Here is a 40,696-nt window from a genome sequence, read left to right on the forward strand (position 1 = left end):
GCGCCGTCCGCCGGGCATCGCCCGCGCCGGCCCGCAAGCTGCGCGTCGCGCAGGAGCCGGCTCTCCCGATCCGGGCGGCTCCGGCCGCCACGGGCAGCCTGCCGGCGGCACCGGCGGCCACCAAGCCCGCGCCGGCCTCAGTGCCTGTCGTACCCAAGCCGGCCGCCCCGGGCACGACCTGGCAGAACCCGCGCTAGGATAGGCGTCAGGCGCCGCCCCACTGCATGGTCAGGCCGCCATCCACCACCAGGGTGTGGCCGGTGACGTAATCGGCCTCGTCCGAGGAAAGGTAGAGGATCGCTTTCGCGATCTCGTCCGGCTGGCCGGCCCGGTGCCAGGGGATGCGCTCCAGGGACTGGGCGAGCTTGTCCGGGTTCTCGAAGCGGTCGCTCGTCATCGGCGTCTCGATCAGGCCGGGCGCCACGTTGTTGACGTTGATCTTATCCTCGGCGAGCTCCCGCGCGAGGCTGCGGCAGAGGGAGCCGACGCCGGCCTTCGACATGCCGTAGGGCGCGCTCTCGGGCGTCGGCAGGTGCTGGGCCACCGAGGAGACGATCACGATCTTGCCGCGCCCGCCCTGCGCGCGCCGGACCTTGATGAAGGCGCGGGCGCAGAACACCGGCGCCATCAGGTTGACGCGCAGGATCTGCTCCAGCTTGCCGTCGTCCATCTCGGCCACCGGCATGCCGCTCATGGCCTGGCCGGCATTGTTGACCAGGATGTCGAGGACGCCGAGCTCCGCCGCGACCCGCGCGAAGGTCGCCTCCACCGAGGCCGGGTCGCCGACGTCGTTCTGGATCACGAGGCAGCGCCGGCCCGCCGCCTCGACCCGGCGCGCGGTCTCGCGCGCGCCCTCCGCGTCGGTGTTGTAGGTGACGGCCACGTCCGCGCCCTCGCGGGCGAAGAGTTCGGCCGTCGCTTGCCCGATGCCGGAATCCGCGCCGGTGACGAGTGCGCACTTACCCTGCAGCTTCATGGTGAGCCGGTCTCCTGAATCTCGATGCGAGGACAAGAGACCGGGGCCGGCGGCTGTTCCGGCGGGTCGGGATCACGATCGGTTCGGGGCCTCGCCCGCGACCTCGATGCGGGCGCCCAGGATGGCGATGAGGGCCGCGTCGCGCCGGGCCGCGAGCGCCTCGACCGAGCGCCCGCCGGCCTCGTCCGCGATCCCGGCGACGATCCGGTCCTTGACGTCCTCCGTCAGGTCCGGATTGCCGAGGCTCGCCCAGCGCCGCACTTGGCTCGGGCCGAGATGGTCGAGATAGTGCCGGATGCCGCCCGCCCCGCCGCCGAGATGGTAGGTCATGTGCGGGCCCATCGCCGCCCAGCGCAGGCCGGGACCGTTGCAGAGCGCCGCGTCGATGTCGGCGACGCTCGCCACCCCTTCCGCCACGAGGTTCACGGCCTCCCGATAGAGGGCGGAGGCGAGGCGGTTGGCGATGTGACCGGGCATCTCCCGGTTGAGCACCACGGGCCGGCGCCCCAGGCGCGCGTAGAAGGCGCCGGCCCGCGCCGCGACCTCGGGGGTGGCGGCCACGATCTCGACCAGGGGCACGAGGTGGGGCGGGTGGAACGGGTGGGCGACCAGCACCCGCTCGGGCCGGGCGCAATCCGCCACGATGGCGCTGCGCAGCATGGCCGACGTGCTCGACGCGATGAGGATCGCGGGCGGCAGCAGGCGGTCGGCCTCGGCCAGCAGCGCGCGCTTGACCGCCTCGTTTTCCGGCGCGTTCTCCTGGACGAAATCCGCACCGGCGAGCGCGTCCGCCAGCTTTGCGTGGAACCGGAGCGTGCCTGCCCCTCTCAGGCCGAGTTCGGCGAGTTGCGCGCGTGCCGCCTCCACCGCCGCGGCGGTGCGCGCCTCGAAGCCGGGTGCCGGATCGTAGGCTGCCACGTCGAGCCCGTGGGCGAGGAACAGGGCGGCCCAGCTCGCGCCCAGGGTTCCACAGCCCAGCACGGCGACCCGTTGGATTTCATCCGTTTCAATGGCTGTCAAAACTCTCTCCCCGGCGGGTTTACTTTCGAACTCAGAATACGCTTATTCAACCCCGTACCGACCGTTTTCGCGGCGGACGAAGTGGGCGACACGACCCGCGACCGGAGGACAACGATGTTCACGCGCCACGCCACCACGCGCGCTGCCCTGTTCGTTCTGGCGACCCTGGGGGCCCTCGGCACCGCCCGGGCCGACGACGTGGTGCGCCTCGGCAACCTGAAATTCGCCCATTACGGCGCCATCTCCTACATGAAGGAGATCGCCCCGAAGTTCGGCCTCAAGATCGACGAGAAGCAGTTCGCCAAGGGCGCCGACATCTACCCCGCCATGGCGGTGGACCAGATCGACATCTCGGCCTCGGGCGCCGACGGCGCGGTGGCGGCGCGGGGCAACGGCGTCAAGCTCTACGTGGTGGCGGGCTTCGCCAATGGCGGCGTACGCATCCTGCGTCGGCCCGACCTCGACACGATCAAGACCCTGAAGGACGTGAAGGGCCTGAAAGTGGCCACCGTGCGCGGCGGCACCCAGGACCTGATGCTGCTGGCCGAACTCGACAAGTACGGGATGACCTGGTCGGAGCGGCCCGGCAAGGACGTGCAGCTGATCTACTTCAACAACTACGCCGACCTGAACCAGGCGCTGGCGCAGAAATACGTCGACGTGATCTGCCAGAGCGAGCCGCAATCGACGCAGGCGATCAGCGCCGGCTACGCGACCGAGGTGGTCAAGCCCTACGACACCCCCATCGGCGTGCCGGTGCGCCCGCTGGTGATGACCGAGAAGATGTACAATGAACGGCCCGAGGTCGCCGCCCGGGTGCTCAAGCTGTTCGTGGCCGCCACCAAGGCCTTCATCGACGACCCGGCGTTGGCCGAGAAGTACGTCCGCGAGAGCGTGTTCAAGGGCCAGCTCTCGAGCCAGGACTTTCGCGACGGCATGGCCAACGCGAAATACACCTACGACGTGCCCGCCGGGCACATGCAGACCACGACCGACTACATGATGAAGTACGGCCTCGGTAAAATGGTGAACCCGCCGAAATCCGACGCCGAGTGGGTGAAGACCGACCTCCTCGAAAAGGCCAAGGCCGAACTGAAGACGAACTGAGTGGCACGATGAACCGGTTCCGCGGCGCCATCGTCCCCATCGCGCTCCTGATCCTGTGGGAGATTCTCAGCCGGGTGGGGGTGTTCTCCCCCATCGTGCTGCCGCCGCCGAGCGCGGTGGCGGTGAAGTGGTATTCGGGCCTCCTGCCCGGCCTGCCCTACGACCCGGCCACCGAGAGCTACTGGCACTGGATGTTCTCCGGCGAGATGCCGCACGACGCCATCGCGAGCCTCGGCCGCGTGCTCATGGGCTTCTGCGTCGGCGCCGGTCTTGCCGTGCCGGTCGGGCTCCTGCTCGGCACCAGCGACCGGCTCTACGCGCTGTTCAACCCCCTGCTGCAGATCCTGCGGCCGATCCCGCCCATCGCCTACATCCCGCTGGCCATCGTCTGGTTCGGGCTGGGCAACCCGCCCGCGCTGTTCCTGATCGCGCTCGGCACCTTCTTCCCCGTCCTGGTCAACACCATCGCGGGGGTGCGGCAGGTGGATTCGATCTACATCCGCGCGGCCCGCAACCTCGGGGCCGGGTCCTGGACGATGTTCCGGCGCGTGATCCTGCCGGCGGCGAGCCCCTTCGTGCTCGCGGGCATGCGGATCGGCATCGGCACCGCCTTCATCGTGGTCATCGTCGCCGAGATGATCGCGGTCTCGGACGGGCTCGGCTACCGCATCCTGGAGGCCCGCGAATACATGTGGTCCGACAAGATCATCGGCGGCATGCTCACCATCGGCATCCTCGGCCTCATCATCGACGGGGCGATGTCGCGCCTCAACGACCACCTCCTGCGCTGGCATCGCGGCCTTGAACGCTGAACCGGGACGCCTGATCATGTCGGCGCAAATCGAGATCGCCCAGGCCAGCAAGGTGTTCGGGACGGGCGCCGGCGCCGTGCCGGCCCTCGACGGCATCACCGCGACGGTGCCGGAGGGGCAGTTCCTCTGCCTGCTCGGACCGTCCGGCTGCGGCAAGTCCACCCTGCTCAACGCCATCGCGGGCTTCACCCCCCTCAGTGCCGGACGGATCACCATGGGCGGGCGCCCGGTGACCGAGCCGGGGCCGGACCGGGGCATGGTCTTCCAGGAATACGCGCTGTTCCCCTGGATGAACGTGGAGGACAACGTCCGCTTCGGCCTCGACATCCGGGGGGTGCCGCGGGCCGACGCCACCGTGACGGTGGACCGCATCGTGGCGACGCTGGGCCTGTCGGATTTCCGCAAGCGCTATCCGAAGGACCTCTCCGGCGGCATGCGCCAGCGCGTGGCCATCGCGCGCATCCTGGCCCTCGACCCGCCGGTGATGCTGATGGACGAGCCCTTCGGGGCGCTGGACGCCCTGACCCGACGCACCCTGCAGGACGAGCTGCTGCGGATCTGGGCCGAGTATCGCAAGACGGTGATCTTCGTCACCCACTCCATCGAGGAGGCGATCTATCTGGCCGACCGCATCCTGGTGATGACCTACCGTCCCGGCCGCATCAAGCGCGACCTCACCGTGGAGATCCCGCGCCCGCGCGACACGGCGTCGGGCGAGTTCAACGCCCTCAAGCGCGAACTCGCCGGCCTCGTCATGGCCGAGCAGCAGCGCTTCACCAGCGCCGAGCTGCACGGCGCGGCGGTGGACTGATCGTTTTCGAGTTGCCGCGTCCCCTCCCCCCACGGGGAGGGGACGCGGCGGGGGTCGTGTCTGCGCCCTCTCCAACCACCTCGACCTCGGGCGCTCCCGGTCAGACCGGCAGCAGCGTGAACGCGAGCGTGCGACCCAGAAACGACGCCGTGACGGTGCCCGGCCCGGTGAGGTCGAACGGCACCGAGAGCGTTCCGGTGGAAACCAGGCTACCGGCTGGGATCGTCATGCCGCGCTCGCGGGCGACCGCCATGAGGTCGGCCAGCGCCGCCAGCGGGTCGGTCAGGTCCTCCCCCGTCACCGCGCGGGCCCGCTCCGTGCCGTCGACCGTCACCACGAGGCTGCGGGCGAGGCCCGGCAGGTCGGCCGGGTCGAGGGCGGGCCCGATCACCAGGGCCTGGAAGGCGGAATTGTCGGCGGCGAAGCTCGGCCAGCCCACCGCGCGGCGGTCGAAGAAGCGCGACAGCACGAGCTCGAACGCCACGCGGGTCTCGGCCACGACGTGCGCGGCCTCGACGGCGGGGGCGCCCGGATCGATGTCCCGGGCGATGACGTAGGCGACCTCGAACTCGATCGTCACCGGCCCCGCATGGGGCATCCGGAGCGCCACGCCGGGCTCGTGGAGCTGGCCCCGCAGCACGCGGCCCGCGATGGACCGGCCGACCCCGGATGTGCGCTTGCCCTTGGCGCTGCCGATGGCGAGCTTCCAGCCAGCGCACGTCTCGCCGAGGGCCGCGAAGAGCCGATCCTGGATGTCGTAGCCCTCCGTCATCGTGCGCGGGCGGATCGCCTCGGGCAGCTCGGCGTGTTGCCGCCCCGCGCGATAGGCCGCCAGCAGAAAGTCGGCGGCCGGCTGGGGATCGAAGGCATCGGACATGAAGGGACCTTTTCGCGGGCGTACCGGAGCCTCTCGGGCGTGGCGGGACTTCTCGGGCGAGGCGTGGCTTTTGGGCCGAGGCGGGGCCTGGGATCGATCGGATCCCGCCGCCCTCAGGGCGCGACCCGGGCGCGGGGATCGACCCGGGCGATGCGCGACAGGAGGTAGTCGACCTCCGCCTTGCCTTGCGCCGACAGGTTCGCGGCCGGCTTGCGCTGGGCGTCCGAGGCGAAGATCCCGCGCTTCTGGAAGACGTACTTGCGCACCGCCAGCCCCAGGGGCCCCTGCTGCTGCTCGTAGCGGAGGTAAGGCAGGTGCGCGTCGAAGAGGTCGTGGGCCGCGTCGCGCTCGCCCGCCTTCGACAGGCGCACCACGTCCACCAGCATCTCCGGAAAGGCGTAGCCGGTGTTGGCGCCGTCCGCGCCGCGCTCCATCTCGAAGTCGAGGAACAGCCCGCCATTGCCCGTGAGGATCGCGATGTGGCGCATCGAGCCGTCGGCTTCGAAGCCGCGCAGCGCCGTGATCTTGTCGAGCCCCGGCCAGTCCTCGTGCTTGAGCATGACGCAGGACGGGTTCTCGGTGACGATCCGGCGGATCACGGCGGGCGTCATCACCACCGAGAAGGTCAGGGGATAGTCCTGAATCACGAAGGGCACGTCGGGGCCGATCGCCTCGGCGGCGTTCCGGTAATAGGCCACCACCTGGTCGTCCGTGCGCAAGGTGTTGGGCGGGCCGATCATGACGCCGGCCGCCCCCAGGTCCATGACCTCGCGGGCGAGGGCGCGCATGGCGGCGAAGCCCGGGGCCGAGACGCCGACGAGGACCGGCACGTCCATGCGCCCGACGACCCGCCTGGCGATGGCGACCGCCTCGGCGTGATCGAGCTTGGGCGCCTCGCCGAGCTGGCCCAGGATGGTGAGGCCGTCGATCCCGGCACCGGAGAAGAAGTCCGACATCCGGTCGAGGGAGGTCTCGTCGACCCGGCCGTCGGGATGGAAGGGCGTCGGGGCGATGGGGATCACGCCCTTGATCGCGCTGGTGAGAGCCATGGTGTCCTCCTCGGGATCTTCGTTGAGCCGGCGCTCAGCGATGCGCCAGGGCGGCCGGGTTGACGAGGTTGCGCGGTCGTTCGCCGGCCAGGATGCGGATCATTTCCTCGGCGGCGCCCAGGCCCATCACCCGCAGGCTGTCGGCGCTGGTGCCGGCCACGTGCGGGGTCAGCAGCAGGTTCGGGCAGGCGCGGTAGGGGTGGTCGTCGGGCAGCGGCTGGACCTCGAAGACGTCCAGCGCCGCGCCCCCGATCGCCCCCGCCCGCAGGGCGGCGGCCAGCGCTTCGGCCTGCACGATGGGCCCGCGCGCCACGTTGATCAGCACCGCGTCGGGCCGCATCCGGCCGATGAGGCCGGCATCGACGAGGCCCCGCGTCTCCGGCGTCAACGGGCAGGCCACCACCACCGCGTCGCTGGCCGCGAACAGCGTCTCGCGATCCACGGCTTCGAACAGGCCGTCGTCGGACGCCTGTCCCCGGTGGTGGGCGCTGCGGGAATGGCCGAGCACCCGCATGCCGAAGCCGTCCCGCGCGATCCGGGCGACGCGGCGCCCGATCTCCCCGGTGCCGAGGATACCGATCGTGGTGCCGCCGATCTCGCCGAGATCGCTGGCGAAGGTCTTGGCCGCGAGCCAGCCGGCCCCCCGCAGGGTCCCGTCGAGGTGCCCGAGGCGGCGGCGCAGGTGGAACAGGGCCGCGAAGACGTATTCGGCCACGGCGCCGGTGTTGCTGCCGGGCAGGTTGGCCACCGGGATGCCGCGCGCGGTGGCTGCCTCCAGGGGCACGAAATCGAGCCCGACCCCGTGGCGGACGATGCCGCGCAGGTATGGGGCATGGTCGAGGATGTCGTCGGGCAGCTGCGCCCGCACGATGAGCCCCGCCGCCTCGCCCGCAAGCGCCCGCAGGGTGTCGGGGGCCGTGTCCCCCGCGGTGACGACCCGCGCGTGCGGCGCCAGCAGGGCCATCGCCTCGGCGTGGATCGGATTGGTCAGGACGACGAGGGGCAGGGTCGGGTCTGCTGCGCTCACGGGGAGAGGCCTCGCTCGGGGACGGGACGTGGCGCCGGGGCGGGCTCCGCCGGAGCGGCCCGCCCCGGGGGCAGCGGTCTCAGGTGATCACGCTCGGCTCGGACCGGCCCGTGAGCGCGGCGATGTCGGCCAGATCGTTGGCGACCGCCACCACCGGGGCCAGCACCTCCGCCACCGGCCGTTCGAGCCGGTCGGGGGCGGATTCGTAGCGCTCGACATAGACCCGCAGGGTCGCGCCCGCCGTGCCGGTGCCGGAGAGGCGGTAGACCACACGCGCATCCTCCGCGAAGGTGACGCGCACGCCCTGCTGCTCGGTGACGGAGCCGTCGACGGGATCGACGTAGCGGAAGTCGTCCGCCGCCGCGACCGTGAGGTCGCCGAGCCTGGTGCCCGGCAGGCCGGCGAGCTTGGCCCGCAGGCCATCCATCAGGCGCTTGGCGGCCTCCGCGTCGATCTCCTCGTAATCGTGCCGGGTGTAGTAGTCGCGCCCGAAGCGGGCCCAGTGGTCCCGCACCACGTCTTGAGCGGGCTTGCCCGTGACCGCCAGGATGTTGAGCCAGATCAGCACGGCCCAGAGCCCGTCCTTCTCGCGGACGTGGTTCGAGCCGGTGCCGGCACTCTCCTCGCCGCAGAGGGTGATCAGGCCGGCATCGAGCAGGTTGCCGAAGAACTTCCAGCCGGTGGGGGTCTCGTAGGCGGGGATGCCCAGCGACGCCGCCACCCGGTCCAGCGCCCGGCTCGTCGGCATGGAGCGGGCGACGCCGGAGAGCCCCTTGGCGTAGCCGGGGGCGAGGTGGGCATGCGCCGCGAGGATCGCCAGGCTGTCGCTCGGGGTCACGAACAGGCCGGGCGCCACGATCATGTTGCGGTCGCCGTCGCCGTCCGAGGCGGCACCCAGGTTCGGCGCCGCCTCGCTCAGCATCAGTTCGTAGAGATCGTGGGCGTGGACGGGGTTCGGGTCCGGATGGTGCCCGCCGAAATCCTCCCGGGGCGTGCCGTTGAGGACGGTGCCGGCTTGCGCCCCGAACACGCCCTCCAGGATGGCGTGGGCGTAGGGGCCGGTGACCGCGCTCATGGCGTCGAAGCGCATGCGGAAGCCGCTTCCGAACAGGCGCGTGATCGCGTCGAAATCGATGAGGTCGCGCATCAGCGCGAGGTAGTCCGCCACGGGATCGATCACCGCGACGGTCATGTCGCCGATCCGGGTCTCGCCGATCGTGTCGAGGTCGAGGTCGGGCCCCTCGACGATGCGGTATTCGGTCAGCGCCTTCGTGCGCGCGTAGATCGCCGCCGTGACGGTCTCGGGCGCCGGGCCGCCGTTGGCGGTGTTGAACTTGATGCCGAAATCGCCGTCCGGCCCGCCCGGGTTGTGGCTCGCCGACAGGATGATGCCGCCGATGGCGCCGTGCTTGCGGATGACGCAGGAGGCCGCCGGGGTCGAGAGCAGGCCGCCCTGCCCCACCAGCACCCGGGCGAAGCCGTTGGCGGCGGCGATCTTGAGCGTGGTCTGCACGACCTCGCGGTTCAGGAAGCGGCCGTCGCCGCCGAGCACCAGGGTCGTGCCGGCCCGGTCGGGGATGCAGTCGATGATCGCCTGGACGAAGTTCTCGACGTAGCGCGCCTGCTGGAACACCGGCACCTTCTTGCGCAGGCCGGACGTGCCCGGCTTCTGGTCGTCGTAGGGCGTCGTCGGCACGGACGTTGCGGGCATCGTTCAGGCACTCCGGAATGGCTTGGCTCGAGCTTCGCGCCCAAGAACGCCGTTTGCCGACGCGGGTCAATCACCGTTGGTCCGGCGTACGCGCCTGGCCAAGGTGCCACCCGTGCCCAACAAGGACATCCGAGCATCTTCGTTTTGTATGTGTAGAAAAATACAAGATGTTAACAAATTCTTGCTCATTATCACCGGCGAGACACAAATCGATCCATGTCTAGTCGCCCCTCTGACACCACTTGCGGACAGTCGCACTTCGTGCTTCATAGACCTCGGCCAGGTGGGCGAGGGTTGAGCCAAGATCCCCGCAAGGATCTGCACGTCCGGTTCAAATCCGGACCCCGGCCTCCATGCATGGATTCGTCGCCCTGCTTCGCCATCCGACAGGTGATGCACGCGGCGATGTTCGACGGCGCGGCCCGCGAAATTCCGGAACGCCGACGCCCCTTTCACATCCTGGTCATCGATCCACACCGCTTGGATGAAACGTCGCGCTGGGACGTAACGCCCCGGGAACGAACGGAAATGGCCAAGGTTTGTCCATCACTGATCCGCGAGCGAGGAACCGGCCATGGAATGTCCGCAGGGTGTCAGCCCGCGCACGAGCGAGGGTAGAGACGCTTCGGCGGAGGCCGAGGACATCCTGCTCGCCCCCCTGGCCGACATTCCCCGCATCAACCTGCGCGAGGCGGGCGAGCCCTGGGACAAGCGCCGCCATGCCGGCAAGGCCCTGCGCGAGGTCGTGCCGCACGCCTCCCACGCGGCCTGGACACCGCCCGGCAACCGGCCGGACCCGGTCTCCCTGATCGAGGCGGCCCATGCCGGGCGCCAGGAACACCTCATTCCCCTGCGGGTCGCCCGCATGGCGAGTTCGCCCTTCGCCTTCCTGCGGGGCGCGGCCCACGTCATGGCCTGGGACCTCGCCCACACCCCGCGCAGCGGCATCGCGGTCGTGATGAACGGCGACGCGCATCTCGCCAATTTCGGCCTGTTCGGCACGCCCCAGCGCGACATCGTCCTCGACCTCAACGATTTCGACGAAGTCACGATCGGCCCTTGGGAATGGGACCTGAAGCGGCTCGTCGCCAGCATCGAGGTGGCGGCCCGCACGGACGGGGTCGGCAAGGCCGAGCGCCGGGAGGCGGCCCTCGCGGCGGTGGCGGGCTACCAGCACACCATGACGGAGCTGGCGCCGCAGGGGCCCCTCGACGTCTGGCATCAGGCAGCCCGGGCCGACCGGCTCGATTTCGCCGGCCTCACCATCGACGCCCATTCCGAGGCGGTCATCGCCAAGGCGGTGGAGAAGGCCCGCAAGAAGCACAACAAGAGCCTGCTCGCCCGGGTCGGCGAGCGCCGGACCGATGGCGGCTGGCGCTTCAAGGAGCAGCCCCCGATCCTCACCGGCGTCGATGCCGAGACCCGCGAGGCAGTGATCGGCGGCCTCGAGCACTATGCCGAGACCCTGCCGCGCGAGCGCCGGTTCATGCTGAGCCGCTACCACGTGGTCGACGTGGCCCATCGGGTCGTCGGCGTCGGCAGCGTCGGCACCCGGGCCTACGTCGCGCTCCTGTGCGGAAATTCCGACCAGGACGTCCTCTTCCTGCAGGTCAAGGAGGCGGTGACGCCGGCCCACGCCCCCTACCTCGCCGGCATGCCCGACGCCTATGGCGACCACGAGGGCGAGCGGGTGATCTACGGCCAGCGCCTGCTCCAGGCGGTGGGCGATCCGCTGCTCGGCTGGACCACCATCGACGGCCGCCCGTTCTACGTGCGCCAGATGAAGAACATGAAGGGCGACATTCCCGTGGCCGGCCTCACGGGGCAGCCGCTGATCTACTTCTCCTGGGCCTACGGCGCCCTGCTGGCCCGGGCGCATGCCCGCACCGGGGATGCCGCGGCCATCGCGGGCTATTGCGGCCGCGACCGACAATGCGACCTGCGCGAGGCCCTGGCCACCTGGGCCTTCGCCTACGGCGACCAGAACGAGGCCGACTTCGCGGCCTTCCAGGCGGCCATCGCGCAGGGCCGCCTGGAGGCGGCGCCCGACCCGGAGATGTGATCCACAGGGCCTGCGACAAACTGGGGACGGAGGGCGAAAGCGCGGAGCCCGCGACGCACCGGCCGCGTTTCCCAGTTCCTCTCCTCCAAGCCGGGCAGCGCACACCCCAGATGGCAAAACGCAGGACCGCGTCGTCTCCCGCTCCGACCCCAACGGCCCAGGGGCCGGCGAAGGGGCCGGCAAAGGCGAAAGCCCAGACGTCCGCCAAGGCATCGCGCGCCAAGGCACCACGCTCCAAGGCACCGCGCGCCAAGGCGCCAGGCGCAGAGGGACCAGGCTCGGAGGCACCCCGCGTCAAGACAGTCCGCGCCGAGGCGGCGTCGAAGCCGACCTCCCGCAAGACCTCGGCGCAGGCGCCCGAGCCGGCGCCGGCATCCGCCCCGGAGGCCGTCGCGCCGCTCGTGCCCACCGGCGCCCTCGCGGTCGCCCTCCTCGACCTGACCCGGACCGGCAAGCCCCTGGTCCACATGGCCCGCGAGAGCCACCGGCTGGAGGCCATCGCGAAGATCCTGCGGGCGCTGTCGCCGGAGCGCAGCGTCGCGATCTACCCGGAATGGGACTGCCTGCCCTACGACCGTGCCTCGCCCTCGCGGGGCGTGATGGGCGCGCGCACGGGCGTGCTGCGCTGGCTCACCGACACGGCGTCCCTGCCCGACATCATCCTCACCACCGCCCCGGCCCTGATCCAGCGGGTGCCCCCGGCCGCGACCTGGGCCGCGGCGCGCCTGGAGGTCCGGGTCGGCGACCCCCTCGATCCGGCGGCGGTCTCCGCCTTCCTGCAGCGCCTCGGCTACATCCTCGACGACCGGGTCGACGAGCCCGGCGAGGTCGCGGTCTGGGGCCGGACCGTGGACGTCTTCCCGGCCGCCGCCGACCGCCCCTGCCGCATCGAGTACGAGGAGGGCCGCGTCACCGCGATCCGCTCCTACGATCCGGTCTCGCAGCGCTCGCTGGCCGATGCCGACGTGCTCGTCGTCGACCCCGCCACCGAGATCCTCCTGCCCGAGGGCTCGGAGAGCCGGCTCGCGCCCTTCACGGGCCAGGAGCACGGTCTGGCCCGCTACTACCCGTCCCTCGACACCGTTCTCGATCAGGTGCCCGACGCGGCCCTCGTGGTCGAGGACGGGGCGGAGGAGCGGGCGCAGGCCTTCTTCGAGCAGATCGCGGAAGGACGCGAGGCCGCGGCCCGCTCCCGGCGCGGGGGGGCCGACGACGACAGCCTCTATCTGAGCCCCGAGGACTGGGCGGCCCAACTCGGAGCGCGCCGGGTCGCCGGGGCCCACGCGGACGGCGCCGACGACCTCACCATGCCGGCCTTCGTGCGGAAAGCCCGGCCGAACACGGCACTGGCCGAGACCCTGCGCGAGCGCCTGAAGGCCGGCGACCGCATCCTCCTCACGGGGCCCGCCGAGCCGCTGGCCCGGCTCGCGCGCATCGCCGAGCGCGCCCTGGGGCGCAAGGTCCGGACGGTCCGGGCCTGGGCCGACGCCGTTTCGGCGAAGCCCGGGGCGCTCCTCTGCCTGGAGGCCCCGATCGAGGCGGGCTTCCGGGTGCCGGACAGGGGCGTGGCGGTGATCGCCGCCGCCGACCTCTTCGGCGCCCGTGCCGCCACCGTGGCCGCCGGGGGCCCGAGCGCCATCCTGCCCATCGGCGAGGTCGAGCTGCGCATCGGCGACGTCGCGGTCGACCGCGACAACGGACTCTGCGTGTTCGAGGGGCTGGAGCCCGTCGGGACCGGCGACGGCGGCAGCGAGGACGCCCTGCGCCTGCGCTTTGCCGGCGACGGCATCCTGATGGTGCCGGTCTCGCAGGCCGACCGGATCTGGCGCTACGGCTCGGAGGTCGAGGCCGTGACCCTCGACAAGCTCGAAAGCGGAAGCTGGGCGAAAGGATCTTGGGGACGACGCCGCCTGGAGGCGGAGGCCTGCATGGCCCGGGCCGCCCGTGTGATGCTGGCGGATGCCGAGAAGCGCCGGGCGATCCGGGCGCCGGTTCTGGTGCCGCGGGAGCGCGAGATGGAGCGCTTCGCCGCCGGCTTCGGCTTCGCGCTCACCGCCGACCAGGCGAGCGCCGTGGCCGGCGTGATCGGCGACCTCGCCTCGGGCCGGCCGATGGACCGCCTCGTCTGCGGCGATGTCGGCTTCGGCAAGACCGAGGTGGCCCTGCGCGCCGCCGCGGCCGCCGTGTTCGCCGGCAAGCAGGTGGCGATCGTCGCCCCCACCACCGTGCTGGCGCGCCAGCACGTACAGACCTTCACCCGGCGCTTCGCCCGCTTCGGCGTCGAGGTCGCCCACGTGTCCCGCCTCGTGTCTCCGGCCGAGGCCAAGCGGGTGAAGGCGGGTCTCGCGGACGGCTCGATCCGGCTCGTGGTCGGCACGCATTGCCTGGCCGCCAAGGGCGTGGTTTTCGACGATCTCGGCCTGATGGTCATCGACGAGGAGCAGCGCTTCGGCGCCCGGATCAAGCAGGGCCTGCGGGAGGCGGCGGGCGACGGCCACGTGCTCACGCTCACCGCGACCCCGATCCCCCGCACCCTGCAGAGCGCGCTGGTGGGACTCCAGAGCCTCAGCGTCATCGCCACGCCGCCCTCGGTGCGCCAGCCCATCCGCACCGTGATCACGCCCTTCGAGGACGAGGCGATGCGCGACGCCCTCACGCGCGAGCACCGGCGCGGGGGCCAGAGCTTCGTCGTCTGCCCGCGCATCGAGGACATCGCCCCGATGGCGGCGCGCCTCGCCAAGCTGGTCCCGGATCTGCGCACCATGGTGGCCCACGGCGAATTGAAGGCCGCCGAGATGGACGACGTGATGGTGCGCTTCGCCGACGGCGAGGGCGACGTGCTGCTGGCCACCAGCATCATCGAGAGCGGGCTCGACGTGCCGCGCGCCAACACCATGCTGGTGTGGGATGCCGAGCGCTTCGGCCTGTCGCAGCTGCACCAGCTGCGGGGCCGGGTCGGGCGCGGCCAGCGCCGCGGCGTGGTCTACCTCCTCAGCCGACCCGACCGGCCGCTGACGCCCGCCACCGAGAAGCGCCTGCGGACGCTGGAGGCCCTCGACCGCCTCGGCGCGGGCTTCGCCATCAGCGCCCGGGACCTGGACCTGCGCGGGGCGGGCGACCTCGTCGGCGAGAACCAGGCCGGCCACGTCAAGCTCATCGGCCTCGGACTCTACCAGCACCTGCTGCACCTGGCGCTGCGCGCCGCCAAGGGCGAGGCCGCCGAGGACTGGAACCCGGAGATCCGCCTCGGCCTCTCGGGCGCCGTGCCAGCCGACTACGTGCCCGAGCCGGAGGTGCGGCTCAGCCTCTACACCCGGACGCTGCGCCTCGCGAACCCGGAGGAGGTGGAGGCCCTGCGCAGCGAGGTGGTCGACCGCTTCGGCCCGCCGCCCGAGGCCTTCGAGGAGCTGATCGCCCTCGCCCGGCTCCGGGTCGGCTGCCTGGCGCTGGGCATCCACCGCCTCAGCGGCGGGCCGCAGGGGCTGGCCGCCGACCTGCGGCCCAACGCACCGCCGCTCCAGGTCCCCGCCCACGCCCATATCGTGCGCAAGGACAACCGCGTGCTCCTGCGCCAGGGCAGCGCGGACCCGGCGACGCGCGGACGCCTCGCCGCCGCCTTTCTGGAGCGCCTGGGGGCACAGGGCGAGCGCCCGGTGCCGCCCGTCGCGGCGGCGGCCTGACGGGCGCTCGCACGAGGCCGTGAGGCACGGAACGGCGGTCCGTGGGGGTCGATTGACGGAAGGAAACGGGGCGCCCCACGGCGCCCCAGGACCCCACACGAGACCCGACGCCCATGACGGACCTGTCCCGCCGAAGCCTGCTGGCCGCCACCGCCGCCGGGGGATCGCTGTTCACCGTGGCCGGCGCGCAGGGCCAGCCTACGGCGCAGAGCCCGATCCGGGGGAAGGACGGCGCCTCGATCCTCGGCCCCCGCAACCCGGCGCGGGAGGCCGAGGACCCCTTCACCCTGCGCCCGCCCCGGACCGACCACGGCACCATGCCGAACTTGAAATGGTCCTTCGCCGACAGCCATATGCGCCTCGAGGAGGGCGGCTGGGCCCGGCAGACGACGATCCGCGAACTGCCCGTCTCCAAGGCGATGGCGGGGGTGAACATGCGCCTCGGCGCCGGCGTGGTCCGGGAGATGCACTGGCACAAGGAGGCCGAGTGGGCCTACATGCTGAAGGGCCGGGCCCGGATCACCGCGGTGGACGCGCAGGGCCGGACCTTCGCGGACGACGTCGGAGAGGGCGACCTCTGGTACTTCCCCTCCGGCATCCCGCATTCGATCCAGGGACTGTCCGCCGACGGCATCGACGGCTGCGAGTTCCTGCTGGTCTTCGACGACGGCGGCTTCTCGGAGGATTCCACCTTCCTCCTGACGGACTGGATGGCGCATACGCCGAGGGACATCCTGGCCAAGAACTTCGGCCTGCCGGAGAGCGCCTTCGCGGGTGTGCCGGAGAAGGAGCTCTACATCTTCCCCGGGCCGACGCCCGGCCCCCTGGACGCCGACCGGATGGGCGGCGCCGGCCCGGTGCCAGAGCCCTTCAGCCACCGGATGCTGGCCCAGGCGCCCCTGAGCCTGCCGGGCGGCAGCGTGCGCATCACCGATTCCTCGGTGTTCAAGGCCTCGAAGACCATCGCGGCCGCCCTGGTGGAACTGGAGCCCGGGGGCCTGCGCGAGCTGCACTGGCACCCGAACGGCGACGAGTGGCAGTTCTACATCGCGGGCCAGGGCCGCATGACGGTGTTCGGCTCGGAATCGAAGGCCCGCACCTTCGACTACCAGGCCGGCGACGTCGGCTACGTGCCCTTCGCCATGGGCCACTACATCGAGAACACCGGCACGACGCCGCTGACCTTCCTGGAGATGTTCCGCAGCCCGAGTTACGCCGACATCTCCCTACGCCAGTGGCTCGCCCTCACCCCGCACGCCCTGGTGGCGGCGCACACCCACCTCAGCCCGGCCGACCTCGACCGCCTGCCGGGGGTGAAGGCGCCGGTTCTGCCGGGCTGATCCCGTCCCTCAGCTCCCGGGCTTGCGCACCGCCGAGGCGACGTCGAGGGGCTTGGGCAGCAGGCCGAGGCGGTGGAAAGTGTCGGCGACCTTCTGCTGGTCGGCGGTGGTCTCGGCGTTCAGCGGCGTGACCCCGTAGGTGAGGCGGCGCAGGGCCACGGTGAGGATCGGCGCCGGGATACCGACGGAGGGGCTAAGTTCGGCCGCCACCGCGTCGGTGTTCTCCTTGGCCCAGGCGTCGATCTCGCCGATGGCGGCCAGCGTCGCGTCGAGGGCCGGGCCGTGGGTAGCGGCGAAGGCGCGGGTGGAGAGGTAGAACTGGCGGTTGGGCACGAGGTCGGTGCCGTCGACGAGGATGCGCCCGCCGGTGCTGCGCTCGCCCGAGGCGAGGTAGGGGTCCCAGATCGCCCAGGCGTCGACGGCGCCCCGCGCGAAGGCGGCGGCCCCGTCGGCCGGCGCCAGGAAGGTCGGGGTCACCGCCTCGTAGGGCACGCCCGCCTGTTCGAGGGCGCGAACCAGGAAGTAGTGGACGTTCGAGCCCTTGTTCAGGGCGATCTTCTTGCCGCGCAGGTCCGCGACCGTCCGGATCGGGCTGTCCTTGGCCACCAGGATCGCCTCGCCCTTGGGGGCCGCCGGCTCGTGGCCGACATAGAGCAGGTCCGGGTTGGCCGCCTGGGCGAAGATCGGCGGCGCCTCGCCGGCCGAGCCGAGATCGACGGCCCCGGCATTCAGCGCCTCCATCAGCGGCGGCCCCGAGGGGAACTCGGCCCAGGTGACGCGGTAGCCCAGCGGCTTCAGGCGCTGCTCCAGCAGGCCCTTGCCCTTGAGGAGCACCAGCGTGCCGTATTTCTGGTAGCCGATCCGGATCACCCGCTCGTCCGCGCGGGCGTGCAGGACGCCGAGGGTCAGCAGCGCCAGGGCGGTGAGGAGGATCCAGGCGCGGCGGGTGCCGGCGGGGCGAAGCGCCAGGGCGCGGGCGGCGGCGGGCATGGGGGCTCCTTCGGGGCAACGAACGGTCGGCGGAAGGGGATTCTCCTCTCCCCGCTTGCGGGGAGAGGGGATGCTTGACGACAGCGGGAGGTGTATCCCTCAATGCGCCGCGATGCGGCGGCCGGGCACGATGTCGTTGGCGATGACCTCGCCGAACGGGCCGTTGTTGCGGGCGTTGCTCGGCGCGACGCCGGTGGTGGCGCGCAGGGGGAGCTTGGGGAAGACCAGCTCGGCGAAGCGATAGGCCTCCTCGAGGTGCGGGTAGCCCGAGAGGATGAAGCGGTCGATGCCGAGGTCGATGTATTCCTTCATCCGGTCGGCGACCTGATCGGCGGAGCCGACCAGGGCGGTGCCGGCGCCGCCGCGCACCAGGCCGACGCCGGCCCAGAGGTTCGGCGAGACCTCGAGCTTGGTGCGGTCGCCCCCGTGCAGGGCCATCATGCGGCTCTGGCCCACGGAATCCTGGCGCTTCAGGGTGGCCTGGGCCTTGGCGATGGTCTCGTCGTCGAGGCGCGAGATCAGGTTCTCGGCCGCCGCCCAAGCCTCCCCTTCCGTCTCGCGCACGATGACGTGGAGCCGGATGCCGTAGGAGAAGGTCTTGCCCTTGCGGTCGGCGGCCTCCCGGGCCTTGGCGATCTTCTCCGCGACGCCGGCCGGGGGCTCGCCCCAGGTCAGGTAGACCTCGCAATGCTCGGCCGCGACCTCGATGCCGGCGGGCGACGAGCCGCCGAAATACAGCGGCGGATAGGGCTTCTGCACGGGCTGGAAGATCACCCGGCCCTCTTCCACCTTGAGGTGCTTGCCCTCGTAGCTGACCGTCTCGCCCGACATCAGCCCGCGCCAGATGTGCAGGAACTCGTCGGTGACACGATAGCGCTCGTCGTGGTCGAGGAAGACGCCGTCGCCGCGCAGCTCGACGGGGTCGCCGCCCGTGACGACGTTGATGAGCAGGCGCCCGTCCGAGACCCGGTCGAGGGTCGCGGCCATGCGGGCAGCCATCGCGGGCTCCTGCAGGCCGGGGCGGACGGCCACGAGGAAGCGCAGGCGCTTCGTGAGCGGCGCCAGCGCCGAGGCCACCACCCAGGAATCCTCGCAGGAGCGGCCGGTGGGCAGGAGCACGCCGTAATACCCGAGCTCGTCGGCGGCTTGGGCGATCTGGCGCAGATACGCGATCGAGACGTCGCGGGCGCCTTCCTGGGCGCCGAGGTAGCGGCCGTCGCCGTGGGTAGGGAGGAACCAGAGAACGTCGGTCTGTCCGGTCATGGGAAATCTCTCACGGGGTTGGAGGCGGGGCCGCGCTCAGGCCTGCGCGCGCTCGGACAACAGGTGGTCGAGGATGCGGCCTTCCAGGGCCGCGAGGTCGGCGTCGCCCCGGCGGCGCGGGCGCGGCACGTCCACGGCGACGTCGAGGGCGATGCAGCCGGCCTCCACCACGAGGATGCGGTCGGCCATCGCCACGGCCTCGGCGACGTCGTGGGTGACGAGTATCGCGGTGAACCCCTGCGCCCGCCAGATCCGCTCGATCATGGCCTGCATGTCGATGCGGGTGAGCGCGTCGAGGGCGCCCAGCGGCTCGTCGAGGGCGAGCAGCCCCGGACGGCTGACGAGGGCGCGGGCGAGCGCCACCCGCTGGCGCTGACCGCCCGACAAGGTCGCGGGCCAGTTGCCGGATTTCTCCGAGAGACCGACCTCGGCCAGCGCCGCCTGCGCCTTGGCGCGGCGCTCCGCCTTGCGGCCGCCCTCGCCGAGGCCGACCGCCACGTTGTCGACGACCCGGGCCCAGGGCAGCAGGCGCGGCTCCTGGAACATGATGCGCTTCGGGGGCGTGCGCGGACCTTGCGATTCGAGGGCGATCCGGCCGGCGCTCGGCTGCTCCAGGCCGAGGATCAGGCGCAGCAGGGTGCTCTTGCCGCAGCCCGAGCGCCCGACCACGGCCACGAACTGCCCGGCCGGGATGTGGAGGTCGAGGCCCTCGATCACGGTGTGGCCGTCGAAGTCCTTCCGCAGGTCGCGGATCGTGACGCCGATACCGGCGGCGGAGGGCGCGGGCGCGGCGCGGGCCGGCGCCTTCGGGGCGGCGACCCCGCGGGGTTTCGGGTCTCGGATCTGGCTGTCCTCGGGGACGCGGAGGGCGGTGGCGAGCATGGGGCGGACCGTCGAAGGGGAGATGGGTTTGGGAGAGAAGCCGCGGGGCGTCGAGGTTCGGGCGCTCCCTTCCCGCAAGGGTGAGGGGAACACGCGTTACCTCACGCGTTCCGGTAGGCCGGGTTCCAGGCCAGGAACCGGCGCTCTAGCAGCCGGGTCACCGCATCGGCGGCCTTGCCGAGGCCGGCATAGATGACGATCGCCAGCACCACGACGTCGACGAGCATGAACTCGCGGGCCTGCATCGCCATGTAGCCGAGCCCCGAGGAGGCCGAGATCGTCTCGGCGACGATGAGCGTCAGCCACATGATGCCGAGCGCGTAGCGCAGGCCCACGAAGATCGAGGGCAGCGCCCCGGGCAGCACCACGCGCAGGAACAGGGTGGTGGGCGACATGCCGTAGACCCGACCCATCTCGACGAGTTGCGGGTCGACCGAGCGGATGCCGTGCAGGGTGTTGGCGTAGACGGGGAAGAACACCCCGATGGCCACGAGGAAGAGCTTGGCCTCCTCGTCGATGCCGAACCACAGGATCACCAGCGGGATCAGCGACAGGTGCGGGATGTTGCGGATCATCTGCAGCGTGGTGTCGGTGAGGCGCTCCGAGAGCCGCGACAGGCCGTTGGCGAGGCCGAGCGCGAAGCCGATGCCGCCGCCGATGAGGAAGCCGACGGCCGCGCGGGCGAAGCTGATCGAGAGGTTGGTCCAGAGTTCGCCGCTGCGCGCCGCCTGCCAGCCCGCCGCCACGACGCCCGAGGGCGCCGGCATGAAGCGGGTCGAGACGAGGCCGGTGGAGGCGGCGACCTGCCAGCCGAGCAGGATCGCGGCGGGCACGAGCCAGGGCGTCAGGCGCTCCAGGGTGCGGGTGTGGAACGAGGTCGTCATGGGGTTCAGCCCTTGCTCGCCGGGGGAGCCGGCGGCGTCCACACGGCATCGCGGACGCGGATGGAATTGGCGATCAGGCCCAGCGCCTGGAAGCGGTCGGCCACGCGCTGCTGGCCGGCGATGACCGTCTCGGAGAGCGGAGCGATGACGTAGACGCTGCGGTCGACGGCGCGCTGGGTCGCGTCGAGGGGCACGCCGGTGCCCTTCGACAGCAGCGCGGCGACCTCCGGGCGATGCGCCTCGCACCAGGCCGCGACCTCAGCCAGGGCGCCGACCACGGCCTGGACCACGGGGGCGTTGGCTTGCGTGAAATCCCGGTTGCCGAGGAAGAAGTTGGTGGGCTTCTCGATCTCGGCGGCGCTGGCCAGGATGCGGATGCCGGGCTGGCGCTCGGCGATGGCGAAGTACGGGTCCCAGATCGCCCAGGCGTCGACGGCGCCCCGCGCGAAGGCGGCGGCCGCATCGGCGGGCGCCAGGGTCACGGGCTCGATGTCGGCATAGGCCAGGCCGGCCTTCTCCAGGGCGCGGACGACGAGGTAATGCGCGCTCGACCCCTTGGCGAAGGCGACGCGCCGGCCCTTGAGGTCGGCGAGCGTCGTCAGGGGCGAGCCCGGCGGCACCAGGATCGCCTCGCCCGAGCCGCCCGCATCCTGGGCCGCGACGTAGAGCAGGGTGTTGCCGGCGGCCTGGGCGAAGACCGGGGGCGGCGCGCCGGTCTGGCCGAAATCGATGGCGCCGACCCCGAGGGCCTCGAGGACCGGGGGGCCGAACGAGAACTCGGTCCAGCGCACGGAGACGCCGAGGGGCTTCAGCGCCTGCTCGATCGCGCCCTGTTGCTTGGCGACGACGAGGATGCCGTTCTTCTGATAGCCGATCCGGAAGGTGCCACCCTGGGCCCGCGCCGGTCCGCTGGCCGGCCCGGGCAGGGCCGCCGCCAGGGCACCCGCGAGGAGGTTGCGTCGGGAGAGCATCGCCGGGCGCCCCTCAGCCGGCGCTGGCGAAGGCGGTGACCGGGGCGTCCGGCGTCCCGGCGCGTGCCGCCCGCGCCTGGAGCAGGTCCGCGAGCTGGCCCGCCGCGTCCTCGATGCGGGCCTTCACGCCGGGGTCGACGAGGACGCCGTCGCGAAAATCCGCGTCCGAACCGTAGACCGCGCTGGGGATGGTGTGGGCGCTGAAGAACCCGAAGAGCGGGCGCAAGGAATGCTCGACCACGAGGGCGTGGCGCGCGCCGCCGCCGGTGGCCGAGAGGATCACGGGCTTGCCCACCAGGGCCGCCGGATCGACGAAATCGAACAGGTGCTTGAACAGGCCCGTATAGGCGCCCTTGTAGACCGGCGAGCCCACGATCAGCGCGTCGGCGCCCTCGATGGCCTCGACGATGCGGCGGGCCGGCAGCGGCAGCAGGTCCCGGGACCAGGCCGCGCCGAGGCCGGTGCCGGCATCCAGCATGTCGAACAGACGAATGTCCGCCCGCAGGTGCGCGCCGACCGCCTCGGCGAGGGATTCGGCCAGCGCCCGGGTCTTCGAGGGGCGTTGGAGGTTGGCGGTGAAGCCGACGATGCGGGGCAGCGACATGAAAGGACTCTCGCTCGGCGGCAAGACCTCGGGACGCGAGCGTGCCATCGCTCAAGACGAGCGCTGGTCCACATCGGCGTATTTCAAGATCTTGGCTCTGTAGAAGGGCTCGACGCACAGATAATTCTGTGGCGCCGTTCTGAGGAAAACGTGCCCGCTACGGACCCGAGAATCAATGAAACGTTCTTTTGAAAGCATCTGGCCCCGGAGAGAAACGCTCCGGATATCGCGAGCCTGGGAGAGAATCGCTTTCGAGGGGCATTATCCTGCCGGGATTCGGGCATCCGGCCCGAAATTTTGCCGCGGCGGACGCGCCGGGCCCCGCCCCCTCACGCCACCGCGGCGTCGGGGATGGCCTGCAGCACGACGCGCTCGAAGGCCCGCAGGAGGTCGGCATCGAGCCGGGGAACCATGTCCAGCATCAGGGCGTGGGCCTGCCCGTGCGGAAGCCGGTCGCGGTAGGGCCGACGCTCGGTGAGCGCCGAATGGATGTCGCAGATCGTGACGAGGCGCACGAGGTCGGGGATCGCCGCGCCCGCGAGCCCGTCGGGGTACCCCGAGCCGTCGAGCATCTCGTGGTGATGGCGCACCACCTGAAGGGTCTGCGCGTCGAAGCCCTCCTGGTCGCGCAGGAGGTCGGCCCCGATGGCGGGGTGGGTCTGCATCACCGCCATCTCGGCGGGGGTGAGCCGGCCGGGCTTGTTCAGGATCTCCAGGGGGATCTTCGCCTTGCCGAGGTCGTGCAGCAGGGCCGCCCGGGCCAGGCGCATCTGGTCGGCGCGGGGCAGGCCGAGGCCGGTTCCGAAGGCGGCCGCGTAGCCGGCGACGCTGAGGGAATGCTGGTAGAGTTGCTGGTCATGGCGCTCGACGGCCTCCAGCCAGGTCCGGATACCGCATTCGGAGATCGCCTCGAGGATGACCTCCGTCCCGGCATCGGCCTCGGCCGGAGTCAGGACGCGGCCCGCCCCGGCGGCCTCGAAGACGCGGGTAACCATGGCGTCGGCGACCCGCGCCAGGTTCTCGGCCCGCGCCGCCGTCGCGGCGCCCGGGACCGGGCGCTCCCCGGTCCGGCGCGAATCGACGAGGCCGAACAGGGTGGCGAGCACCATCGTCCGGGGCGCGTCGGCCCGCAGGGTCCGGGTGGCCGAGACCGCGCGGCCGATGGCGTCGGCCTGGTTGGTGAGTTGCAGGGTCGCGATGCAGGAGGCGTGCAGCCGCGCCACCCAGGCGCGGGCCAGGGCGGCGTTCCGGCTGACGTCCACCACGGCGACGGCCGGCAGGGCGGCGGGCAGCGGCTCGCCCGGCTCGATGCAGCGGCAGGCGACCACGTTCTCGACGGCGCGGGCGAGCAGGGCCGCGAGTTGCGGCCGGTCCGAGACGATGAGAACCGTGTTGGTCTGGGTCACGAGCGGATCCGGTCAAACAGGCGCGCGGTCCGGCCTTCCGCCCGACCACCGATATTTGACAGAAAATCTTTAGCGAACGCTTCACGATAAATCATCCCGAATTCATCGGAATGCCGGCGCCGCCCCCGAGGTCCGGCCATGCCGGCCTCGCCCGACGCGTTACACGCCCCCTCGTGCGCCTTGCCCGGCCCGGCCCCCGCATGCGACATGCCCGCGTCGCGTGTGACGGTCATCGCCCGGGCACCCGGGGCGAGACCCTGGCGGAGGATTTTTCAGGCATGGAACGTCTTTTCGAGCAGGTCCTGTTCGCGAGCCGCTGGCTCCTGGCGCCATTCTACGGGGCCCTGGCGATCGGCATCCTGGTGCTGCTGGTCAAGCTGCTCCAGGAACTCTTCCATTTCGTGCCGCACATGTGGGACGCCACAGAATCGCAGGTCGTGCTCGGCGTGCTGACCATGGTGGATCTCTCGCTGACCGCCTCGCTGCTCATCATCGTGATGTTCTCCGGTTACGAGAACTTCGTCTCCAAGATCGACCATGCCGATCACAAGGACTGGCCGGCCTGGATGGGAACGATCGACTTCACCGGCCTCAAGCTGAAGCTCGTCTCGTCCATCGTCGCCATCTCGGCGATCTCGCTCCTGAAGGCGTTCATGGACGTGAAGGCCATGAGCGACCGGGATCTGGCCTGGCTGGTGGGCATCCATATGGTCTTCGTGGTCTCGGGCCTCCTGATGGCGCTCACCGACCGCGTGATCGCCGGCCACCACGACCGCTGACACCGAACGAGGCCGGAGCGACCCGGGCGATGGGAGACACGCGATGAACAGGCGGGAGGCGGTCGCGGCGGCGCTGGCGCAACTCGCCCCGCGCCTGCCCGCGTTCGAGAGCGAGGCGGTGACCGACCGGGCCCTGGCGAGCCCCGGCCTGCGCAACGCGCGGCCGGACAACGCGGCCTGGCTCGCCCTGGTGGCCTATGCCCGCCACGTCTTCACCGAGTACGACGACCTGCTGGCGGACGGCTACGATCGCGACAGCGCCCGCCACTTCGTCCTCGACGACCTCAACGCCGCCCTCGCCGAATGGGGCTCGCGCCGCCGGGTCTCGGAGGAGGAGAGCGCGCCGGAGGAGGACGAAGCCCCGTGAGCCCGATCACGGTCGCGCGGGCTCCGGTGCTGGGTTGCATCCGGACGGGTTGCACCGCGCCGGCGTGAACGGCATCGTCCCGCCGCGTCGGCCCCCGTCCGGGCCGGCCCAACCCAAGGGAATCCGTCGACATGAAGATCAGCGCGCGCAACGTCCTCAAGGGCAAGGTCGTCTCGGTCGAGAAGGGGGCCACCACGGCTCATGTGAAGATCGAGATCGCCGGCGGCCAGCTGGTCACCGCCTCGATCACCAACGAATCCGTCGACAGCCTGAAGCTGACCGTGGGTGGAGAGGCCTACGCCGTGGTGAAGTCCTCCGACGTGCTGGTCGCGGTGGATTGAGGGCGATGCGCCGGCTCGCCGCGACGGCGCTCCTCGCGCTGTTCGCCACCTGTGCGGGTCCCCTCGCGGGGCCCCGGGCGCAGTCCTCCGGCGGTTTGCCGGCCGCGGATCCGGCGGCCTGCACGCAGTTCGACTGGTCACTCCTGCGCGAGCAGGCCTGGTTCTCGGCCTCCAGCCTGCCGCGGGTCGAATCCGGCGACACCCTGGCGGCGGCGATGCCGGCCGCCATCCTGGTCCTGAAGCCGCAGGACGCGGTCGCCCCGCCCTTCGCGCCCTCGCGGGAGTCCAGGCCCGGGGCCCGGGGCGGCGTGCTGCACCTCGCGGCCCCGCTCGCTCCCGGCGCCTACCAGGTCACCCTGTCGGACCGGGCCTGGATCGATGTGAGCCAGGACGACCGGACCACCCGGCCCCCGATCGCGAGCACGATGCGACCCGGCTGCCCGATGCTGGCGAAGAGCGTGCGGTTCCAGCTCGGCACCGCGCCGATCACCCTCCTGGTGAGCGATGCGGCCGTCGATACGATCCGGATCGCCGTGGCGCCGGTGGAGTAGGGCGACGCCGCGGACCCTCGACGGGGCGATCCCCGATGGACTAGCGTGGCTTCGAGACCTTAATTCCTCGCCCATAGTAGATCCTCGGCGCCCCGCCCGGCGGGGACGCGATCCCGGGAGCCCTCCGCTGACCCTTCGCCTCCGCCTTGCGACGCTCGTGCTCCTCGGCTCCTGCCTCGGCCTGCCCGCCGAGGCCCAGGACCGGGGCAGCGTGAACCCGAAGCCCCTGCCGCCGCTGGCCAACCCGGACGCCCCGGACACGCCGGCCAAGGCCCTGTTCGGCCGCGCCCTCACCCCGGCACCGGGCCCCGCCCATGCCTACGGGTCCTATGCCAAGGGCTGCTTCTCGGGGGGCGAGGCCCTGGCCGTCGACGGACCGAACTGGCAGGTCATGCGCCTGTCGCGCAACCGGATGTGGGGCACCCCGCCCCTGGTCGAGTTCCTCGAGCGGCTGGCCGCCAAGGCGCCCCGCATCGGCTGGAACGGCCTCCTCGTCGGCGACATGTCGCAGCCGCGCGGCGGCCCGATGCTCACCGGCCACGCCTCGCACCAGCTCGGCCTCGACGCCGACATCTGGCTGACCCCGATGCCCGACCACCGCATGAGCCGGACCGAGCGCGAGGAGACCTCCGCCACCAACGTGGTCCGGCCCGACCGTCTGGACATCGACCCGCAGGTCTGGACCCCCGAGCACCTCAAGCTGATCCGGATGACGGCGCAGGAGCGCGAGGTGGCGCGCATCTTCGTCAACCCGGCGATCAAGAAGGCCCTGTGCCGCGAGGCCGGCGGCGACCGCGCCTGGCTCTCCAAGGTGCGGCCGATGTACGGGCACAACTACCACTACCATATCCGCCTCGCCTGCCCGGCGGGCCAGGACCAGTGCGGCGACCAGGCCCCTCCACCCTCCGGCGACGGCTGTGGCGAGGAACTGGCCTACTGGTTCAGCGACGCGATCATGAACCCGAAGCCCGCCACGAAGCCGCCGCGCCCGAAGCCGCCGATGACGATGGCCGCGCTTCCGGCCGCCTGCCGGGCGGTGCTGAAGGCGCGCTGATCCCTCCCACCGCGCCCCGCGAGGGCGGCGGCCAGCCGGACGACAGGATACAGATGGGCGAACGGATCACGATCACGGCCGGCGACGGCACGCAGGCGGTCATCGACGCCGACGGGGCCGAGCCCGTCTCCTGGGAGGTCGGGGGCCGCGCGTACCTCTGGAGCGGCGACCCCGCGCACTGGAACCGGCACGCGCCCTGGCTCTTCCCGGTGGTCGGCGCCTCCTGCGGCGGCACGGTCCATGTGGGGGACCAGGCCTACCCCATGCCGCAGCACGGCTTTGCCCGCGACCTGCCCTTCACGGTGATCGAGCGCTCCGGCGACAGCGTGAGCCTGCGCCTCACCGACAGCGCGGAGACCCGGGCGCACTACCCTTACGCCTTCCGCCTCGACATCGTCGCGCGGGTCGGGCCCGGCCTCCTCGATTTCGAGGTCTGGATCGAGAACACCGACGCGGTGCCCCTGCCCTACGGGCTCGGCTTCCATCCGGCCTTTCCCTGGCCCTTCGCCGGGGGCACCCGCGCCGCCGGGGGCGGCTACGCGGTCCGCTTCGAGCACCCCGAGCGGCCCTTCGTGCCGGAAGTGGGCCCGGGCGGCCTGCTCCTGCGCGACGAGCGGCCGATCCCGCTCGCGGGCGACACCCTGCCCCTCGACCCGGCGCTCTTCACCGAGGCCCTGGTCTTCCGGGATGCGGCGAGCGCCTGGATGCGCTTCACCGGCCCCGACGGCACGGCGATCCGCCTCGCGGTGTCGGATTTCCCCCATCTGGCGGTCTGGACCAAGCCGACGGCCCCGTTCCTCTCGCTGGAATGCTGGACCGGCCACGCCGACTGGGCGGGCTTTGCCGGCGACCTCACGGCCCGGGATTCGCAGCGCCTTCTGGCGCCGGGCGCCCGCGCCCGTCACGGCGTCACCCTGTCCTTCGAGCGGGAGACCCGGGCATGACCGACACCGTCTCGTCCGAAGCCTTTTCAGCACAGGCCTGGGCGCGCAACGCGGAGGCCTACGAGGCCATCCGCACCATGGCGTTCAACGCCGAGCTCGCCGCCGGCAGCCTCGCCCGGGCGCGCTTCATCCACTACATCGTGCAGGACGCGCATTACCTCGTGGGCTTCGGCCGCGCCCTGGCGCTGGCCGCCGCCAAGGCGCCGGACCCCGACCGGATGGTGCAGTTCGCCCGCGCGGCCGAGACCGCCATCGTGGTAGAACGCTCGCTCCACGGCGGCTTCTTCCGCGATTACGGCATCGACGCCGCGACCTTCACGGGCACGCCGCTGTCGCCCCCGTGCGACCACTACGTCTCCTACCTCCTCGCCACCGCCTATGCGGAGCCCTACGAGGTGGTGCTCGGCGCGCTGCTGCCCTGTTTCTGGATCTATGCCGAGATCGGCCGGGACATCTTCTCCCGCGCGCGGGCCGACAACCCGTACCGCGCCTGGATCGACACCTATGCGGGCGAGGATTTCGCCCGGGCGGTGGCCGAGATGATCGCCGCCACCGACGAGGCGGCCGCGGGCGCCTCGCCGGATGTCCGCGCACGGATGCACCGGGCCTACGCGCAGGCCACCCGCCTCGAATACCTGTTCTGGGACGGGGCCTACCGCGAGGCGCGCTGGCCGGTCTGACACAAGCGGCCGGCGCTCCGGGCTCACACGGCCTGGCGGCGGCCCAACCGCGCGCCGATCCGATGGCGGAAGCGGTCGCGGGCGGCGCGCGCCGCCTGCTCGACGCTGCGGAAGACCGCACCGTCGAGGGGGTCGAAGTCGCGGTTCGAGGAGAAGAAGCGCACGCCGCCGGGCTCCGGCACGGCGATCCCGGCGGCGATCTCGCCGACCTCGATGATCCGGGCCGGCGCGGGCTCGGCATGGAGGCGGTTGCGGGCGCGCTCCGCCCGGTGATCCACGAAGGCGGGGGCCGCGTGCAGGCGATTCAGCGCCCGCTCGGCCTCGATCTGAAGATGAGACATGACAAGGAACTCCGGTGGCCGGCGCGAGGCCGGCGGGACAACGAACGGTGGGACGCGACGCAGAGGTCAGCGTCGACAGCAGCCGCGTTGGGACCGGGAAGCCGAGGACCGGAGGAGCGAGGCATCGCCCTGTCGGAGGATTGCGTTGCAGACAGTCACGGCAAGTCATCCTTTCCAGGAAGGACCACGAGGCGCGCGCGCATCGCGGTGCTTTAGCGTTTGATGACGCGGCGCAAGCTACACACTTCAAATCACCGCGGTGCGGCGACACGCAGGGGCGTCGCCGAACGTCTTGAAGATGCTCATCGCGTTGGGTTTCGTCAACGGATCGATCTTCCGAATGCAGCATCGTTCGTGGCAGAAAGGGCCCCGCTTCGATGCCGGCGGGGATGCTTCCTGCGCGAACGCCTTCAGGCAGCCGCGAGCACGGCGGCCAGATCCCCGTAATCGCGAAAAATCCGGGCCGCGCCGGCCCGCGTCAGGTCGGCGGCGGCGGGGTCGTGATTCCAGTGGCCGCCGCCGCTGAAGCCGACGACCCGCATGCCGGCGGCACGGGCCGCCGTGACGCCGGGCACGCTGTCCTCGATGACGAGGCAAGCGTCGGGCGCCACGCCCATCGTGGCGGCGGCGTGGAGGAACAGGTCCGGCGCCGGCTTGCCCCGTGCCACCATGCTCGAGGAGAAGATTCGCCCCTCGAACAGCGCCAGCAGCCCGGTGAGCCCGAGGGAATGGCGCAGCCGCACGGGGTCGCTGCTGGAGGCGACGCAGGAGGGCAGGCCGAGGGCGGCGACCGCCGCCGCGACCCCGGCGACCGCGCGCAGCTCCGTGTCGAAGGCGCGCAGCGTGTCCGCCTTCACCGCCTCGACGAAGCCGTCCGGCGCCGCGACCCCGTAATCGCGCGCGATGTGCTCCATGATCGAGACCATCGAGGTGCCGGCAAAGCGCGCCCGCACGGTCTCGACGTCGATGGGCACGCCGATGCGGTTCAGGCCGGCGGTGAGGCGCGCGAGGCTGATCGGCTCGCTGTCGACGAGCACCCCGTCGCAATCGAAGATCACCAGCCCGAGGGGCGGTGCGGTCTCGCCGGGCGCGGGCAGCGGATCGAGGAGCGTTGAGGCGTCGGGCATGGGTCCGGGTCGGGTCTCGGGTTGCGGCCGGGCCGCGCGCGCCGCGCGGCCCCGTGCCCGCATATGGCGCGCTCGCCATCCGGCGCAAACCGCGAGGTCCGCAGGCTCCGGACTTGCTGTCTTCCGGGGCGATGGCACGTTCAGCGATGGCACGTTCAGCGATGGCTTGCGCCCGCCGGCCCGCCCTCCTACTCAAACCCAGGGCCGGCGCGGATGCCGGCGGGTGCGATCGGGTGCGATGGTCCGTTTCCTCAGCCGCTTCCTCGGCCTCGTCTTCCTCGCGGGCGGCTTCGTCTGTCTCGTCTACGACGGCGCCCGCTCCATCGCGAACAATGCCCTGCGCATCACCAGCGTCAGCGACCTCGCCTTCACCCTGTTCAAGGACCGGGCGAGCGCCCTGCAGGGCACGGTGGAGGGGGTGGCTCCCTGGCTCTGGCAGATCCTCGTACTGCCCCTGACCCTGGCGCCCGCCGCCCTGCTCGGCCTCGTGATCGGTGCCGTCCTGCTCTGGATCGGCCAGCCGGCCCGCGAGCGCATCGGTTTCCTCAGCGGTCCCTGAAACGATCCGTGCGCGCGTGCCGTTTGGCACCCCGCCGGACCCGCATGCGTCGCGGACAATGGCTCAGGCGCCATATTGTTTACCGCTGTCCGTCGTAGACACGGCAGACGTGTGGGGCCACGACGTCGCCTCGGCCTCGCGCGCGACCTTCGAACCCTGTCAGGGATTGTCCTCCTCATGTCCCGCATCGCCGTCCTCAGCGCCCTGACCGTCCTGCTCGGTGCCGCGCCGTCCCTGGCGCAGCCGAGTTCCGGGGCGCCGGGCCCCGTCCCGCGCAACATCACCTCCACCGGCGTCACGAAGCCGCCGAGCGGCGGCGGCGCGGCGAAGGCCCCCTACACCCGCGCCTCCACGGAGGCCGACATGGCCAAGGCCCAGCGCGCGGCGGCCGCCCGCGACAAGGCCTGGGACACCAAGATGCGCACTACCATGGGCTCGATCTGCAAGGGCTGCTGAGGCGAGGGCTGCTGAAGTCGGTCCGGACCGCGCCGTGATCCGCCTCGAGGGGGTGAGCAAGCGCTTTCCGGGCGCCGAGCGTCCCGCCGTGGACAATGTCGACCTCGCGGTGGAGGACGGCAGCGTCTGCGCGCTGATCGGGCCCTCCGGCTGCGGCAAGTCCACCACCCTGCGCATGGTGAACCGGTTGGTAGAGCCGGATGCGGGCCGGGTCCTGGTGGCGGGCGAGGACGTGACGCGGGGTGATCCCGTCGCCCTGCGTCGGCGCATCGGCTACGTGCTCCAGGGCGTCGGCCTGTTCCCCCACCGTAGCGTCGCCGAGAACGTCGCCACCGTGCCGGGCCTGCTGGGCTGGAAGCGGGCGCGGATCGCCGAGCGCGTGGACGCGATGCTCGACCTCGTCGGCCTCGATCCGGCCGAGTACCGGACGCGCCGCCCGCACGAACTCTCCGGCGGCCAGCGCCAGCGCGTGGGCGTGGCCCGGGCGCTGGCCGCCGACCCGCCGGTCCTCCTCATGGACGAGCCCTTCGGCGCGGTGGATCCCCTCGCCCGCGACCGGCTGCAGGGCGAGATCCGCGCCATCCTGCGCCGCTTGCGCAAGACCGTGCTGATCGTCACCCACGACATCGACGAGGCCATGCGGATGGGAGACCGCGTCGTGCTCATGCGCGCGGGCCGCATCGTCCAGGCCGATGCGCCGGAGCGCCTGCTCGCCGCCCCGGCGGACGCCTTCGCCGCCGGGTTCGTGGGCCAGGACCGCGCCCTGCGCCGCCTCGCGCTGATGGCCGCCGGCTCCCTGGGCAGCCCCGGCGCCGTGCCGGGCGCGCCTACGATCGCGGCGTCGGCCTCGCTGCGGGAAGCGCTGTCCCACCTCCTCGCCACCGGCGCCGACGGACTGAATCTCATCGGCGACGGCCCACCGGCCCATCTCACCCTCGCGGCGATCCGCGCCGAGGCGGCACGGGCGGGCGAGGCGGCGGGCCGGGCTTAGAGCCGGTTTACTTGCACTCCTCGCGGGCGCGCTTCATCGCATCGCCGAAGCCCGCCAGGGCGTACTCGTCGCTGGTGGGATTGCCGCGCAGCGACGTGGCCTTGATCTGGAGCTTCGGGGTCCGGGTCATCTCGGTGACCACGCGGGTCTCCTCGGCCGGGTTCTGGAGCCAGGCGTTGCTGTCCTTCGTCACGAGGCCGTAGCGGGTGGCCCCGAGGTTGAGGGTCGGGTCGGTGGCGGCGGGGCCCGCATTGGCCTTGGCCTGGCTGCTCGCGGGCTTGGCGGGGAAGCCCAGCATCACCGCGACCTCGTTGGCCACGTTCTCGGCCTTGCGCACGGTGACGAACAGGTAGGCCGTGTCGCGCTTCAGGGTCTTCAGGGAGCGTGTCTGGGGCTGGGCGATGGCGTAGCAGACGCGGGTCTTGCCCTGGCCGTTGGCGAAGACGTTCCAGTCGCCGAAAATCGCCACCGGCGTCGCCTGCTGCATGCCGGGGGCCGTCACGGGCGCCTTCTCGCGCCCGCGCCGGCGCTTCTTGCCCGGGGCCTCCGGCTCCTCCGGGGCGGCCTCCTGGGCGAAGCCCGGCGTCGCGCCGAGGGGATGGGGCAGCGGCACCAGGGGCGCCACGGCGGTCAGGACGATCATGGCGGCTCCGAACCGGAGACCGCGCCACAGGACAGGAATCATGAAGGACCCTTGGAAGGACGCCGCCGGGCCGAAAGACCCTGACATTCGTCCGAAATTGCGTCCGAAATCGCGGCGCCCGCACGCGCCGGTTTCATGCGGAGGTCTGGGACCGGCGGCGCCTCAGACGGCGTGGGCTTCGGGCGCGAAGCCCGCCGGCATCGGTATGGCCGCGAGCGCGGCGGAGAGGACGGCTCCCTGGCTCCCGTCCGCCCCCGCCCCGGGCAGCACCTGCTCGGGCGCCGTCCTCTCGACCTCCGGGGCGCGCGGCAGAGGGCGCGGCTTCGGATCGTTGTAGGGCGTGTTGTAGCACTTGCGCACCGAGGCCCAGAAGGCGTCCCGGTCGGTGTCGGTCAGGCGGCCAAGGACTGCGTCGATCCGCTGAATGGCTTCGGCCGCGAGGGCGGGGACGTCGTCTGGCGCGATCCGGCTGTCGGCGGGCATGGGAGATCTCCGAAGGGCTCGGGGCAGGTCCTACACAGCATCACATAGCTGAGCCGTGAACGCACCTGCCCGGTGCGTGGTTCATCGGGCCGGCCGGGTCAGGCGTTCCCCAGGGCGCCGAGCCAGCGGGTCGCCTGCGCGCGCACGTTGTCCGGGGCCGTGCCGCCGTAGCTGGTGCGGCTCGACACCGAGTTCTCGACGCCGAGGACCGCGTAGACGGCTTGCGTGATGCGCGGCTCGGCCTCCTGCATCTCGGCCAGCGAGAGCGCCTCCAGCCCGACATCGCGGGCGGAGGCCACGCCGACGAGGCGGCCGGTGACGTGGTGGGCCTCCCGGAACGGCAGGCCGAGTTCGCGCACCAGCCAGTCGGCGAGATCGGTCGCCGTGGCGTAGCCGGAGCCGGCGGCGCGCGCCAGCACGGCTGCGTTGGGCTCGAGGTCGCGCACCATGCCGGTCATGGCGGCGAGACACAGGGAGAGCGCCTGGAGCGCGTCGAAGGTGCCCTCCTTGTCCTCCTGCATGTCCTTCGAATAGGCGAGCGGCAGGCCCTTCATCACGATGAGGAGCCCGGTGAGCGCGCCGATGACGCGGCCGGATTTGGCCCGCACGAGTTCGGCGGCGTCCGGGTTGCGCTTCTGCGGCATGATCGAGGAGCCGGTGGTGTAGCCGTCCGACAGCCTGACGAAGTTGAACTGGGCCGAGGTCCAGACCACGAGCTCCTCGGCGAAGCGCGAGAGGTGGACGGCGCAGATCGAGGCGGCGGACAAGGATTCTAGCGCGAAGTCGCGATCGGCGACGGAATCGAGCGAGTTCGCGGTCGGCCGGTCGAAGCCGAGCGCGGCGGCGGTGGCGTGCCGGTCGATGGGGAACGAGGTGCCGGCGAGCGCCGCCGCGCCGAGCGGGCACTCGTTGAGCCGCGCGCGGGCATCGCGGAAACGGCCGCGGTCGCGGGCCAGCATCTCCACGTAGGCGAGGCAATGGTGCCCGAAGGTGACGGGCTGGGCGGATTGCAGGTGGGTGAAGCCCGGCATCACCGTGGCCGCGTGCGCCAGCGCCTTCTCGGCCAGCGCCCGCTGCAGGTCGGCGGCCTGGGCGTCGAGGCTGTCCAGGGTGTCGCGCACCCAGAGCTTCATGTCGGTGGCGACCTGGTCGTTGCGCGAGCGCGCGGTGTGCAGACGCCCGGCCGCCGGGCCGACGATCTCGGTCAGCCGGCTCTCGACGGACATGTGGATGTCCTCGAGTTCGCGGCGGAACACGAAGCCGCCCGCCTCGATTTCGTCGCGCACGGCCTTGAGACCGTCCTGGATCGCGGCCACATCGGCGGATGGCAGGATGCCGGCCTCGCCCAGCATCGCCACATGCGCCAGCGAGCCGCGGATGTCCTGGGGCGCGAGGCGCTTGTCGAACCCGATGGAGGCGTTGATCTCCTCCATGATCTCGGCGGGGCCGCTCGCGAAGCGCCCGCCCCACATCCGGTTGCTCATGCTGTCAATGACCCTTCCCGCCCTTCGCCCCGCCTACTCGGGCAAGCAACGATGATGCCCGGCATCCGTGCGACCCTCGCCGGCGGAGCCGTCCTCGCCGCCGTCCTCGGCACGTGGCTTGCCGTATACGGGACGGGCTCGACCGGCGGCAACTCCGCCCCTTGCGCGGACTCCGCCGGGGCAGCGGCCCGAATCGCGCCCCTGGCGCGGGGCGAGGTCGCCGCCCTCCAGGTCGCGGCCCTGCCGGTGCCGGCGCCCGCCCTCGCCTTCCGGGGGCCGGAGGGCGCCGAGGCGACCCTGGCGGACGTGGCGGGCCTGCGTCTCGTGAACCTGTGGGCGACCTGGTGCGCGCCCTGCAAGGCGGAGATGCCGGCCCTCGACCGGCTCCAGGCCCGGCTCGGCGGGCCGGATTTCACCGTGGTGGCGATCAACGTCGACACCCGCAATCTCGACGCGCCCGCCGCCTGGCTCAAGCAGAACGGCATCGCGCGGCTCGCCTACTACGCCGATCCGGGCGGGCGCGTGCTGCCGGCGATCCAGAAGGCCACCGGCTCCCTCGGCCTGCCCACGACCCTGCTCGTGGACGGGCGCGGCTGCACCCTCGGCGTGATGAAAGGGCCGGCGGAGTGGGACAGCGCGGACGGCATCAGGTTGATCGAGGCCGCCCTCGGCCGATCCTGACGGCGCCGCTGTGCGGACGGCGCACCTGCTAGGGATGCGGCATCGATTCCCACGGACCGAGGCCGAACTAGAATTCTCTCATACAGGACTGGAATGAGTCCTACGGCGGTCTGAAGTCGTACGATCTTCGTCGCAGAATTATTCCCCGATCTTGAAAAAATCCCGCATCTCCCGGCGACCAGGCAAGTCTAACGAAGGCGATTCACCGGTTCGCGGGCGGGGACGATATTTTAATCTCCGGGGGGCAAGTTCGATGCTCTGTTCTCGAACTCGGCCCGTCGCATCATGTCGCTCGCCTCTCTGTCCATCCGAACGAAGCTGTTCCTCAGCTTCGGGCTCGTTTTCCTCCTGGTGGCGGGGATCGGAGGGTCGGCCCTGATGCAGTTGCACGCGGTGAACGAGGTCGCGCGGGAGATGCGCGACGAACGGCTCCCGAACGTGCAGTTCCTCGGCAAGATCCAGGTGCTGGTGCTGCGTCAGCGCGTGAACGGCGGCCGGCTCATCACCGCCGATACGCCCGCCCTGCGCGGCGACGTCACGGCCACGCTGGCCAAGCGCGAGGCCGAGATGCGGGCGATCCAGGCGGCCTATGCCCGGCTCCCCGCCACCGCAGAGTCCCAGGCCCTCTACCAGACCTTTCAGACCGAGTGGGCGAGCTACCTGAAACTTCAGGAGGGCATCGTCGCCCAGGCGCAGGGGGGAGACCTGGCCACGGCCCAGCGCACTTACAACACCGAGATGTCGGTCCGCATCAACGCGGTTCTGACGGCCCTTCAGAAGCTGGTCGAACTCGAGGAGCGCAGCGCCAGCGCCAGCGGCGCGCACGCCCAGGACACCTACGACACCGCCCTCCTCACCACCACCGTCCTGATCGGGATCGCCCTGCTGATCGCGGCCGGTGCCGCCATCGGCCTGACCCTCGGCGTCAGCCGCCCCCTGCGCCGCATGACCGACGCGATGGGCCGCCTCGCCGACGGCGACACCACCGTCGCCGTGCCGGGAATCGGGCGCGGCGACGAGATCGGCGCGATGGCGGGCGCCGTCCAGGTCTTCAAGGACAACATCACTCGCACCCGCGCCCTCGAAGCCGAGACCGCGGCGGCCCGGGCCGGTGCCGAGGCCCTGCGCCGGGAGACCATGCGCAATCTCGCCGACCGGTTCGAGGCCGCGGTGGGCGGCGTCGTGGCCCAGGTCGGTACGGCGGCGGCGCAGCTGCAGGCCACCGCCGGCAGCATGTCGGTCAATGCCGGCGAGACCGCCCAGCGCTCCGTCACCGTGGCGGCGGCCGCCGAGGAGGCCTCCTCCAACGTCACCACGGTGGCGGCGGCCGCCGAGGAACTCGGCTCCTCCGTGGTCGAGATCGGCCGTCAGGTCCAGGGCTCGGCCACCCTCGCCCGCGAGGCGGTGACCGAGGCCGGCCAGACCGCGACCTTCGTGCGCGACCTCAGCGAGGCGGCCCAGCGCATCGGCGACGTCGTGGCGATGATCTCGACCATCGCGGGCCAGACCAACCTGCTGGCGCTCAACGCCACCATCGAAGCGGCGCGCGCCGGCGAGGCGGGCCGTGGCTTCGCGGTGGTCGCGGCGGAGGTGAAGGAACTCGCCAACCAGACGGCCCGGGCCACCGACGAGATCACAGGCCAGATCGCCCGCATCCAGGCCTCCACGGGCCAGGCGGTCGAGGCGATCGGCGGCATCACCGGACGCATCCGCGAGATCAGCGATGTCGCGACCTCGATCGCGGCGGCCGTCGAGGAGCAGGGCGCGGCCACCCAGGAGATCGTGCGCAACGTCGCCCAGGCCTCGGTCGGGACCGGCGAGGTCACCCAGAACGTCGCGGGCGTGGCCGGGGCCGCCGAGGAGACGGGGGCCGCCGCCGCCCAGGTGCTCGCCTCGGCCTCCGCCCTCGCGCACCAGTCCGACGCGCTCGGCGGACAGGTCGCCCAATTCCTCGCCACCATCCGGGCGGCCTGAAGGCGGCGATCCGGGCGGCCTGAAGGCTGCTCAGAGCAGGGCGTCGAGGCTCCCGATCACCCGGTCGGGCGGGTGATCCGGGTACTCCTCGGGCAACCCCGTGCGGTTGACCCAGACCGGCCGGAACCCGAAGGCGGCAGCCCCCGCCACGTCCCAGCGGTTCGAGGAGCAGAACAGCACGGCGCCGGGGGCGGCGCCGAACCGCTCCGTGGCGAGGCGGTAGGCGGCCGGGGCGGTCTTGAAGGTCCGGGCGGCCTCCACCGAGAGCACCGCGTCGAGGTCGTCCGCCAGCCCGGCCGAGGCCACCGCCCGTTCCAGCATGCCGGCGTCCCCGTTGGACAGGATCGCGGTGCGCCAGCCCGCCGCGCGCAAGGCCCGGAGCGTGCTGGGCACCTCCGGATAGGCATCGAGGTCGCGATAGGCGTCGAGGAGCGGCGCCCGCAGGGCCCGGTCGACGCCGGGGCAGCGGGCCAGCGCGTAATCCAGGGCCTGCTCGGTCAGGTCCCAGAACGGGGCGTGGCGCCCCATCAGCCCGAGCACCCAGGAATATTCGAGCTGCTTGGCGCGCCAGGTCTCCGACAGCCTGTCCGCGTCCGGGCCGATCGCCCCGGCATGGCGCGCCACCGCCGCGTGCACGTCGAACAGGGTGCCGTAGGCGTCGAAGACGGCGATGCGGGGGGACTCTGCATTGTGGGGAGAATCGGGCATGCGGTCTCCTCAGGCGCGCCGCAGGCGGATGCCGAGCAGGCGCAGCGTCGCCAACAACAGGCCCGCATAGACCAGCGTTCCGGCGAGCCCGAGGACGCCGAGCACCGCGATCTCGCGCAAGCGCGGCAGGGCCGGCACCACGGCCTCGGCCACGGGCAGCCCGTAGAGGGCGGTGGCCGCGAGCGCCGCGCAGGCCACCACCACTCCCACGACGGTGACGCCGAGGGTCCGGCCCGGCGCCATCCAGCCGCGCCGCCAGGCCAGCGCCACCAGGAGGCCGAGATTGATCCACTGCCCGATGGCGGTGGCGAGCGCGAGGCCGGTGACGCCGTAGGGTCCGGTCAGCACCACCTTCAGGGCGACGTTCACGGCGATGGCGGTCAGTGAGGCGATGAGCGGGGTCATCGTGTCCTGGCGGGCGTAGAAGCTCGCCAGCGCGCTGCGCAGGAGCACCACGGCGGGCAGCGCCAGCCCGTAGGCGGCGAGCACCGAGGCCGCGCGGGCGGCGTCCTCCGCCCCGAAGGCGCCGCGCTGGAACAGGGCCGCCATGATCAGGCCCGGCAGGGTGAGAAAGGCCACCGTGAAGGGCGCCGCGAGGGCGAGGGAGAAGCCCGCCGCCCGGTTCTGGGCCGCATGCGCCCCGGCGACGTCGTCGCCCGCGATGCGCCGGCTCATCTCGGGCAGCAGCACCGTGCCGGCCGCGATGGCGATGACCCCGAAGGGCAGCTGGTAGAGCCGGTCGGCGTACCACAGGGCCGAGATCGCCCCGGTGGGCAGCAGGCTCGCCAGGATGGTGTCGGCGAAGGCGGAGATCTGGAAGCCGGCCGAGCCGATCACCGCCGGTCCCAGCACCGTGAAGAAGCGCCGCATCGCCGGATCACTGAGCGTCGGCGCGGCCAGCCGCGGCGCGATGCCGGTGCGCCGGCAATCCCACCAGACCAGGGCGAATTGCAGGACGCCCGAGACCGAGACGCCCCAGGCGGCGGCGTAGGCGGCGTTCGGGAAGAACGCGGAGAGACCGAGGGCCGCCAGCATCGACAGGTTGAGGAGCACGGGGGCGCCGGCCGCCACCGCGAAGCGCCGGTGGGCGTTGAGGAGGCCGGAGTACAGGGTCACCAGGGTGATGAAGAGGAGGTACGGGAACGTGATCCGGGTCAGCGAGACCGCCAGGGCGAAGCGCTCCGGGTCCTCGGAAAAGCCAGGGGCCAGGGCCCGCACCACCCAGGGCATCGCCGCCAGCGCGAGCGCCAGGACGCCGATCTGAACGAGGAGCATGAGGGTGAAGATGCGGTCCGCGAAGGCCCGGGCCGCGCCGGCTTCCGCGCGGTCCAGCTCCGCGAGGCCCGCGTAGCTCGGCACGAAGGCGGTGTTGAAGGCGCCCTCGCCGAAGATCGCCCGGAAATGGTTCGGCAGGCGGAAGGCCACCACGAAGGCGTCGGCCACCGGCCCGGCGCCCAGGATCGCGGCCATCGCCACGTCGCGGGCAAAGCCGGTGACGCGGGAGACCAGCGTCCAGCCGCCGACGGAGAGGATGCTGCGAATCATGGGGCTCGCTCGAGGGACGTCGCGATCCCTCCCCCCTCTGCGGGGAAGGGTGCCTGCGGGGCAGGCGGGAGGGACTCGTGCGCCTGCGATCCGGGTGACGAACAGGCTTGGGACCGGACACGGCAACGCCGCGAGCCGGGTGACTCGCGGCGCGGCTCGACGGGCGGGAGACCTTACTTGGTGGCTTCGCCGTACATGGCCTCGACGTGCTCCCAGTTCACCAGGTTCTCGATGAACGCCTTGAGGTAGTCGGGCCGACGGTTGCGGTAGTCGATGTAGTAGGAGTGCTCCCAGACGTCGACGCCGAGGATCGGCTTGGCGCCGTGCACCAGGGGGTTCTCGCCGTTCGGGGTCTTCATGATGGCGAGCTTGCCGTCCTTGACCGCGAGCCAGGCCCACCCGGAGCCGAACTGGCCGATACCGGCCTGGATGAAGTCGGCCTTGAACTTCTCGAAGCCGCCGAGATCCTCGTCGATCTTCTTGGCGAGCGCGCCCGGGGCGGCGCCGCCGCCGTTGGGCTTCATCCACTGCCAGAAATGGATGTGGTTGTAGTGCTGGCCGGCATTGTTGAAGAGCGGCTGGTTGTTGCCGTAGGCCGAGGTCAGGACCTCCTCGACGCTCTTGCCCTCGAGCCCCGTGCCCTCGAGCAGCTTGTTGCCCGTGTCCACATAGGCCTTGTGGTGCTTGTCGTGGTGAAACTCGAGGGTTTCCTTCGACATGTAGGGGCCGAGCGCATCGTAGGCGTAGGGCAGTTCGGGCAGGGTGAAGGTCATGGGCAACTCTCCGTCTCGTGAGACATCGGCGCAACGGCGGGCACCGCCGCCGCACCAACGCGCCGATACCTAAGTCGATGCCCCGGCGAAGTCGATGCCCCGGGCCGGTCGATGCCCGCGCGGCGGCGGCATCGGATTTTGCAAATGCCCGCCAGACCTTTAGTGTGCGCGCCGCACCCGTCAGGTGCAGGCGTTTGTCGAGAAGTCCATGAGCATCGCGCTGTTCGCGCTGGCCGCCGTCATGATCGTCGGGGGCATCGTATCGGTCATCCAGGGCTTCCCCTTCGTACGGCTCGAAAGCGGGCTCGCCATGACCATCGCGGGCGCGACGACGGCCTCGGCGGGCGCCGTGGTCCTCGGGCTCGCCGTGATCGCCCGCCGCCTCGGCACCCTCGCGCAGGCTCTGCGCGCGGCGCCGAGCGCCGAGGCCCTGCCCGTCGAGACCTCCGAATCCGAGCTGCCGGCCTCCCTGCGCCAGCGCCCGAGCCTCGCAGCCACGGCCGCCGGCCTCGGCGCCCTCGGCGGCGCGGGTCTCGGGGCCGCCGCCCTGCGCCCCGGCCGGGAGCCGACCTTCTTCGATCCGGCGCCCCCGCCGCCCGCTCCCGAGGCGACGGCCTCCGTCGAGCCTCTGCTGCCGAACCTGCTGCCCGAGGAGGACGCCTCGGCCCGGCCGCCCGAACCCGATCGCGAAGCGCTCCATCTCGAAGAACTCCATCCCGAAGAACTCCATCCCGAAGAGCCCT

40 protein-coding genes, 1 tRNA gene and 2 pseudogenes are annotated in these 40,696 nt (G+C 71.8%); 21 read left to right on the forward strand and 22 right to left on the reverse strand.

What is annotated here, in order from left to right:
- Positions 1-197: pseudogene (locus tag K2X24_RS03140) on the forward strand (hypothetical protein); the annotation flags it as partial.
- Between the two features lie 8 nt (positions 198-205).
- On the opposite strand, the gene K2X24_RS03145 reads toward K2X24_RS03140, so the two are convergent.
- Together K2X24_RS03145 and K2X24_RS03150 are read right to left on the reverse strand one after the other, a co-directional pair.
- Positions 206-976, reverse strand: coding sequence for a glucose 1-dehydrogenase (locus tag K2X24_RS03145; RefSeq protein WP_292494562.1), 771 nt, complete (start codon positions 974-976; stop codon positions 206-208).
- A gap of 72 nt (positions 977-1,048) precedes the next feature.
- On the reverse strand, positions 1,049-1,996 hold the full coding sequence (locus K2X24_RS03150) for a 3-hydroxyacyl-CoA dehydrogenase NAD-binding domain-containing protein (protein ID WP_292494564.1): 948 nt from the start codon (positions 1,994-1,996) through the stop codon (positions 1,049-1,051).
- Between the two features lie 114 nt (positions 1,997-2,110).
- Between K2X24_RS03150 and K2X24_RS03155 the strand changes: the two genes are divergently transcribed.
- From K2X24_RS03155 to K2X24_RS03165, 3 genes are read left to right on the forward strand one after another with little or no spacing between them, the layout of a single operon-like run.
- Entirely contained in the window at positions 2,111-3,103 is a 993-nt protein-coding gene (locus K2X24_RS03155; RefSeq protein ID WP_238275043.1) for an ABC transporter substrate-binding protein, read from the forward strand.
- 8 nt (positions 3,104-3,111) lie between these two features.
- Positions 3,112-3,915, forward strand: coding sequence for an ABC transporter permease (locus tag K2X24_RS03160; protein ID WP_238275033.1), 804 nt, complete (start codon positions 3,112-3,114; stop codon positions 3,913-3,915).
- Positions 3,916-3,931: 16 nt separating this feature from the next.
- Positions 3,932-4,726 carry an ABC transporter ATP-binding protein gene (locus K2X24_RS03165; protein ID WP_238275031.1) on the forward strand — a complete coding sequence of 265 codons (795 nt, stop codon included), beginning with the start codon at positions 3,932-3,934 and terminating at the stop codon, positions 4,724-4,726.
- A gap of 100 nt (positions 4,727-4,826) precedes the next feature.
- Here K2X24_RS03165 and K2X24_RS03170 read toward each other — a convergent pair whose 3' ends face one another.
- The 4 genes from K2X24_RS03170 to K2X24_RS03185 all read right to left on the reverse strand — a co-directional run bounded on the left by K2X24_RS03170 (position 4,827) and on the right by K2X24_RS03185 (position 9,390).
- Entirely contained in the window at positions 4,827-5,603 is a 777-nt protein-coding gene (locus K2X24_RS03170) for a fumarylacetoacetate hydrolase family protein (RefSeq protein WP_292494568.1), read from the reverse strand.
- Between the two features lie 113 nt (positions 5,604-5,716).
- Positions 5,717-6,652 (reverse strand): dihydrodipicolinate synthase family protein, encoded by a 936-nt coding sequence (locus K2X24_RS03175; RefSeq protein ID WP_292494570.1) that lies wholly within the window; start codon positions 6,650-6,652, stop codon positions 5,717-5,719.
- 34 nt (positions 6,653-6,686) lie between these two features.
- Entirely contained in the window at positions 6,687-7,679 is a 993-nt protein-coding gene (locus tag K2X24_RS03180) for an NAD(P)-dependent oxidoreductase (RefSeq protein WP_292494571.1), read from the reverse strand.
- 79 nt (positions 7,680-7,758) lie between these two features.
- The gene (locus tag K2X24_RS03185) at positions 7,759-9,390 is read right to left on the reverse strand and encodes an alpha-D-glucose phosphate-specific phosphoglucomutase (protein WP_292494573.1); all 1,632 of its coding nucleotides are present in this window, start codon (positions 9,388-9,390) and stop codon (positions 7,759-7,761) included.
- A gap of 277 nt (positions 9,391-9,667) precedes the next feature.
- On the opposite strand from K2X24_RS03185, the gene K2X24_RS03190 reads away from it, so the two are divergent.
- The 4 genes from K2X24_RS03190 to K2X24_RS03205 all read left to right on the forward strand — a co-directional run bounded on the left by K2X24_RS03190 (position 9,668) and on the right by K2X24_RS03205 (position 16,472).
- Positions 9,668-9,744, forward strand: a tRNA-Ala gene (locus K2X24_RS03190).
- Between the two features lie 220 nt (positions 9,745-9,964).
- Positions 9,965-11,452, forward strand: a complete 1,488-nt coding sequence (locus K2X24_RS03195; RefSeq protein ID WP_292494575.1) for a DUF2252 domain-containing protein — start codon at positions 9,965-9,967, stop codon at positions 11,450-11,452.
- A gap of 401 nt (positions 11,453-11,853) precedes the next feature.
- The gene (locus tag K2X24_RS03200; RefSeq protein WP_292494577.1) at positions 11,854-15,132 is read left to right on the forward strand and encodes a helicase-related protein; all 3,279 of its coding nucleotides are present in this window, start codon (positions 11,854-11,856) and stop codon (positions 15,130-15,132) included.
- A 113-nt stretch (positions 15,133-15,245) separates the two neighbouring features.
- Complete coding sequence (locus K2X24_RS03205; RefSeq protein WP_292494579.1) at positions 15,246-16,472, forward strand: oxalate decarboxylase family bicupin; 1,227 nt, start codon at positions 15,246-15,248, stop codon at positions 16,470-16,472.
- A gap of 9 nt (positions 16,473-16,481) precedes the next feature.
- Here the strand turns inward: K2X24_RS03205 and K2X24_RS03210 are convergent, their stop codons facing one another.
- The 8 genes from K2X24_RS03210 to K2X24_RS03245 all read right to left on the reverse strand — a co-directional run bounded on the left by K2X24_RS03210 (position 16,482) and on the right by K2X24_RS03245 (position 23,705).
- Positions 16,482-17,462, reverse strand: coding sequence for a sulfonate ABC transporter substrate-binding protein (locus K2X24_RS03210; RefSeq protein WP_292494580.1), 981 nt, complete (start codon positions 17,460-17,462; stop codon positions 16,482-16,484).
- A 99-nt stretch (positions 17,463-17,561) separates the two neighbouring features.
- Positions 17,562-18,725, reverse strand: a complete 1,164-nt coding sequence (ssuD, locus tag K2X24_RS03215; RefSeq protein WP_292494582.1) for an FMNH2-dependent alkanesulfonate monooxygenase — start codon at positions 18,723-18,725, stop codon at positions 17,562-17,564.
- A gap of 36 nt (positions 18,726-18,761) precedes the next feature.
- Positions 18,762-19,607 (reverse strand): ATP-binding cassette domain-containing protein, encoded by an 846-nt coding sequence (locus K2X24_RS03220; protein ID WP_292494584.1) that lies wholly within the window; start codon positions 19,605-19,607, stop codon positions 18,762-18,764.
- Positions 19,608-19,708: 101 nt separating this feature from the next.
- Complete coding sequence (gene ssuC / locus K2X24_RS03225) at positions 19,709-20,491, reverse strand: aliphatic sulfonate ABC transporter permease SsuC (protein ID WP_292494586.1); 783 nt, start codon at positions 20,489-20,491, stop codon at positions 19,709-19,711.
- 5 nt (positions 20,492-20,496) lie between these two features.
- Complete coding sequence (locus tag K2X24_RS03230; protein ID WP_292494588.1) at positions 20,497-21,462, reverse strand: aliphatic sulfonate ABC transporter substrate-binding protein; 966 nt, start codon at positions 21,460-21,462, stop codon at positions 20,497-20,499.
- Between the two features lie 13 nt (positions 21,463-21,475).
- Positions 21,476-22,066: an FMN reductase gene (gene msuE / locus K2X24_RS03235; protein ID WP_292494589.1), complete on the reverse strand. Its 591-nt coding sequence runs from the start codon at positions 22,064-22,066 to the stop codon at positions 21,476-21,478.
- A gap of 329 nt (positions 22,067-22,395) precedes the next feature.
- The gene (locus K2X24_RS03240) at positions 22,396-23,472 is read right to left on the reverse strand and encodes an HD domain-containing phosphohydrolase (RefSeq protein WP_292494591.1); all 1,077 of its coding nucleotides are present in this window, start codon (positions 23,470-23,472) and stop codon (positions 22,396-22,398) included.
- The gene (locus K2X24_RS03245) at positions 23,469-23,705 is read right to left on the reverse strand and encodes a hypothetical protein (protein ID WP_292494593.1); all 237 of its coding nucleotides are present in this window, start codon (positions 23,703-23,705) and stop codon (positions 23,469-23,471) included. The genes K2X24_RS03240 and K2X24_RS03245 overlap by 4 nt, the downstream gene beginning before the upstream one ends.
- A 45-nt stretch (positions 23,706-23,750) precedes the next feature.
- On the opposite strand from K2X24_RS03245, the gene K2X24_RS03250 reads away from it, so the two are divergent.
- The 7 genes from K2X24_RS03250 to K2X24_RS03280 all read left to right on the forward strand — a co-directional run bounded on the left by K2X24_RS03250 (position 23,751) and on the right by K2X24_RS03280 (position 28,188).
- Positions 23,751-24,251, forward strand: coding sequence for a TIGR00645 family protein (locus tag K2X24_RS03250; RefSeq protein ID WP_292494595.1), 501 nt, complete (start codon positions 23,751-23,753; stop codon positions 24,249-24,251).
- 43 nt (positions 24,252-24,294) lie between these two features.
- On the forward strand, positions 24,295-24,618 hold the full coding sequence (locus K2X24_RS03255) for a DUF2293 domain-containing protein (protein ID WP_238280099.1): 324 nt from the start codon (positions 24,295-24,297) through the stop codon (positions 24,616-24,618).
- Positions 24,619-24,749: 131 nt separating this feature from the next.
- Positions 24,750-24,959, forward strand: coding sequence for a TOBE domain-containing protein (locus K2X24_RS03260; protein WP_055948660.1), 210 nt, complete (start codon positions 24,750-24,752; stop codon positions 24,957-24,959).
- A 5-nt stretch (positions 24,960-24,964) separates the two neighbouring features.
- Positions 24,965-25,510 carry a hypothetical protein gene (locus K2X24_RS03265; protein WP_292494604.1) on the forward strand — a complete coding sequence of 182 codons (546 nt, stop codon included), beginning with the start codon at positions 24,965-24,967 and terminating at the stop codon, positions 25,508-25,510.
- A 157-nt stretch (positions 25,511-25,667) separates the two neighbouring features.
- The gene (mepA, locus tag K2X24_RS03270; RefSeq protein ID WP_238280101.1) at positions 25,668-26,564 is read left to right on the forward strand and encodes a penicillin-insensitive murein endopeptidase; all 897 of its coding nucleotides are present in this window, start codon (positions 25,668-25,670) and stop codon (positions 26,562-26,564) included.
- Between the two features lie 53 nt (positions 26,565-26,617).
- Positions 26,618-27,508, forward strand: coding sequence for an aldose 1-epimerase family protein (locus K2X24_RS03275; protein ID WP_292494606.1), 891 nt, complete (start codon positions 26,618-26,620; stop codon positions 27,506-27,508).
- Positions 27,505-28,188: a TenA family protein gene (locus K2X24_RS03280; RefSeq protein WP_292494608.1), complete on the forward strand. Its 684-nt coding sequence runs from the start codon at positions 27,505-27,507 to the stop codon at positions 28,186-28,188. The genes K2X24_RS03275 and K2X24_RS03280 overlap by 4 nt, the downstream gene beginning before the upstream one ends.
- Before the next feature lie 23 nt (positions 28,189-28,211).
- Here K2X24_RS03280 and K2X24_RS03285 read toward each other — a convergent pair whose 3' ends face one another.
- Positions 28,212-28,466: a hypothetical protein gene (locus K2X24_RS03285; RefSeq protein WP_292494629.1), complete on the reverse strand. Its 255-nt coding sequence runs from the start codon at positions 28,464-28,466 to the stop codon at positions 28,212-28,214.
- A 473-nt stretch (positions 28,467-28,939) separates the two neighbouring features.
- A complete protein-coding gene (locus K2X24_RS03290) occupies positions 28,940-29,656 on the reverse strand; it encodes an HAD family hydrolase (protein WP_292494610.1) in 717 nt (238 codons plus the stop codon).
- Positions 29,657-29,894: 238 nt separating this feature from the next.
- On the opposite strand from K2X24_RS03290, the gene K2X24_RS03295 reads away from it, so the two are divergent.
- The 3 genes from K2X24_RS03295 to K2X24_RS03305 all read left to right on the forward strand — a co-directional run bounded on the left by K2X24_RS03295 (position 29,895) and on the right by K2X24_RS03305 (position 31,662).
- Entirely contained in the window at positions 29,895-30,215 is a 321-nt protein-coding gene (locus K2X24_RS03295) for a PetM family of cytochrome b6f complex subunit 7 (RefSeq protein WP_238280105.1), read from the forward strand.
- A gap of 177 nt (positions 30,216-30,392) precedes the next feature.
- On the forward strand, positions 30,393-30,671 hold the full coding sequence (locus tag K2X24_RS03300) for a hypothetical protein (protein WP_292494612.1): 279 nt from the start codon (positions 30,393-30,395) through the stop codon (positions 30,669-30,671).
- Between the two features lie 34 nt (positions 30,672-30,705).
- Positions 30,706-31,662 carry an ABC transporter ATP-binding protein gene (locus K2X24_RS03305; RefSeq protein ID WP_292494614.1) on the forward strand — a complete coding sequence of 319 codons (957 nt, stop codon included), beginning with the start codon at positions 30,706-30,708 and terminating at the stop codon, positions 31,660-31,662.
- Positions 31,663-31,669: 7 nt separating this feature from the next.
- Here K2X24_RS03305 and K2X24_RS03310 read toward each other — a convergent pair whose 3' ends face one another.
- The 3 genes from K2X24_RS03310 to argH all read right to left on the reverse strand — a co-directional run bounded on the left by K2X24_RS03310 (position 31,670) and on the right by argH (position 34,272).
- Positions 31,670-32,305 carry an invasion associated locus b family protein gene (locus tag K2X24_RS03310; protein ID WP_292494616.1) on the reverse strand — a complete coding sequence of 212 codons (636 nt, stop codon included), beginning with the start codon at positions 32,303-32,305 and terminating at the stop codon, positions 31,670-31,672.
- 162 nt (positions 32,306-32,467) lie between these two features.
- Positions 32,468-32,788 (reverse strand): hypothetical protein, encoded by a 321-nt coding sequence (locus tag K2X24_RS03315; protein ID WP_292494618.1) that lies wholly within the window; start codon positions 32,786-32,788, stop codon positions 32,468-32,470.
- 98 nt (positions 32,789-32,886) lie between these two features.
- Positions 32,887-34,272, reverse strand: a complete 1,386-nt coding sequence (gene argH / locus K2X24_RS03320; protein ID WP_292494620.1) for an argininosuccinate lyase — start codon at positions 34,270-34,272, stop codon at positions 32,887-32,889.
- Positions 34,273-34,326: 54 nt separating this feature from the next.
- On the opposite strand from argH, the gene K2X24_RS03325 reads away from it, so the two are divergent.
- On the forward strand, positions 34,327-34,953 hold the full coding sequence (locus K2X24_RS03325) for a TlpA disulfide reductase family protein (protein ID WP_292494631.1): 627 nt from the start codon (positions 34,327-34,329) through the stop codon (positions 34,951-34,953).
- 285 nt (positions 34,954-35,238) lie between these two features.
- The gene (locus K2X24_RS03330) at positions 35,239-36,927 is read left to right on the forward strand and encodes a methyl-accepting chemotaxis protein (protein ID WP_292494622.1); all 1,689 of its coding nucleotides are present in this window, start codon (positions 35,239-35,241) and stop codon (positions 36,925-36,927) included.
- A gap of 30 nt (positions 36,928-36,957) precedes the next feature.
- Here K2X24_RS03330 and K2X24_RS03335 read toward each other — a convergent pair whose 3' ends face one another.
- The 3 genes from K2X24_RS03335 to K2X24_RS03345 form a co-directional block, all read right to left on the reverse strand.
- Positions 36,958-37,635: a haloacid dehalogenase type II gene (locus K2X24_RS03335; RefSeq protein WP_292494624.1), complete on the reverse strand. Its 678-nt coding sequence runs from the start codon at positions 37,633-37,635 to the stop codon at positions 36,958-36,960.
- Positions 37,636-37,644: 9 nt separating this feature from the next.
- Complete coding sequence (gene murJ / locus K2X24_RS03340) at positions 37,645-39,180, reverse strand: murein biosynthesis integral membrane protein MurJ (protein ID WP_292494626.1); 1,536 nt, start codon at positions 39,178-39,180, stop codon at positions 37,645-37,647.
- Between the two features lie 173 nt (positions 39,181-39,353).
- Positions 39,354-39,953: a superoxide dismutase gene (locus tag K2X24_RS03345; protein WP_243910825.1), complete on the reverse strand. Its 600-nt coding sequence runs from the start codon at positions 39,951-39,953 to the stop codon at positions 39,354-39,356.
- Positions 39,954-40,161: 208 nt separating this feature from the next.
- Here K2X24_RS03345 and K2X24_RS03350 point away from each other — a divergent pair.
- Positions 40,162-40,696: pseudogene (locus K2X24_RS03350) on the forward strand (hypothetical protein); the annotation flags it as partial.

Origin of the sequence: Methylobacterium sp., assembly GCF_019750675.1 — a bacterium.
In the GTDB taxonomy this organism is placed as follows: Bacteria; Pseudomonadota; Alphaproteobacteria; order Rhizobiales; family Beijerinckiaceae; genus Methylobacterium.

What these genes read in the sequence shown, in the direction of transcription:
- K2X24_RS03275 (WP_292494606.1), top strand. Translation starts at nt 26,618, where the DNA reads ATGGGCGAACGGATCACGATCACGGCCGGCGACGGCACGCAGGCGGTC.
- K2X24_RS03255 (WP_238280099.1), top strand. Translation starts at nt 24,295, where the DNA reads ATGAACAGGCGGGAGGCGGTCGCGGCGGCGCTGGCGCAACTCGCCCCG.
- K2X24_RS03175 (WP_292494570.1), bottom strand. Translation starts at nt 6,652, where the DNA reads ATGGCTCTCACCAGCGCGATCAAGGGCGTGATCCCCATCGCCCCGACG.
- K2X24_RS03195 (WP_292494575.1), top strand. Translation starts at nt 9,965, where the DNA reads ATGGAATGTCCGCAGGGTGTCAGCCCGCGCACGAGCGAGGGTAGAGAC.
- ssuD (WP_292494582.1), bottom strand. Translation starts at nt 18,725, where the DNA reads ATGACCGGACAGACCGACGTTCTCTGGTTCCTCCCTACCCACGGCGAC.
- K2X24_RS03170 (WP_292494568.1), bottom strand. Translation starts at nt 5,603, where the DNA reads ATGTCCGATGCCTTCGATCCCCAGCCGGCCGCCGACTTTCTGCTGGCG.
- K2X24_RS03145 (WP_292494562.1), bottom strand. Translation starts at nt 976, where the DNA reads ATGAAGCTGCAGGGTAAGTGCGCACTCGTCACCGGCGCGGATTCCGGC.
- K2X24_RS03250 (WP_292494595.1), top strand. Translation starts at nt 23,751, where the DNA reads ATGGAACGTCTTTTCGAGCAGGTCCTGTTCGCGAGCCGCTGGCTCCTG.
- K2X24_RS03160 (WP_238275033.1), top strand. Translation starts at nt 3,112, where the DNA reads ATGAACCGGTTCCGCGGCGCCATCGTCCCCATCGCGCTCCTGATCCTG.
- K2X24_RS03335 (WP_292494624.1), bottom strand. Translation starts at nt 37,635, where the DNA reads ATGCCCGATTCTCCCCACAATGCAGAGTCCCCCCGCATCGCCGTCTTC.
- K2X24_RS03230 (WP_292494588.1), bottom strand. Translation starts at nt 21,462, where the DNA reads ATGCTCTCCCGACGCAACCTCCTCGCGGGTGCCCTGGCGGCGGCCCTG.
- K2X24_RS03185 (WP_292494573.1), bottom strand. Translation starts at nt 9,390, where the DNA reads ATGCCCGCAACGTCCGTGCCGACGACGCCCTACGACGACCAGAAGCCG.
- K2X24_RS03315 (WP_292494618.1), bottom strand. Translation starts at nt 32,788, where the DNA reads ATGCCCGCCGACAGCCGGATCGCGCCAGACGACGTCCCCGCCCTCGCG.
- K2X24_RS03205 (WP_292494579.1), top strand. Translation starts at nt 15,246, where the DNA reads ATGACGGACCTGTCCCGCCGAAGCCTGCTGGCCGCCACCGCCGCCGGG.
- msuE (WP_292494589.1), bottom strand. Translation starts at nt 22,066, where the DNA reads ATGTCGCTGCCCCGCATCGTCGGCTTCACCGCCAACCTCCAACGCCCC.
- K2X24_RS03220 (WP_292494584.1), bottom strand. Translation starts at nt 19,607, where the DNA reads ATGCTCGCCACCGCCCTCCGCGTCCCCGAGGACAGCCAGATCCGAGAC.
- ssuC (WP_292494586.1), bottom strand. Translation starts at nt 20,491, where the DNA reads ATGACGACCTCGTTCCACACCCGCACCCTGGAGCGCCTGACGCCCTGG.
- argH (WP_292494620.1), bottom strand. Translation starts at nt 34,272, where the DNA reads ATGAGCAACCGGATGTGGGGCGGGCGCTTCGCGAGCGGCCCCGCCGAG.
- K2X24_RS03325 (WP_292494631.1), top strand. Translation starts at nt 34,327, where the DNA reads ATGCCCGGCATCCGTGCGACCCTCGCCGGCGGAGCCGTCCTCGCCGCC.
- K2X24_RS03210 (WP_292494580.1), bottom strand. Translation starts at nt 17,462, where the DNA reads ATGCCCGCCGCCGCCCGCGCCCTGGCGCTTCGCCCCGCCGGCACCCGC.
- K2X24_RS03295 (WP_238280105.1), top strand. Translation starts at nt 29,895, where the DNA reads ATGGTCCGTTTCCTCAGCCGCTTCCTCGGCCTCGTCTTCCTCGCGGGC.
- K2X24_RS03330 (WP_292494622.1), top strand. Translation starts at nt 35,239, where the DNA reads ATGTCGCTCGCCTCTCTGTCCATCCGAACGAAGCTGTTCCTCAGCTTC.
- K2X24_RS03265 (WP_292494604.1), top strand. Translation starts at nt 24,965, where the DNA reads ATGCGCCGGCTCGCCGCGACGGCGCTCCTCGCGCTGTTCGCCACCTGT.
- K2X24_RS03290 (WP_292494610.1), bottom strand. Translation starts at nt 29,656, where the DNA reads ATGCCCGACGCCTCAACGCTCCTCGATCCGCTGCCCGCGCCCGGCGAG.
- K2X24_RS03310 (WP_292494616.1), bottom strand. Translation starts at nt 32,305, where the DNA reads ATGATCGTCCTGACCGCCGTGGCGCCCCTGGTGCCGCTGCCCCATCCC.
- K2X24_RS03280 (WP_292494608.1), top strand. Translation starts at nt 27,505, where the DNA reads ATGACCGACACCGTCTCGTCCGAAGCCTTTTCAGCACAGGCCTGGGCG.
- K2X24_RS03260 (WP_055948660.1), top strand. Translation starts at nt 24,750, where the DNA reads ATGAAGATCAGCGCGCGCAACGTCCTCAAGGGCAAGGTCGTCTCGGTC.
- K2X24_RS03155 (WP_238275043.1), top strand. Translation starts at nt 2,111, where the DNA reads ATGTTCACGCGCCACGCCACCACGCGCGCTGCCCTGTTCGTTCTGGCG.
- K2X24_RS03300 (WP_292494612.1), top strand. Translation starts at nt 30,393, where the DNA reads ATGTCCCGCATCGCCGTCCTCAGCGCCCTGACCGTCCTGCTCGGTGCC.
- K2X24_RS03345 (WP_243910825.1), bottom strand. Translation starts at nt 39,953, where the DNA reads ATGACCTTCACCCTGCCCGAACTGCCCTACGCCTACGATGCGCTCGGC.
- murJ (WP_292494626.1), bottom strand. Translation starts at nt 39,180, where the DNA reads ATGATTCGCAGCATCCTCTCCGTCGGCGGCTGGACGCTGGTCTCCCGC.
- K2X24_RS03165 (WP_238275031.1), top strand. Translation starts at nt 3,932, where the DNA reads ATGTCGGCGCAAATCGAGATCGCCCAGGCCAGCAAGGTGTTCGGGACG.
- K2X24_RS03245 (WP_292494593.1), bottom strand. Translation starts at nt 23,705, where the DNA reads ATGACCGTCACACGCGACGCGGGCATGTCGCATGCGGGGGCCGGGCCG.